The organism is Pseudomonas sp. URMO17WK12:I12, assembly GCF_000514395.1.
Taxonomy (GTDB): Bacteria; Pseudomonadota; Gammaproteobacteria; order Pseudomonadales; family Pseudomonadaceae; genus Aquipseudomonas; species Aquipseudomonas mucoides.
Window position 1 is genome coordinate 1 of sequence record NZ_AZVV01000007.1, and the last position, 56,768, is coordinate 56,768.

Sequence of the window (56,768 nt, forward strand, 5' to 3'; positions counted from 1 at the left end):
TCGACCCAAAGCTGACGGAGGGAAAAAACCGTAGAGTCCTCCAGATCGTGAATGTTCGTTTGGTGATGGATTGCGAAAAATCGCCCTGCCTATGGCCAACAAGTCTTAGAGAAAAACTGCGTTACAGATTGGCTGATGATTAGAATGGGATCAAATTCACCGTGATGTCAGCAAAGGATGCTTTATGCCCCTTTTAACGTGGGATCCTTTTGATTTAATCGCCGTACTCGGCGTCTTCCCCTCCCTGGATGAGTTCGAAACATCACACTGTTACGTTATCGAGCAAGGTACTGTCAGACTGAAATTGACAATTTGGCAATATGATTCTGATGTGGAAATTCAGGTGAGTGAGGCTTCACTACCAAACCCCATTATCAAATACACAATGCTTGGATGCCCCGGTATCCGCGTTGTTGATGACAAGCGCGGTAAATTCTTGGAGTTTGCAGCTTCGAATACTTTCACTGGGCGATACGACGGGTATTCGGTAATTCCCTACGGTTTAAGGTTGTGGGTCGAACCTCAAATTTTGCTGGAGCCGTTCACTTACGCGTCTGCTTAGAGAGAATGGCGGACGGTCATGATTATGCGCTTTTGGCTGTTCTCCGTCGGTTGTGACCGGCTGCTATTGGCCGTTTTCTGCCCGCCGCGAGGGTCAGAAAGCGGCCAGGAGCCGCAGTCAGGATTGATCTCGGCTGGGTTGGTGACGGTGTTACCGTCACGAGCAAAAATAGGGGCCAGTCAGGCGCCGCCCTCCGTGACCGGATGCGACAGCTTGTTGATTTTTCTCAAAGTTAGAGGTTCCCGATATCGTTTAATATCTGAAACGAGCCAGAGAGCGGTGGCTGTGATGCTAGAAGTAGACACCTGTACGGTGACGTGTCCAAATTGCGGCGCTGATCTTCAGCCTGCCCTGCATCGGTTCGCCTCGTTTAAAGACTTACTCAGATTGAAGTGTTTCGAGTGCGGACTGGATGTCACAGGCGACGAAATTCTTCAACTTTATGACTCCCTCGAGTATCAGCTCAGGCAATTCAGACCAAGGGAATAGGCGCATCATGTAATGCTGCTACCTGCTTCAATCCCCGTCTTAGTGAACTCATCTAGCTGTCGCGACCATTTTTCAGTGATGACAATTTCAGGTCGTGATACATAGCTGCCACTGGCGAAAGGCAGCTTCTGGCCGATTGCTGCCCTTGCGTACTCACTCTGGCGTAACGACCTCAACCCCCCAGCGTTCACAAAATAGTACATTAGTCAGTACATTTGATTCTAAGGTTGTCGGTTGACTCCAATGAATGCGGTGATTTTAAGAATAAATAAGGTTCCGGCTTCGGGCACCATCTAAAATCAAGGGTTTGCGGGCGAAAGCTGATGCAAGCCCTTGTTTGTTTCCGGCTCTTGATTTCAGAATTGCTCCGCAATTACGTTTGAAAACTGCTGCGCTTCTAGCGCCCGATCAGCAACCTTGGCGTTATGGACAAGTCGGCTCAGCGCTGCGGCGATGATGATCGCCAGCAGCGGCCAGTAGATGAAAATCACTTTCAAAAACATGGCGTCACCTCGAACGTTACTGAGCCAAGCCGAATCGGCGTCCCATCATAGTGTCCACAACATGACAGGATGAGTATTGATCTCATTCGGGATGTTTGCCGTATTTATTTGTTCAGCGTTCACTCGCCCAAACTCCCGTATCCGCAGTGCGCCGCACATAATCGCTAAAGTCCCGCGCGGGACGGCCCAGTGCACGCTGGACGCCATCGGCAAGGGGCGTGTTGCGCCCGTCGAGCACCGTTGTGAAGAGGTACAGCACCAGGTTGGTCAACTCGGCTGGAAGGTGCGCCTGTTCCAGCGCCTCTCTATAGGCATCCGGCGGTACGGCGACGAAGCCGATATCGCGGCCGGTCCCTCGAGCAATCTCATCGACCGCCTCGGCAAACGTCAGCGCCCGTGGCCCTGTGAGTTCATAAAGCTGATCTGAGTGGCCGGGTTGCGTCAGCGCCAGGACGGCAATCTCGGCGATGTCTTCCACGTCGACAAAGGGCTCGGCGATGTTGCCAACGGGAAGGGCTACTTCTCCTTGAACAATCGGCTCCAGAAAATGTGCCTCACTGAAGTTCTGGAAGAACCAGCTGCAGCGAAGGATCGTCCAGTCGACGCCGCTGTTTTGTATGACGCGTTCGGCTTGTTCCGCTTCGGCCTCTCCGCGTCCGGACAGCAGCACCAGTTTGCGGACGCCGCTTTTGACCGCCAGGTCGGTAAACGCCTGAATCGTTTCGACGGCACCCGGAACGGCGAGGTCTGGTTGATAGGAAATGTATACGGCGTCGATGCCATCAAGCGTGGCCTCCCAAGTGCCGCGATCTTCCCAGTCGAAAGGTGGATTGGCGCCACGAGAGCCCAGCCGCACGGGCAATCCCGCATGTTGTAGCCGTTGAGTAATCCTGCTCCCTGTTTTACCGGTCGCACCGAGAATGAGGATGCGGTCTTGAGAGGTCTTCATCGCGTTCATCTCCATCGGGTTAATGTGAGTAACACTCACGTTAAAAAGATGATAAACGCTCACGTTCTGCCGTCAATAAACGAAAGAGCGGAACCGACGTACGGCCATCCCCCCCTTGGGTGGGTTGATAGGCGGTGCTAAGGTGAGTGCATGTCACGTTATCGACCGGGATTCCCACCAGTGCCGAAGAAAACTATCACCGAGCGCGAACAGGCGGTTTCAGAGCCGAGCCGACGCAACCCCACGCAACAACGCAGTCGCGAGCGGCAGGAGCGCATTCTGGCGGTGGCAACAAAACTGATCGCAACCAAGGGCAGCGACTCATTAAAGATGAGTGAAATTGCCGAACGCTCGGAGATTTCGATTGGTTCGCTTTATCAGTATTTTCCGGACAAGAGCTCGGTGATCCGCACGCTGGCCGAACGCTTTAACGCAGAGAGTCGCCGTTGCATAGAAACGGCATTGGTAGCGGTCCAGGATGCGCAAGGGCTGCGTGAGGCCTATTCGGACTTGCTTGAGCAGTATTACAACATCGCTCAGGCGGAGCCTGTAATGCGTGATATCTGGTCGGGGATGCAAGCCGACAAGCAACTGCTGGCGCTGGAACTGGAAGAGAGTCGAGTGGCGGGCAGGTTGCTGGCGGATGCGATGCTTCGTGTGTTTCCAGGCAGTGATACCCAGCAAGTTTGCGATACGGCTTTTTTGATCTGGCAACTGGGCGAGGCGACCATGCGTTTGGCCATCACCTGCGCGCCTGAAGAGGGGCGGCGACTGTTCGAAGCATTCAAGCGTATGTCGCTCGCGGAAGTGATGGCGCCCGCTAGCGCGTTGATCAGCAGTGGGTCGAACGAAGTCGACCCTGCTGTCGAATGAGCCTGTTATACAAAAGGCTGGCCGCTGAAACCACGAGGCAGTCTTTGCAACCCGGCCATGGCGGTTAGCCGTTCAGTCCAGGCTGCGCGCCAGTCATTGGCGGTGTGAGTGGCTTTGGCCTTGCGTGCGGCACGGCGTGTTGCATTGCGTTGGGCCTTGCGCGCTTCCTTGTACGCGTCGGTGTTTCGGCAGCTTCTGCATTTCACGCGGTTCAGTTCCTGGGTGGACGTGAGGTTGCTGCCGTTGTGACCGCAGGCCAGATGCCCGCTGACTTTGTAGTGGGTGACCATGGAACGTCTCCTTCGTGACGTGTGATTGTTTGACCCCGCGCAAACGCCAGCGTTCGATGGCTGCCTGACAGGCAAAAAAAAGGTCTGCATGCGGGCAGACCAAGGTGATTCTTCAAAGGAGTGACTCACTGTAGGGCGCGTGTTGTAAATGCGGCGTGAAAGAAATGTCGCAAAAAAAAGCCCAGCGCCAGGCCGGGTTTGCGGGTGTAGCGGCAAACACTCAGACAGGCACAATCGCGGTGACGATAAGGTCGCCGTTCATGCGTCCTGAAACAGGCTCTGTTCTCGCGTCGCGTGCCCGACTCATCTGAACCGTGGCAGGGGCGGATCGACAGGCTTTAGCGACGACAGCGTGTTTCGAATCAGGGGAGTGTCTTTTTCGATGTCGTTTAGCCGATCACGAATTCTGAGGGCTGTTGGGTGCCCCCCTTGATGATCGACCCAATCGGCAATTTCCTTGCACGCGGCGGCAAGCCGAGCCTGCCGGGAGTCAAGCAGGGTGAGGAGGGTGGTGATGGACTCTTTTTCGGACATGGAAAACACCTCCGTTGAAGAAACCTGGCAAATGGCAGCAAAAAGCCCGCCAGGTGCGAGCTTTCAGCCGTTGGGGTCGCCGATCCTTCAGCTGTTTTTCAGTATAGACCCGGAATAGACAGGTACCTGTTCATCATCCTTGCCGGGCCATCACTTGCGATGTGGCATTCAGCCGTTGGCATTCCCGCCTGGCATCGGCTTCAGCGTCAAAGCCGTCACCGATGAAACCATGAGTGCGAGTGTCGGCGATGCGGTACCAGACGGCGGCGTCGGGTGGCGGGTGACCGGATTCACCGGCTCGGCGACCATGAATGATGATCTTGTTGCAACGCTTCACAACGAAAATGTCTTCCATGGCGTCACCGCAGCTGATTCTGGTTCAGATCAACTATAGAAGTTCTTTCTGGTCGTGCAAAAAATAGACAGGTCAGTTCGTCGCTTCAGCGCTGGCGATCATGCGCTCAAGGAACATGGCCAGCCCGACTTCCTCTGGCCTGAGCCCTTTACGCATCCTTGGCCGAGGCAACTCTGCCAGAGCGCCGAGCATAAAAGCGTCGAGCACCGCTGGGTGGATGTAGCATTTGCGGCACACCGCGGGCGTGTTGCCTAACTGCCTGGCGACGCCCTTGACCATCTCTACCACCTGGCGTTTGGCGTCGGACTCCGGCTCCCACTGCAATTCGCGCAACACCGACAATGCCAGGACACTGCCTGCCCACGTGCGGTAATCCTTGGCCGTGAAATCGGCGCCGGTGAGGGTTTGCAGGTACGCGTTGACGTCGGCGGAACTGACGGTGTGTCGCTCACCGTTCTCATCCAGATACTGAAACAGGTTTTGTCCGGGGATTTCCTGGCAACGCTTGATGATCCGGGCCAGGCGTCGGTCTCTCACGGTGATCTGGTGCTCGACGCCACTCTTGCCGCGGAACTGAAAGCGGATAGCGCTGCCGTTGACTTCAACGTGACGGCTGCGCAACGTCGTCAGGCCGTAGGAACGATTGTCCCGGGCGTACTGCGTATTGCCGACCCGGATCAGCGTTGCATCGAGCAAGGTGATGACGGTGGCCATGACCTTGTCTCGGCTGAAGCCTGGCGCGGCCAGTAGCGTTTCAAGCTGTTTGCGCAGTTTCGGCAGTGCCAGGCCGAAGTCGCGCAGGCGCGAGTATTTGTCGGCATCGCGCACTTCGCGCCAGCGTGCGTGGTAGCGGTATTGCTTGCGACCACGAGCGTCGCGGCCGGTGGCTTGCAGATGGCCGCGCGGGTCGGCGCAAATCCACACATCCATATAGGCCGGCGGTACGGCGAGCGCGTTGAGGCGTTTGATTTCGTCCGTATCGGTAATGCGCTGGCCCGCCGGATCGAAGTAAACAAACTTTCCACGCAGCAGCTTTCGGCTGATTCCGGGCTGCGTGTCATCGACATAGTGCAGGTCGGGTGGCAGAACATCTGGCAGCGCGGTATCGGACATGGCGAGTCAACCTCGACAACAAATCAGGGGTCAGTACAGCCATTGACCGCGCTCATTTGTCGTTGGTGCCAAAAGACTTAGGCCAGCACTGCCACCGCTTTGATTTGTGCCCAGAGGTGCTGGCCAGGATGCACGCCCAACTGATCCCGGGAGTAGCGGGTGATACGAGACAGTAATGGCGTGCCGGCGGCATTCAGGCGTATCAGCACATGGGCAGCGTTGTCGGCGCTGATTTCACCGATCACGGTTACCGGCAGGCGATTGAGGATGCTGCTTTGCTCGACGCTTCGCAGGCTCAGGCTGACATCGCGCGCCTGAACCTTGCAACGCAGTGTCTGACCCAAGGGCATGGGCGCATGGGCGACGCGAATGCCCAGTTCGGTCTCGGGCAACTGCAAGGTCAGCAACTGATAGTGGGCGTCATACGCGCTGACATGCCCCTCGATCACCACGCCCGCATCGTCGCCCAGCGCCAGTGGCAGGTCGAGACGGGCGAGGGTTTCGCCGATGGGGCCGCTGGCCAGCGCCTTGCCTTCGCTCAGCAAGACAATGTGATCGGCCAAACGCGCGACCTCATCCTGCGAGTGACTGACATACAGCACCGGGATGTCCAGCTCATCGTGCAGGCGTTGCAGGTAAGGCAGGATTTCGTTTTTGCGTTGACTGTCCAGCGCCGCCAGCGGCTCGTCCATCAGCAGCAGTTTCGGGCTGGTGAGCAGCGCGCGCGCAATGCCGACCCGCTGCCGCTCGCCGCCGGAAAGGTGCTGCGGGTGACGTTCCAGCAGATGCCCGATCCCCAGCAATTCCGTGGCATGGCCCATGTCGACCCGGCGCTGCTGTTTCGGGATGCGCTTGAGGCCGAATTGCAGGTTCGCCAGCACTGACAGGTGCGGGAACAGACTGGCTTCCTGGAAGACATACCCCAGCGCACGTTTATGCGGCGGTACGAAAATCTTCTTTTCGCTGTCCTGCCAGACTTCATCGTTGACCTGGATAAAACCCTGTGGGGCTTGTTCCAGTCCGGCGATGCAGCGCAGGCAGGTGGTCTTTCCCGAGCCTGAGTGTCCATAAAGCGCGGTCACGCCACGACCGGGCAATTGAAGGTCCACGTCCAGGGCGAACCCCGAATAGCTCAATTGCAGACGCATATCGATCATCGATCAGCTCCAGATCGCTTTGGTTTTGCGGCTGGAGTAGAGCGCCAGCAACACCGCAAAGGAGAACACCAGCATCGCCCCGGCCAGCCAATGGGCCTGGGCGTATTCCATGGCTTCGACGTGATCGTAGATCTGCACCGACACCACGCGCGTCTTGTCCGGGATGTTGCCGCCGATCATCAAGACCACACCGAACTCACCGACGGTGTGGGCGAAGCCGAGAATCGCCGCTGTGATAAAACCCGGCCGTGCGAGCGGCAGGATCACGCTGAAGAAGGTGTCCCACGGATTGGCGCGTAAGGTCGCGGCCACTTCCAAGGGGCGAGTGCCAATGGCGGAAAAGGCGTTTTGCAGCGGTTGAACCACGAATGGCATCGAGTACAGCACCGAGCCGACGACCAACCCCGCAAAGCTGAAGGTCAGGGTGCCAAACCCCAGCGATTGGGTGAACTGACCGACAAAACCGTGAGGCCCCAGCGCCAGCAACAGATAAAAGCCAATCACCGTGGGCGGGAGGACCAAGGGCAGGGCGACGATCGCCCCGACCGGGCCGCGCAACCAGGAATGGGTGCGTGACAGCCATAACGCAATTGGAGTGCCGATGACCAACAGGATCGCGGTCGTCAGGGACGCCAGTTTGAGGGTTAGCCAGATGGCAGCGAAGTCGGCACTCGTCAGCGTCATTTAGAGTTGGTAACCATAGGATTTGATGACAGCAGCGGCTTTCGGACCCTTCAGGTATTCAACCAGTGCCTTGGCGGCCGGGTTGTCCTGGCCTTTGTTGAGGATCACCGCGTCTTGTTTGATCGGGTCATGCATGTCAGCTGGAACGATCCACGCCGAACCGCCGGTGACTTTGCCGTCTTTGTAGATCTGCGACAAGGCTACGAAGCCCAGTTCTGCGTTGCCGGTGGAGACGAATTGGTAAGCCTGGGTGATGTTCTGGCCTTCTACGATCTTATCCTTGACCTTGTCGGTCAGGCCCAGCTTGGCCAGTACCTGAGTCGCGGCCAGACCGTACGGTGCAGCTTTCGGGTTGGCAATGGACAAGTGCCGGTACTCGTTCTTCTTCAGTACTTCGCCCTTGGCGTCGACGTAACCTTCTTTGGCCGACCACAGCGCCAGGGTGCCGATGGCGTAGGTGAAGCGCGAACCCTTGACCGTGTCGCCTTCGGATTCAAGTTTTTGCGGGGTGGTGTCGTCGGCCGAGAGGAACACTTCGAACGGCGCGCCATTCTTGATCTGGGTGTAGAACTGGCCGGTGGCACCATACGCCGCGATCAGTTTGTGCCCGGTGTCTTTCTCAAAATCGGCAGCGATGACCTGGAGAGGGGCTGTGAAGTTGGCGGCGACAGCGACCTGGACTTCGTCCGCGTGCGCGGAGCCGAAAGCGAAGAGGGCGATCAGGCTGGCGAGGCAAGAAGGGGCAAAACGTGAGGCACCCATGGTCATGAAACGGCTCCGTTATAGGCAAATGCAGCAAGGAGGTGAAACGCTATATAGCCGAATATATAGCGAAATGCCTTCAAACGGAATGTGTTGGTTTATGAGTGGGGAATCGGTATTAGCCGCGCTCAACCCTGTAGCCGCTGGCGAAGCCTGCGTCCGGTTGCGCCGCCGGACGCAGCCTCGCGGGCTCGGCAGCGGCTACCGGGGATCGCTTTATCGACGGAGCAGTTTGGCCAATGCTTCATCCGCCAGGCGACGGGTCAATTCGGCTGTGGTCATTTCAGCGCTCAACCGGAACGCTTGCCCGGCCCAGAGGTTGCTGAAATCCGCTTCATCCTTGGCTCGCAACGGCATCAGCGCACCGCCGGCGAGTGGGAATTTCGGCGCTTTATCGCTGATCGGCCCGATTTCACGCATCACCCGATTGAGAATGCCGCGTGCCGGGCGGCCGGTAAAAATGTTGGTGACAGCGGTCTCGCTTTCTTTGGCCGTGCGCAATGCCTTGTAGTGAGACGCGCTGACCTTGGCTTCTGGCGTGAACAAATAAGCCGTGCCCACCTGCACCGCTGAAGCGCCCAACATAAAGGCGGCCGCAACGCCGCGCGCATCACTGATCCCGCCGGCGGCAATCACCGGCACTTTTACCGCATCGACAATCTGTGGCACCAAGGCAAACGTCCCGACCTGGCTACTCAGATCATCACTGAGAAACATCCCGCGATGACCACCGGCCTCGTAACCCATGGCGATGATGGCGTCACAGCCGTGCCTTTCGAGCCAGACAGCTTCTTCAACCGTGGTCGCCGAGGAGAGAATTTTTGCACCGGTGGCTTTCACCCGGTCCAGCAGGGACTTTTCCGGCAGGCCGAAATGAAAACTGACCACTTCAGGGCGAAACGCTTCGACGACCTCGCAGGCGGCCACATCGAACGGCGCGCGGTTTGAAACCGGTGTCGGCGCATCGAAATCGACGCCCAGTTCCCGGTAGTAAGGTTCCAGCACGTTCTTCCAGTCCCGGGCGCGTTGCTCGTCAGGGGCCGGAGGTTGATGGCAGAAATAGTTGATGTTGAACGGGCGCTGGCTGTGTTGGCGAATCGTCTTCAGCTCTTCGCGCAATTGCTCGATGGTCAGCAATGCAGCCGGCATCGAGCCCAGGCCACCGGCGTTACTCGCGGCGATGACCATGGCCGATCCGTTGGCGCCGGCCATGGGGGCCTGGATGATCGGCAGCTCAATCCCGAGCAGGTCAAGAATGCGGGTGTCTGGCCATTGGCTCATTTCAATCTCCGACGTCAAAACAGGGCAGGACGGTTGAACCGGTTTTTTACCAGCTATCGAGGGTGAAGGGCCAGTCTACTTTTGGCTGGCCAGCGGTTTGGCTTAAAGTCTTGTACGGCGAAATGTTTCTTTATGGTATTTCAAGGGCTCCACATCCTGATTGATTCCATTGAGAGGTAACGATGTTCAAGGGCATTTTGATCGACAAAGACGACAGCGGTTACCGGGCCACACTGCAAGAGATCAATGACGATCAACTGCCCGAAGGGAACGTAACGGTCCGCGTGGCGTACAGCACGCTGAACTTCAAGGATGGCTTGGCAATCACCGGCAGCAGCCCGGTGGTGCGAAAATTCCCGATGGTGCCGGGGATCGATCTGGCAGGCACTGTCGAAACCAGCGATCACCCGGACTACAAGGCCGGAGATCAAGTGGTCCTCAATGGCTGGGGCGTGGGCGAAGGGCATTGGGGTGGATTGGCGCAGAAGGCACGCCTGAACGGTGACTGGCTGATCCCGCTGCCAAAGGAATTTACAGCGGCCCAAGCCATGGCCATCGGTACTGCCGGTTACACGGCCATGCTGAGCATCCTGGCGCTGGAACATAACGGTGTGACGCCCGATCAAGGTGAAGTGCTGGTCACCGGTGCCAACGGCGGTGTCGGCAGTTTCGCGATCGCGCTGCTGAGCAAGCTGGGTTATCGCGTCGTCGCTTCCACCGGTCGAACTTCCGAACACGATTACCTGAAGCAGCTGGGCGCCAGTGAAATCATCGACCGTGCCACATTGTCCGCCCCCGGCAAACCGTTGGCCAAGGAGCGTTGGGCGGGGGTGATTGACTCGGTCGGCAGCCACACGTTGGCCAACGCCTGCGCCAGCACCAAGGCCAACGGCACGGTAGCAGCGTGTGGTCTGGCGCAAGGCATGGACTTCCCGGCCTCGGTCGCCCCGTTCATTCTGCGTGGCGTGACCTTGGCCGGGATCAACAGCGTGACCCAGCCCAAGGCCAGGCGCGTACTGGCCTGGAATCGACTGGCCAAGGATCTGGACTTCGCGCTGCTGCCGCTGATCAGCCATGAAATCGCTTTGAGCGAAGCCATCGATGCCGCGCCGCGCCTGCTCGCCGGGCAATTGCGCGGGCGGGTGGTGGTCGATGTGAATCGCTGATCAGCGCGTCTCGCGTTCCAGCAACAGACGCTTGCGCTCAACGCCCCAGCGATAGCCTGACAGGTTGCCGTCGCTGCGCACCACGCGGTGGCAAGGGATCGCCACCGCCAGACTGTTCGCGCCGCACGCCTGGGCCACGGCGCGCACAGCCTTGGGCGACCCGATGCGTTGGGCAATCTCGGCATAGCTCGCGGTGCGGCCAGCGGGAATTTCGCGCAAGGCTTGCCAGACACGCTCCTGGAACGCCGTGCCGCGCACGTCCAGCGGCAAATCCAGGCCAAGGGCCGGCGCTTCGATAAACCCTACGACCTGGGCGATCAGTTGCTCGAACTCATGATCGGCGCCGATCAGGTTGGCACGCCGAAATTTGTCCTGCAGATCGCAGACCAGTTGATGCGGATCATCCCCCAGCAGAATCGCGCAAACCCCGCGTTCACTTTGCGCCACCAGAATGGCCCCCAGGGAACACTGGCCAACGGCAAAGTGGATGTCGTTGTTTTGCCCGGCAGCGCGGTAGTCGCCCGGCTTCATGCCGAGCAAGTTATCCGCCGCTTCATAGAAACGACTGTTGGAATTGAAACCAGCGTCATATAAGGCATCGGTGACCGAGCCACCACCCGCCAGACGATCACGCACCTTGCGCGAGCGATGAGCCGTGGCGTAACCCTTGGGTGTCAGCCCGGTGACGGCTTTGAACACTCGGTGGAAATGGAAGCTGCTGAGGCCCGCTGCGTCCGCCAGTTCATTGAGCGGCGGCAGATTTTCGGCGGATTCGATGTGCCGACAGGCCGCTGCCACGGTGGCCGCGTGTTGGGCGGCAACATCGCTTTGGTCTTTTGCTGCGCGTTTGCTGGGACGGTATCCCGCCGCCTGGGCTTGCTCCGGCGTGTCGAAAAACTCGACGTTCTGCGGATTCGGCAAGCGCGCCAGGCTGCTCGGGCGGCAATAAATGCCGGTGGTTTTGACCGCGTAGACAAACTGCCCGTCTGCGGCTGGATCGCGCGCTACAACGGCGGCCCAGCGAGGATCGATTTCGGTAGCTGTTTTAGTCGAATGAGTTGTCATGTCTGTAGTTCCATTGACCCGTTTCATTCAGATTAATCAGGCGAGAGGGGCGTGGCACTCCGGGTCTTGCGGTCAAATTCGAGTCTTTCAACCGGCCTTACGAAACGTGAAGTTGATCCGTTGTTCGCCCAGCTTCGGATGATGCCCGTCCTTGATCGGCAATACGCCGTGATAGCGCAAACGGTCGACGCCACCCCAGACCACAATATCGCCATGCAACAGGGGCACACGCTGGCTTTTATCGCTGCGCTCAAAACCGCCGAACAGGAACGTTGCGGGCAGCCCTAGCGATACCGAAACGATCGGCGCTGCGTAGGAACCTTCGTCTTTATCCTGGTGCAAAGACATCTTCGCGCCGGGGACATAGCGGTTGATCAGGCAGGAATCGGGAACAAAATCCGTAAATCCGGCTTCACGTGCCGCCGCTTGTGCCAGTTCAAAAAACACCTCAGGCATTTTCGGCCAGGGTTGCCCGGTCTGCGGGTCATTGCGCGTGTAGGTGTAGCCGCTTCGGTCGGTGGTCCAGCCCAGGGCACCGCAACTGCTCAAGGCTACGGACATGGTGAAGCCGCCGGGGGTGACCATCTGCCGAAACGGCGCGACGGTCAAAACCCCCTCTAGCGCTGTCAGCAACGATTCCAGCCAGGGCAGGGCAAAGCCGCGCAAGACGCAGGCTTGTTCACCGATCTGCTCGCGCCGTAGCGGTTGTTCGGGTTCGGTGTCGGCAAACAAATCCAGGGTGAAAGGGTTCATGGTTCATAACGCATCGTGAAAGATGATTCCAAGGGTATGCCGTTTTCCGCTGTGCAGGCGACTCACGCCGTGGCGCATGTTCACTCGGTAGTAGCCGCGAACACCTTTGACCGGGCGCTGGCTGACGGCAAAGATCAAGGCATCGCCTTTCTTCAGGTCCATGACCAGAGGACGTGACTGCATGCGCGGGCGCTGTTCGGTCAGCACGAATTCGCCGCCGGTGAAATCTTCGTCGGGTTCTGACAGAAGAATCGCCACTTGCAGCGGAAAGACGTGTTCGCCGTACAGGTCCTGGTGCAGGCAGTTGTAGTCCTGCGGGCCATATTGCAGCAACAAGGGGGTCGGGCGTTCCTGACCGGCGGCATGGCAGCGCTGCAAAAAGTCTGCATGCGTCGCGGGAAAACGCGTCGGCAGGCCCATGCATTCGTGCCAGCGATTGGCAATCGGCACCAGGCTCGGGTAGAGCGCGTTGCGCAGGCGCGCGACGGGATCCGGCAGAGGGTATTTGAAGTATTTGTACTCGCCACGGCCAAAGCCGTGACGAGCCATGATCACCTGTGAACGAAAAAGCCCGGGCTGCGCGTAAAATGCGCTGATCTCGTCGCAGGATTCGGCACTCAGGAGTGATCTGATAATGGCGCAGCCATCCTGATCGAGTTGTTGCTCCAGCATGTTCTGACTCCTTAACCCAAGGTTGAGGTGGCCAGTCTAGGCAGCAGGGGCGGGGCGAACACTCCGGCGCTTGCGGTCAAACTTCAGGCGCGGAAGCAGACATCCCTGTGGCCGCTCCGGGGGCTGTTACAGTGCTTTGCTGACGCTGATCTCGCTGATGACATCGTCGCTCTGGCCATGAATGGCGTCGAGCGCGGCCTTGGCTTCTTCAGCGGTGCCGTTTTCAAGCTGGGCAAACTCGAAGCGGCGCTCACCGTTGAGTTTGTATTTGATGACGTACTTGGTCGTTTGAGCCACGGTCATACCTGCCTTGTTTCGTGTGCGGACGTTGCTCAGCTCAGTTTTGTGCTGGAGCGACGGATGATCTTGATCGAATGAGACAGGGTCGGCTTGCGGGTCACGCTGATCGGCCGGCGGTTGACCGTGTCGATGGTGATGTTCCAGAAGCCGGTGCTCGGCGCGGTAATCCGGGCCGGGAAAGTATCGAATGCGCCGCCGTGGTAGGTGTGACGACCACCATTCTTGAAGCTGCGAAAGTTGGCGTCGTTCATCAAGCGGATGTTGCACATTTGGGAGCACTGGATGACGACGATGTCGTCTTCATTGAGGTGCTCGCGCTGGTGGATAAATTTCATGAGGCGCCTCCAGAAGGGCTTTTTCTACAAAATCAAAACGATAGCATGGGCGATTGGCGCAGTTTATCAGCCCGCACAGGTTATTATCGGGTCGTCATGGTTCGCTTTGGCAATTAAAAACAGTTATTCGGCATTCTGTGGGCGATAAAAGCGGTGCGCCTCGGAGAAAATCAGCAATTGTGCTGTCCGAGGGTCTTTATCGGAGGTTTTTGTATGAAGTGGGGTGTGTTAGTCCTGCCGTTGGCGTTGGTCGTAAGTGGCTGCGCCAGCGTGACTGAGATCAACGAGACGCTGCCGACCATGAACGTGATCTCAGGAAAAAAGCCCCATGAGTATGCACAGTGCCTGGTTGAGCAACTGGCCGATAGCCGTGGTGCTTTGCAGGTTGAGCCACACAAAGACGGGGTGCGCGTGATCGTTCCGGCGAAGTTCTCGTCGGACCCGGCCGCCGTCTTTGATATTGAAGAGCGTTCCGGTGGCAGCAGCATCAAGCTGCATGAGCGCATGTCCAATGTGCCGGTACGCCCCAAGGATGTGCAGAAAGCCGCCAACGCCTGCATTTCCGGCTGATACACTAGCGACAATCTACATCGATGCCGTCAAGGCTGTGCTTTGACGGCATTGTCATTTCTGGAGTCAGGCATGAAGCGAGAGCAGGTTCGGGAGCGGCATGCAGAGGGTCACATCTCTGCCACCCATGTGATTCAGAACCCGGCGAATCCAGGGGAGTGGATCGTGTTTTTCAAGAAAAGCGCCGGGCGCAGTTATTTTCTGGTGGACGATAACGACGAAGTCGAATCGTTCAGCCGTCTCGACGACCTGATCGAGACCGTGCGCGGTCTCGGGATTAAGTTTGCTGAAATTCACATGTAGCGTCGGACTTACTTGCAGACCACCAAGACACTGCGGTTCTTGAAATTGCCTACATCGACGCCAAGGGTCTTGTCGCTTTCCTTGGTTGACGGCGTGCCGTCGGTCCCGACGATTCGATAGCCGGTGCCAGCGCAGGATGCATCGGCTTTTTCGTAGCAGGTGGCCCACGAGTTGGCTTCGCCGGAGCAGTCGATGGCCAGCCCCTGTTCGCCGTTTTTCAGGTAAGCCGTTTCCGAGGTGGCGCAGCCGCTCAGGGCCAATACTGCAATCAGAGGCAAAAATTTAGTCATGTCGTTGTCGTCGTCAGGATGATGGGGCTAAGCCTGTGACAGCGCTGGCATCAAAAGGTTATAGCGAAGGGCCACTTCCCTTGCGTGTAATCACAAAAAAGCCCTGCGCGAAGCAGGGCCTGGTCAGAAACCGGTTCAGATCAAGTCTTGTCTTTGCCGCGACGTTTGGCGGGTGCTGGGTGTTCAAGCTGCAATACGGATGCCACTTCAATCGCCCGTGCTTCGGTAGGGAACGGCCCGGTGATCGTCTCGGTATCGCCGAAGTTCTTTATCCACCATTCGCCGTCTTTCTGTTTGATCAGGAACCCGTTGACGCTTTTTGCTTCCGACATCTATCTGCCTCGTTGGCTTGTTCAATTGCGCCATGATAACGCCAAATGCACCCAGAGAGTGCTGATGGGCGTATGGTGGTGCGATTGCATGTCTGGTGTGATCGCCAGTGCAGGTTCCGGGTTATCTGCTATCTATTAGAAGCTGTCGAAGGATCTGTGCAGCGATATGCGGAACTATCCGCGAGAATATTTCTCTATGTTGGCATCGGTTAGCCAGTGCGGGGCATTGTAAGGTGCACGCCGCCTGATTAGACTGCGCCGAAACTCGTACACACAGCCCTTTCAAGGACTTATATGATCAAGAAATGCTTGTTCCCAGCAGCCGGTTACGGTACTCGCTTCCTGCCAGCGACTAAAGCCATGCCCAAAGAAATGCTGCCGGTGGTAAACAAGCCACTGATCCAGTACGGCGTCGAAGAAGCTCTGGATGCCGGTTTGACCGAAATCTCCATCGTTACCGGTCGCGGCAAGCGCGCCCTGGAAGACCACTTCGACATCAGCTACGAGCTGGAAAACCAGATCAAGGGCACCGACAAAGAGAAATACCTGGTCGGTATCCGCAAGCTGCTCGACAATTGCTCGTTCTCCTATACCCGTCAGACCGAAATGAAAGGCCTGGGTCACGCGATCCTGACCGGTCGCCCGCTGATCGGTGACGAACCGTTCGCCGTGGTGCTGGCGGATGACTTGTGTGTAAACCTTGAAGGTGACGGCGTTCTGACCCAGATGGTCAAGCTGTACAAGCAGTTCCGCTGCTCGATCGTCGCCATTCAGGAAGTCGACCCACAAGAAACTCACAAGTACGGCGTGATCGCCGGTGAGATGATTCGCGATGATATCTACCGCGTTCACAGCATGGTCGAGAAACCAAAGCCGGAAGATGCACCGTCCAACCTGGCGATCATCGGTCGCTACATCCTGACCCCGGATATCTTCGACCTGATCGAACAAACCGAGCCAGGCAAGGGTGGTGAAATCCAGATCACCGACGCCCTGATGAAGCAAGCCCAGAACGGCTGCGTGATGGCCTACAAGTTCAAAGGCAAGCGTTTCGACTGTGGTGGCGCTGAAGGCTACATCGATGCGACCAACTTCTGCTTCGAGAACTTCTACAAGACTGGCAAGGCTTACTGATAGCTGTTGACTCGCTTGTATTGAAAAGCCACCTTCGGGTGGCTTTTTTATTTTCTGGCCCTATATCGTTTGCAGCACTTGCCCGGCGAACGTCTGCGGGTATGCTTGTGGACTGCCGAGGAGATTGAAAATGGCCTTTGATTTTGATTTGTACGTGATTGGCGCCGGTTCCGGTGGTGTTCGAGCTGCACGGTTTTCCGCCGGATTTGGCGCAAAAGTGGCCGTGGCCGAGAGCCGCTATCTGGGCGGTACCTGCGTGAACGTCGGCTGTGTGCCGAAGAAATTGCTCGTCTACGGTGCGCACTTCGCCGAAGACTTCGAGCAGTCTTCCGGTTTTGGCTGGACGCTGGGCGAGGCGCAGTTTGATTGGGCCACGCTGATCGCGAACAAGGACCGCGAGATCAATCGCCTGAATGGCATTTACCGCAACTTGCTGGTCAACAGCGGCGTCACCTTGCATGAAGGCCACGCCAAAATCGTCGATCCGCACACGGTCGAGATCAATGGTGAACGCCATACCGCTAAAAACATCCTGATTGCGACCGGTGGCTGGCCGCAGATCCCGGAAATCCCGGGACACGAGCATGCAATCAGCTCCAACCAGGCGTTTTTCCTCAAGGAACTGCCGAAGCGCGTTCTGGTGGTGGGCGGTGGTTACATTGCCGTTGAGTTCGCCGGTATCTTCCACGGGTTGGGTGCCAAGACCACGTTGCTGTACCGCGGTGAGTTGTTCTTGCGCGGTTTCGATGGCGCGGTGCGCAAGCATTTGCAGGAAGAATTGACCAAGCGTGGCATGGACCTGCAGTTCAACTCCGACATTGAGCGTATCGACAAGCAGCCTGATGGCAGTCTGAAGGTTGCACTCAAGGATGGTCGCGAGCTGGAAGCGGATTGTGTGTTCTACGCGACTGGCCGGCGTCCGATGCTCGACAACCTCGGGCTTGAAAACACCGGCGTCAAACTCGACAAGAAAGGCTTTGTCGAGGTCGATGAGCAGTATCAGACGGCAGAGCCGTCGATCCTGGCGCTCGGCGATGTAATCGGTCGTGTTCAGCTGACGCCGGTCGCTCTGGCCGAAGGCATGGCTGTGGCTCGACGCTTGTTCAAGCCTGAGCAATACCGCCCGGTGGATTACAAGATGATTCCGACCGCTGTGTTCAGCCTGCCGAACATTGGCACCGTTGGCTTGAGCGAGGAAGACGCTCGCGAAGCGGGCCACGAGGTGGTGATCTACGAAAGCCGTTTCCGCCCAATGAAGCTGACCCTGACTGAGTGCCAGGAGCGCACGCTGATGAAGCTGGTGGTAGAGGCTAAGACCGACAAGGTGTTGGGCTGCCACATGGTCGGGCCGGATGCTGGCGAGATCGTCCAGGGCTTGGCGATTGCCTTGAAGGCAGGGGCGACCAAGCGCGATTTCGACGAAACCATCGGCGTGCACCCGACGGCCGCCGAAGAGTTCGTCACCATGCGTACGCCTGTCGCCGGTTAATCGTCCTTGGCTGCGTCTGGCGCTGTTGCAACAGCAGCCGCCAGGCGCATGCTTTCATCGAGGCTCGCCTGAGTCTTGAGTAATTCAATTTCCAGCGCTTTATTAGCCTGCGACTGCTCGTCGACGCTCTGTTTCAGCGACTGACTTTCCAGCAGGGCGACGCGCAAGCGTTCCTGGAGGAGGGTGCGTTCGCTGTCGATGCGGTTGACCTGTTCCAGCAGTTGATCCTGCCGGCTATTGGTGTGCTTGAGTTGATCCTGCAACAGGCTCAGCTCCCTCTGGGAGCCGCGGTTTTCAGTGAACAAACGCTCATTGTCGCGGTGCAGCTGAGTGATCTCGTCCTGACGCACCATCGCGCTTTGCTGTGCCTGACGCAGCTCCATTTGAATCTGCTGCACCTGGCTTTCGTGGCGGCCTTGTTCCTGCTCACGCTGTTCCTTGACGGCGTTGCGGTAGTGCTCCAAGGCCTCGCGGGCGTGCAGGTGCTTTTCTTCCAGTGAGCGAATCTGCTCGTCCTTGTCCTGCAAGCGCAATTCGAAACCGGCCAGTGCCTGATTCAACCCGGCATTGCGGGTTTGCTCGGTTTGCAGCATGGAGCGGGTTTCTTGTAGCGATTCGGATTCCTGGGTCAGTGCCAGGCTTTGCATCTCGTACTGCTGATGCAATTCGGTATTGGCTTCCTGGGCTTCTGAAAGCTGGCTTTCCAGTGTTTTGCGCTGCTGGTCGAACTGCTCGCGAGCCTGGTCGATCGGTTCCTGGGCCTTCTCTTTCAGGCGTTGGGCCAGGCGCGACACCAGATCCGCCAGTTCGTCATCGATGGGTTCTGCCACGGGCTCGGCCCGTTCACGGCCGTCATCCAGTTCCTTCAGGTAGCGATGGATCGTGGTTTTCGAGCCGGTGTTGCCCATTTCGATCCGTACTGCATCGATGCTTGGGTTTTCGCCACGGGCGAGGATCGCCAACCGTGCCGCTTGCACCACTGCTTTATTTACGCCGCCACGAGCCATGAGTTCTCCTACGATTTCGTACTGTGGTACATGCCACTAAAGTACACAGTGTACCATCTGAAAAATAAAGATAAATGATGTCAATTTGTCATGCGGGATATACTGGTATTACCCCGTGTGATGAGCCGCACGGCACGATTGCACCCGCCAACGCGGTACGTTTTAGAGAGTTGAACCGATGACCGAGCTGGATCGATACCTACAGGCCGCCACGCGCGACAACACCCGGCGCAGCTACCGGGCAGCCATTGAGCATTTCGAAGTCACGTGGGGCGGGTTTCTGCCGGCCACCGCCGACAGCGTCGCGCGCTATCTGGTGGCGTATGCGGGGGAGTTGTCGATCAATACGCTGAAGTTGCGTCTGTCGGCGCTGGCGCAGTGGCACCACAGTCAGGGATTTCCTGATCCGACCAAGGCGCCAGTGGTGCGCAAGGTCTTCAAGGGGATTCGCGCGCTGCACCCGGCTCAGGAAAAACAGGCCGAACCGTTGCAACTGCAACATCTGGAGCAGGTGGTTGCCTGGTTGGAAAAAGAAGCGGCAGAAGCCAGGGCGCAGCAGGATCGACCGGCGCTCCTGCGGGCGCGGCGCGACATGGCGCTGATCCTCCTGGGATTCTGGCGCGGGTTTCGCAGTGATGAGCTGTGCCGTGTACAAATCGAGCACGTTCAAGCGATCGCCAGCTCTGGCATCACACTCTACTTACCGCGCACCAAGAGCGACCGCGAGAACCTCGGCAAGACCTACCAGACCCCAGCCTTGCAACGCCTTTGCCCGGTGAACGCTTACATCCAGTGGATCACCGAAGCCGCATTGGTTCGTGGGCCGGTGTTTCGAGGCATCGATCGCTGGGGGCACCTGAGCGAGGAGGGGTTGCACGCCAACAGCGTCATCCCGCTACTGCGCCAGGCCCTTGAGCGCGCCGGCATTCCCGCCGAGCACTACACCAGTCACTCCTTGCGACGCGGCTTTGCCAGTTGGGCCCATCAGAGTGGTTGGGACTTGAAGTCGTTGATGAGTTACGTGGGCTGGAAGGATATGAAGTCCGCCATGCGCTATGTTGAAGCCAGCCCGTTTCTGGGCATGGCCCGACTCGCGGAAAAGCCGTTGGCGCTGTAGATCACGTTTTCTTCTATTAATACCGTCGGCTAATAGCGAAAACAAATCACCAGCATGAGGTTTGCCAATGAGCCATCCGGGGATCGAGTGGGTAGGATTCACCCCATCAACTTGTTAACCCAACTTTTCAACCCTGACGGAGAGTCATCGATGCCTATCATCAACAGCCACGTTAAACCGTTCAAAGCTGACGCCTTCAAAAATGGCGACTTCGTAAAAGTGTCGGACGCTGACCTGAAAGGCAAATGGTCTGTCGTTTTCTTCTACCCGGCTGACTTCACCTTCGTTTGCCCGACCGAACTGGAAGACCTCGCTGACAACTACGACGCGTTCCAGAAACTGGGCGTCGAGATCTACAGCGTTTCCACCGATACCCACTTTGCCCACGCTGCCTGGCACAACACTTCGCCAGCCATCGGCAAAATCCAGTACACCATGATCGGTGACCCGACTCACGCCATCTCCCGCAACTTCGACGTGCTGATCGAAGACGCAGGCCTGGCTGACCGTGGCACCTTCGTGATCAACCCTGAAGGCCAGATCAAAATCGTTGAACTGAACGATGGCGGCGTTGGCCGCGACGCTTCCGAGCTGCTGCGCAAGATCAAGGCTGCCCAGTACGTCGCTGCTCACCCAGGCCAGGTTTGCCCGGCCAAGTGGAAAGAAGGCGAGGCCACTCTGGCGCCGTCCCTGGACCTGGTCGGCAAGATCTAAGTCTGTGAGCGCTACAACAGGGCGGTACGCCGCACCTACTCAGTAAGCTGCAACCGCCCTCAAAAACGCCCGGGCGAGATTCGCTCGGGCGTTTTTTTATGCCTGCTTTTCACGAAATACCAGAAAGGAAATCGCCCGTATGTTGGACGCCAATCTTAAAGCCCAGTTGAAATCGTACCTGGAACGGGTCACCCAGCCGATCGAGATCGTTGCCTCCCTCGACGACGGTGCGAAATCCCAGGAAATGCTCGAACTGTTGAAAGACGTTGCCAGTCTTTCCACGCAAATTACTTTGCTCGATAACGGTGATGACGCACGCAAGCCATCGTTCTCGATCAATCGCCCGGGCGCCGACATCAGCCTGCGCTTTGCCGGCCTCCCGATGGGCCACGAATTCACCTCGTTGGTGTTGGCGCTGTTGCAAGTCGGCGGCCACCCTTCGAAGGCCAGCGTTGAAGTGATCGAACAGATTCGCTCACTCAAAGGCGAGTTCAGCTTCGAGACTTACTTCTCGCTGTCCTGCCAGAACTGCCCGGACGTGGTCCAGGCGCTGAACCTGATGGCCGTGTTGAACCCCAACATCCGCCACGTCGCCATTGATGGCGCGCTGTTCCAGGCCGAAGTCGATGAGCGCCAAGTCATGGCAGTGCCAAGCATCTACCTGAACGGCGTGAACTTCGGCCAGGGCCGCATGGGCCTGGAAGAAATCCTCGCCAAGCTCGACACCAGCGGCATCGAGCGTCAAGCCGAGAAGCTCAGCGCCAAGGACGCCTTTGATGTATTGGTCGTCGGCGGTGGTCCAGCGGGTGCAGCAGCGGCGATCTATGCCGCGCGTAAAGGCATTCGCACCGGTGTCGCGGCAGAACGTTTTGGTGGGCAGGTGCTCGACACCATGGCCATCGAAAACTTCATCTCCGTGCAGGAAACCGAAGGGCCAAAACTGGCCAGCGCGCTCGAAGAACACGTCAAGCAATACGACGTCGATATCATGAACCTGCAACGCGCCACCGCGCTGATCCCGGCGAAGAATCCCGGTGAGTTGCATGAGGTCCGTTTCGAAAGCGGTGCCACACTGAAAACCAAGGCGCTGATTCTCGCCACCGGTGCGCGCTGGCGTGAAATGGGCGTGCCGGGCGAGCAGGAATACAAAGCCAAAGGCGTCTGTTTCTGCCCGCATTGCGACGGTCCGCTGTTCAAGGGTAAGCGTGTGGCGGTGATCGGCGGCGGTAATTCCGGCGTTGAAGCGGCCATCGACCTGGCCGGTATCGTCAGCCACGTCACGCTGCTGGAGTTCGACAGCAAACTGCGCGCCGATGCGGTGTTGCAACGCAAGCTGTTCAGCCTGCCGAACGTCACCGTCATTACCAGTGCCTTGACCAGTGAAGTAAAAGGTGATGGCCAGAAGGTGACCGGTCTGGTCTACAAAGATCGCGATTCGGGCGAGTTCAACACGGTCAACCTCGAAGGCATCTTCGTGCAGATCGGTTTGCTGCCTAACACCGATTGGCTCAAGGGCACCATCGAGTTGTCGCCTCGTGGCGAGATCATCGTCGATGCTCGCGGTGAAACCTCGATGCCGGGCGTGTTTGCTGCCGGTGACGTGACCACCGTGCCGTACAAGCAGATTGTGATTGCGGTGGGCGAGGGCGCCAAGGCTTCCCTGAGCGCATTCGATCACCTGATCCGGACCTCGGCCCCCGCATAAACGCCGCCGCTGAAAACACAAAACCCCATGAGTGATCATGGGGTTTTTTGTGCTTCACACACTCCTGCAGGGGTATGTTTGGTGAAGGTTAAAGCGGAGCAGGCTGAATGATTTCAACCCAGTAAGCATCCGGGTCTTTAATGAAGGCCAGGCTCTTCATGCGTCCGTCATTCAAACGCTTCTGAAAGTCACAGCCCAGCGCTTCAAAACGTTCGCACGCCGCGCGGATGTCCGGCACGGAGATGCAAATATGACCAAAACCACGCGGGTCGGTGTTGCCGTTGTGGTAGGCGAAGTCAGGGTCGTTCTCGGTGCCGTGGTTGTGGGTCAGTTCGAGAATGCCGGGAATCGACTTCATCCACTCGGTGCGGGCGGCAGCGTCGGCCGGGATCTGGTTCTTGTCGACCAGGGCGAGGAAATACAGGCTGAATTCCGCTTCTGGAAAATCGCGTTTTTCCACCAGCGAGAAACCGAGGATACGCGTGTAGAAGTCCAGGGACTTGGTGATGTCCTTGACCCGCAGCATGGTGTGGTTGAAGACGAATTTCTGGGTGGCGGTGTCAGGCTGGGCGGTGACGCCTGGGAAGGTGTTCAATTCGTGCAGGCTCATGGGCCCTCCGGAAAATAAGTGGGGCTAACGAATGGTCACAATGATACGCAAGGGCTCTGACATCACCAAACCCAAACGGTCTGCTATTGCCTGACAGGCGGGCGAGGCTCAGACTTTACGGTTCAATTCGTGAGTGTTTATTGCAATGGTTCGATTCTGTAAGCCGATGTTCGTCCTGCTGGGCCTGTTTTCAATGGTTGCCATTGCTCATGCCGAGGCGCCACAGGTGACGTGGCCCAGTGGCTGGGAAGTCGAAGCCCTTGCGCCAGACGCGGCCAATTCAGCTGTTTCCCGTCAGCGTGCGGTCAAAAACGATCAAAGCGGCACGCCAGTCATGGTCATGGAGTTGACGATGACTCAAGTCGAAAGCGGTCATCAAGTGAATGTGCAGGGCGTTTTGCTTGAGATGCGCAAAGCGGTGCAGAAAGATTTCTTTCAAAGCGGCTATCAAAGTGTCTGCAACAAAATACATCCCGCGACATTGAGCCGCCTGTCGGCGCTGGAAACAACCTGCACCATTACCCAGAACGGGCGACACGTGCTGTCGCAAACATTGGTCGGGGCGGTGGATGCCGATAAAGCCTATGTTCTTTCTTACGCAGGGCAGGCCGAGGCTTATAAGGCAAGTCAGGAAGAAATCGAGGCGGTGCGTAACAGCTTGAAACTTTAGTGTCGGGGGTTTACGTGTCAGTGGATTTTGGCGGTTTCCGACATTTTTAGATACCCAAAGGCATTAAGCATAAAGTTGATCGGTAAGTTGCGAGTTGATCCCGTCAGATCGTTGCATTTAGTGAGTATTCATGAAAAAGCCCTGCATGAGCAGGGCTTTTTGATAACCGCAAGCTGTTAGCCACGCAGCCAGGAATCAACAGTGGCTGCGCCATATTGTTCCTTCCAGGCCTTCAGGCCGCGGTGGTTGCCGCCCTTGGTTTCAATCAGTTCGCCGGTGTGCGGGTTCTGATAGACCTTGACCACGCGAGCGCGGCGGGTTTTAGGTGTTTTTGCTTGTTGCAGGCCGGATTTTGCCGGGTTCGGATCGAGGATGGCGATGATGTCACGCAGGCTTTTGCCGTAGGTTTTCATCAGCCCCTGGAGCTTTTCTTCGAATTCGATTTCTTTCTTGAGGCCGGCATCATTCTTCAGCGATTCCAGCTGCTTGAGCTGTTCCTGAAGGGCCTTTTCAGCTGCACGAAATTCAGCGAGTCTGGACAATATCTTTACTCCAATAGTGTGTTTGGCTGATACCAACCGCAAACAAAGCTATAAGCCAAGAGCCTTGAAGCGACTCGGTGATAGTGGCTCACCTGCTCATCTTGCACAGGTACGAAAAATTGTAGTAGTTAATTGGCCAAGAGTAAATCCTGACATTTTCTTCATGTAACAACAGTAGTCTTTTGATTCAATTTGGTGCGCGATGCCGATGATTCGTCGCATAAAACCATTAGTTAATGGTGGGTTAATGCGCTAATGAATTCTGCGGCGGGCATCGGTCGACCGAACAGATAACCTTGCAGGAAGTTCACACCGTGGGCGGTCAGATAGTCGCTTTGTTCTTCGGTTTCGACACCTTCGGCAACGATCCCCAGATCGAGCTTGGCCGAGAGTTCGATGATGGTGTCCAGAATATGCCGTGAAAGGGCGTCGATGCCGATCATGGCCACGAAACTCTGGTCGATTTTCAGGAAGTCCACATTGAACTGTCGCAGATAACCCAGGCTGGAATGCCCGGTGCCAAAGTCGTCAATCGCGATCATCACGCCCAGTGCATGAAGTTGTTCAAAGAGCTCCAACGTAATGTCGCTGGGCTTGATCAATTCGCGCTCGGTCAGTTCCAGCACCAGGTAAATGGAGCCGGGTGCAAAGGCACTGAGAAACTCACGACAGTCCTTGACCAGTTCCAGGTCCTTGCAGTGGCTGGCAGTGATATTGATGCCGATGTGAAAGGGCTCGGCGAACGAGGAAGAAACAGGCCCCAGCAATTGCGCAGTCTGGCGCATGAGGGAACGGGTCATGGGCACGATCAACCCGGAGTCTTCGGCGAACGGGATAAACAGATCAGGCCGGACCAGGCCTTCCTTTGGGTGCTTCCAGCGCATCAACACTTCGGTGCCGGACCACTTCCGGGTATCGCCATGCACCACGGGCTGAAACCAGGGAACAAACTCGTCGGCCGCGAGGGCGCGCTGCATTTCATGAATGGGCGACCATGAACGCCTTTGCAAGACGTGCCCGATGGCGCCCGATGCCACGCCAAAAAAAATCAGCAGGCTGAACAACGGCGGATATTCGCTGGCCATGTAACGCCAGTTTTCCCCTTCTGGGAAACCGGAGACGACTGAAAAGGCATAGCGCGAGGACGTCTGTTCGCTTTCGGCCAAGGGCAAAGCGGGCAGGGCGCCTTCGTGGACTTTGCCGTCGACCGACAACCAGTACGGCCCCACTTGCAGCAGCAGTATCGTCTTGCGACCAATCAGGCGCAGCACATTAGTCAAGTGGTAACCGTCCAGCGTCGTCATCGCCCCCTGTTTTCCCTCATTCAGGCGATACACCAGCAACGCCGTATCGGGGGTGACCGGGTTGCCGTTCATAAGCCGCAACTTGCCTTGCACGTAGTTTGCGGCGTCGACCTTTTGCTGAGTGTTACCAAACAACGAAGTGCAATAAAGGTTGTCATCCCACACCAGGCTGGCCGAGCGCACAAACGGGCGGCGGGTGACTTGTTCACGCAAGGCCAGTATGACGTCGTCGCAATTTTTTCCGGCCAGCGGCAACAACTCGCTCGCGGACTGCGCCGTGTTGTCCAGCATCAGTTCGAACTGGCGCACGGCTTCGTCTGCGGTCACCCGGGTGCTTTGCTCAAGAGCTCGTCCAGCCTGCATATAGAGAATGGCAAAACCCAATATCACCGGAAGCAATCCACACAGCAGGGTCACCAGAATGCGGATGCGCAACGGGCGACGGCGTTTGGCACTCAATGGCATTCGCGAAATCTCTCACACAGAAACAGGGCTCTCAACTGCGGGCAGGACAACAACACGCCTCCCATAAAGAGTTCAGGTAGTGGCCATGATAGTTGGCCCTTGGCGCTTATGCCGCTCAATGAGCGTTCAGGCCAGTGGCCAGTTTGATAAAGGCCAGCGTCGCGGGTGACGCCTGACGCTGGTCCAGCACCGCCAGTCCGACCTGGCGAATAACGGGGGGCGACAGTGGTTTTTTCACATAGCGACTGTTGACGTTGTCGGGCAGAGAACTTTCAGCCACGACCGTCAACGCATCGCCGCGGCTGACCGTGTCCAGCGTGCTGAGCAATTGTGAGCAGCGATATCGGATGTTCGGTATGAGGCGAGCGGCGCTGAACAGTCGCGACACCAGCTCCGATGAGCCTGCCTCCGTCAGCACGAACGGGTCGTTGCACAAATCGCTCAAACTCAGATTGTCGCGATCGGCCAGTGCGTGCTCGGCAGGCACCAGTGCGACCATCTGATCTTCCAGCAGTGCGAAGGTGTCGAAGCGTTCTTCAGGCAGCACCACAAAACCGATGTCGATTCGCCGCTCTTCAAGCCATTGAATCACCTGGCGATCCGGGCCTTCGTCGATGTGGACTTCAATGCCCGGATGCGCCGTGCGGTAGTGCTGCAGGATCTGCGGCAGCAGGCGGATCGATGAGGTCGGGCCAAACGAGCCGATGCGCAACGTGCCGCGCTTCATCCCGCGCGCATCGGCCGCTTCCTGGCGCAAGGTGTTGGCCAGCCCGAGCATTGTTCGGGCGCGCATTAACAGTTGTTGGCCGATATCGCTCAGTTCGACCTGGGACTGATGCCGCCGCAGCAGTTCGACGCCGAGTTCCTGTTCCAGCGACTTGAGCGCGTGAGACACCGCCGACTGGGAAATCCCCAGGCGATTGGCTGCCGCCGTGAAACCACGCAGTTCAGCAACCAGCGAGAAAATCTCGAGTTGAGTCAGGGTCATGAGTTTTTACTCATTTTACGATGATCGTTGATTAGTCGAATGATACGTCATCTTCCTCGCCCTGGTTTTGCTTCTCCATGACAATCTCTGCGAAAACAATGACTTCGCACACACCGGTGTATCTGAAACTCGCCGCCGTCACCATGATCTGGGGCGGGACATTTGTGGCCGGGCGTTTTCTCGCCGACAGTCTCAGCCCGTTGTTCGCCGCCAGCCTGCGGTTCCTGCTGGCCAGCGCGGCGTTGTTGCTGTTTCTGCTGTTGGCGCGTATCCCGTTGATCCGGCCGAACCCGCAACAATGGCTGCGACTGGCGCTGCTGGGGTTCTTCGGGATCTTCTTCTATAACCTGTGCTTCTTTTATGGGCTGCATTACATCAACGCCTCGCGAGCCTCGTTGATTGTTGCGCTGAACCCGGCAGTGATCGGCCTCGCCTCATGGTTGCTGTTCAAGGAGCGCCTGAGCCGGGCCAAAGTCTTCGGCATCGTGATTTGTATGGCCGGGGCGAGTGTGGTGATTGCCAGTCGTAACCCGCAGCTATTGGCCGGCAACGCTGATGCCTGGATAGGTGACTTGCTGATTTTCGGCTGCGTGCTCGGCTGGGGTATTTATTCGCTGTTCTCCAAAGCGCTGAATCATTCGCTGGGGCCGGTGCAGACGGTGACGTATTCGATTCTGTTGGGCACGGCGATGCTCTGGGTGACCAGTGCCGTGCGCGGTGAACTGAGTGTCAGCGCGCTGCTCAGCCTCGGTCCGCAACAATGGCTGAGCCTGATGTACCTCGGGGTTTTGGGTTCGGCGCTGGCCTACATTGGTTATTACGACGGCATCCGCCAGATCGGCGCGACGCGTTCAGGAGTGTTCATAGCCTTGAACCCGTTGACCGCCGTCATCCTCGGCGCACTGTTGCTGGGCGAGCCGTTGACACTGGCGATGTACCTTGGCGGCGTGTTGATTCTGGCGGGGATTTTCCTCTGTAATAAACCCCTTGCGCGAGTAGGGGAAAAGGGGATTTGATACAGAAGGCGGACAAACCGATTTACGCTGTGTAGAATCGGGTTACGCATACAATAATAAACGTCTTCTGGCAGCAGAAGCCTCGCCCGCAAGAGCCTTGGGTCGACAATGAAGAGTTTTGGGTTTCAATTGATCTACGGTGACTTCCTCGCCCGCAGCGTGCGGGGCATCTCCTGTGCGCCACCCGCCGGTCTCAGCATTGCTAGCAACTAACACTTTTTAACTGTTAATTCTAAAAGCATGATGAGGCGCCAAAATGGCAGATTTATACGAAAACCCAATGGGCCTGATGGGCTTTGAGTTCATCGAATTCGCATCGCCAACCCCGAACACCCTGGAGCCGATCTTCGAGATCATGGGCTTCACCAAGGTGGCGACCCACCGCTCCAAAGACGTGCACCTGTATCGCCAGGGCGCGATCAACCTGATCCTCAACAACGAACCGCACAGCGTTGCTTCGTACTTCGCGGCCGAGCACGGCCCGTCGGTATGCGGCATGGCGTTTCGCGTCAAGGATTCGCAGCTCGCCTACAAGCGCGCACTGGAACTCGGCGCCCAGCCGATCCACATCGAAACCGGTCCGATGGAACTGAACCTGCCGGCGATCAAAGGCATTGGCGGTGCGCCGCTGTACCTGATCGACCGTTTCGGCGAAGGCAGCTCGATCTATGACATCGACTTCGTGTTCATCGAAGGTGTGGACCGCAACCCGGTCGGTGCCGGCCTGAAAATCATCGACCACCTGACGCACAACGTGTATCGCGGTCGCATGGCCTACTGGGCCAACTTCTACGAGAAGCTGTTCAACTTCCGCGAAATTCGCTACTTCGACATCAAGGGCGAATACACCGGCCTGACCTCCAAGGCCATGACCGCGCCGGACGGCATGATCCGCATCCCGCTGAACGAAGAGTCGTCCAAGGGCGCCGGGCAGATCGAAGAGTTCCTGATGCAGTTCAACGGCGAAGGCATCCAGCACGTTGCGTTCCTGTCCGATGACCTGATCAAGACCTGGGATCACCTGAAAAGCATCGGCATGCGCTTCATGACCGCGCCACCGGAAACGTATTACGAAATGCTCGAAGGCCGTTTGCCAAACCACGGCGAGCCGGTGGATCAACTGCAAGCGCGGGGCATTCTGCTGGACGGTTCGTCCGAGTCGGGTGACAAGCGCCTGCTGTTGCAGATCTTCTCGGAAACCCTGATGGGGCCGGTGTTTTTCGAATTCATCCAGCGTAAAGGCGACGATGGTTTCGGCGAAGGCAACTTCAAGGCGCTGTTTGAATCGATCGAACGCGACCAGGTTCGTCGTGGCGTGCTCGCCACCGAGTAACCCGCCACACCACTAAACCTGCAGGAGTGAGCCTGCTCGCGATAGCTGTCTTTCAGTCAACATTGATGTTGAATTAGAAGACGCTGTCGCGAGCAGGCTCACTCCTGCATTTGTTTTGTGTAAGGCTTAAGGGCGGCGCTGTCGCATCAGGTGTTTGAAGCCTTCGAACACCAGCACCACCACCGCCATCCAGATCGGAATATAGGTCAACCATTCCCCAGGCTTGATGCTTTCCCCCAGCAGCAACGCCACGCCCAGCAACAACACCGGCTCGACGTAACTCAACAACCCGAAAAGACTAAACGGCAACAAGCGGCTGGCGATGATGTAGACCACCAATGCCGACGCGCTGATCACCCCCAGGATCGGGATCAACAGCGACAGCCACGGGTGTTGATCGAACACGCCGAAGCCTTGCTCGCCACTTTGCACAAACCAGAATGCCACCGGCAGCGTCAACGCCATGTCCAGCCACAAACCACCGAGGTTGTCCGAGGCCAGGCGCTTGCGCACGATGAAATAGGTGGGATAACCAATGCACACCAGCAACGTCGCCCAGGAAAAACCACCGACCTGATACACCTCATTGATCACGCCGAGGCAGGCCAGTACCACGGCGACTTTTTGCAGGTAGGACAAGCGTTCGCCGTAGGCGATTCGCCCGGTCAGCACCATCGTCAGTGGCAGCAGGAAATACCCCAGTGATACGTCCAGGCTGTAGCCGTTGAGCGGCGCCCACATGAACAGCCAGAGTTGCACGCCAAGCAGGGCCGAGGAGGCGATCAGGGCGGCGATCAATGTCGGATTCGCCATGGCGCGCCGGACAATCTCCACCACGCGCGTCCACTCGCCGGACACCACCATGAACACGGTCATGCAGGGCACGGTCAGCAACATGCGCCAGCCGAAAATTTCCACGCCGCTCAGGGGCGTGAGCAACGACGTGTAGTAGTACATGACGGCAAACAGCACCGAGGCCGACACCGATAAAGCGATACCTTTAGACAAACTGCCCTCGCGAGGTTGAAGGTGAAACAGGGCGCAGAGGATACGTGGTTTTACAGTCGAATATCGGCTGATCAATCACCACAAACCTAGTGTGGGAGCGTAGCTTGCCCGCGATGCAGACACCGCGGTACATCCCTCAGACCGCGTCGATGCCATCGCGGGCAAGCCACGCTCCCACACGGGTTGTGTGTTTCTTCAGTGGGTGCGGGGTTTACGGCCCGACACAAAATGGCTCACGTCATTAAACCCCGGCGTCGACGAGTGCCCCGGCACCACCAGCGAATCAATAAACGCCTCATCCTGCGCCGTAATCTTCACCGCTTGCGCCTTGGTGTACGCGTCCCACTGTTCTTCGGTGCGCGGCCCGACAATCGCTGAAGTGACCGCGCCGTTGTTCAGCACCCAGGCAATCGCAAACTCGACAATCCCCACGCCACGTTCCTGGGTGTACTGCTGAATCTGCTGGGCAATGCGCAACGACTCAACCCGCCATTCGGTTTCCAGAATGCGTTTGTCGGCACGCCCGGCGCGGCTATCGGCGTCCGGCTTCACATCCGGCGCATATTTGCCGCTGAGCACACCTCGCGCCAACGGGCTGTAAGGCACAACACCCAGACCATAATTGTGGGCGGCGGTGATTTGTTCGGTCTCGGCCTGACGGTTGACGATGTTGTACAGCGGTTGGCTGATCACTGGCCGGTCGACGCCCAGTTGATCGGCCACACGGATCACCTCGGCAATGCGCCAGCCACGGTAGTTCGACAAACCCCAATAGCGAACCTTGCCCTGACGAATCAGGTCGCCCATCGCCGACACGGTCACTTCCAGCGGCGTGTTGTGGTCTTCGCGGTGCAGGTAATAGATGTCGAGGTAGTCAGTGCCCAAACGGGTCAGGCTGGCGTCGATGCCGTTGAACAGGTGTTTGCGGCTCAAGCCGCTGCGGTTCGGTACACCGTCCACCGGGCCGAAGCCAACCTTGGTCGCCAGCACCCATTCGTGGCGGTTGCCGGCAATCGCTTCGCCGACGATTTCTTCGGAACGCCCGCCGGTGTAAACGTCGGCGGTGTCGATGAAATTGATGCCCTGGTCCCAGGCCTTGTCGATGATCCGCAGGGAATCTTCGGTGCTGGTCTGTTCGCCGAACATCATGGTGCCCAGGGTCAGGGTAGAGACCTGTAAACCTGAATGACCCAGCGTGCGATAGCTCATGAGGAAATCCTTTTACCGGTGGGGGGGGGAAAGGCCTCAATCAAATACCAGAACCGTCGTCGGGAGCAATCGGAATATCAGCTCAATGGTGGAGCCAGTGTAGGAATGAGCCTGTGGCAATAAACAGCAATGTTTAAACGGGCGGGAGGGAAGGGGCTGGAGGCTACATAACCTTGCGCCGTTGCCTACGACTGCGCCAGAATCCGCCGGCTTGTGCGCCTTGGGGCTGGGCTCTATCGTTTGCTCGTCGCTGAAAAACAGCGATCGGGTTTGGTAGCCCGGTTGACTTAGTGCATAGCACACCTGATACAGCCCCTGCGGTCTGATTCTTTATGGTGGCCATGCGCAGGGCGCTTTCGAGCGCGCCGGTTTCCAAGTCACCGGTCTACCAACCTTCGTATGGCCACCACCACTTCGTTTGGTAGCGAGAGTGATGGCTCCTATTTTCTGATTTGGAGTTTCATCTATGTTCAAGATCACACCCAACCCACCAGAAACCGACATCGACACCGACGACGTTTCGCCGTACGAATCCACCAATCCCAAAAAACTCAACACCGCCGCCGACCGCGCCCTCGATTACTACCTCAAACCGGTCATCCCCAAAGACACCCCACGCAAACCCAGCACCCTCTATTCCATCGGCCCCGACACCGATCACGAAACCCTGCTGGTCAACGCCTGCGAGACGTTGGCGTCAGCGAGTGTGATGTTGAGTGATTTCGCCGGGCAACTGAACGGCACACAGCGCCATACACTGCTGGGCATTCAAAACTCCGTCATGCTGGGTGAACTGGCGGTGAACCGGATGCTGGATAACGTCGACCCGTATAGCTAAAGCGGTCTCGAGATGATCGTTCCCACGCGCGTGGGAACGATCAGGGGCAGAGGCTTCGTTACACCCGCAACGTCCGCGTCATCCGCAGTGCCAGCAAGCTGCCACCCACAATCACACCCGCCAGCAGATAAAGCGCAGCATCCGTCGAACCGGTGCTGTCCTTGACCCAGCCCACCAGGTAAGGACTGAGGAAACCTGCCATCTGCCCCATGGAGTTGATCAACGCCAGACCACCCGCCGCCGCGCCCGCGCTCAGCAGTGCCGTCGGCACCGGCCAGAACATCGGCAGGCCGGTGAGGGCGCCCATGGTGGCGATGCTCAGGCCGAGAATCGCAATCGCCGGCGTCGTCGCGAAATTCACCGCGATCAACAGACCCACCGCGCCCATCAACATTGGCACCACCAAATGCCAGCGACGTTCCTTGCGCAGGTCCGCCGAGCGACCGACCAGCAACATGAACACCGCCGCCAACAGGTACGGAATCGCACTCAACCAGCCAATCACCAGGTTATCGCTGAAGCCCAGGTTCTTGATGATCGACGGCAGCCAGAAGTTGATCGCGTACACGCCGCTCTGGATGCAGAAGTAGATCAAACCAAACGCCCAGATCGCCGGGTTTTTGAACACCGCCAGCAACGAATCCGTGGTGGTTTTCGGCTTGTTGGCCAGGTCTTCAGCGTGATCCGCTTCCAGTACCGAGCGCTCGAACGGGGTCAGCCATTTGGCGTTGGCGTAGCTGTCGCTCAGCAGGAAATAGGCGAGGGCACCGAGGATCACAGTCGGAATGCCTTGCAGCAGGAACATCCACTGCCAGCCGGCCAAGCCGCCCTGGCCTGCACCAAAGTGATTGAGGATCCAGCCAGAAAAGGGGCTGCCGAGCAGGCCGGACACCGGGATCGCCGACATGAACAGCGCCATGATGCGGCCCCGGCGGAAGGTCGGGAACCATTGCGATAGATACAGGACCACGCCCGGGAAGAACCCGGCTTCGGCGGCGCCGGTGAACAGGCGCAGGGTGTAGAACTCGGTCGGGGTGGTGACGAACAGCAGGCACGTCGAGAGCGTGCCCCAGACGATCATCATCAGCGCGATCCAGCGTCGCGGGCCGAATTTGGTCAGGGCCAGGTTGCTCGGCACGCCGCACAGCACGTAGCCAATAAAGAAGATCCCGGCACCGAGGCCGTACACGGTTTCGCTGAATTTCAGGGCGTCGAGCATCTGCAGTTTGGCAAATCCAACGTTCACCCGGTCGAGGTAGTTGAACAGGTAGCAGATGAAGATGAAGGGGATCAAACGCAGGGTAATGCGTTTGTAGACGGCGTTTTTCTCGTCAACGATGGCCTGGGTAGCGGCGGCGCTCTGTGACATGGCGGCTCTCTCTTTATTATGATTTTTTGCGATGCAAGGGTAACGTTGATCGCCCAGTGAGTCTCGGCCACGCCTTGGGTGGTTGTCTTTGTGCCTGAGCACAGGGTTTGCGACCAAGGCCTGTGCGGGTGAACAACCCGTCCCACCCCGTTTTCAAGGATCACCGTTATGTTCGAACTCGATCACGACCTGGCCCAGGACATCGTCGACCGGGCGATGGCCATCCTGCCGTACAACGTCAATGTGATGGACAGCCAGGGATTGATTCTCGGCAGCGGCGAACCGGAGCGCATCAACACCCGCCACGAGGGTGCGCAATTGGTGCTGGCCAACGGGCGGGTGGTGGAAATCGACGCGCAAACGGCAATGCATCTCAAGGGCGTGCAACCGGGGATCAACTTGCCGCTGCTGCTGGATGGGCGCTTGATTGGCGTGCTTGGCATCACTGGCGAGCCCGAGCCGTTGCGCACCTATGCCGAGTTGGTGCGGATGACCGCCGAGATGCTGGTCGGCCAGCGCAATCAGCAGGCCGACCAGCAATGGCGGCGTCAGCGTTGTGACGATCTGCTCGCGTTGCTGCTGAGCGAGGCCGGGGACTCGCCGCGCTTGCTCGATGAGGCGCAGCAATTGGGGCTCAAGCCGCAGATGACGCGGGTGCCGTATCTTTTTGAACTGGGCTTGGAACACGGCCCGGCGCAAACCGTTGAAGCGCTGAGCGCCTGGCTGATGTCGCGTTACCCGGACAGTTGGTGCGTGAGTTCGGCGAAGTCGTCGTTGCTGTGGTGCCGACCGGCTTCGCAATCGATCGAGAATGATCGGCTGCTGGAAAAACTCGACGGCTTGGGCTGGAACATTTTGCGCATCGCCGTGGGCGGGCAGGCCGATGGCTTATTGGGGCTGCGGCGCTGCTACCGGCGCGTGGGTGATTTGTTGGCGTATGGACGCGATGTGTTGCCGCGTTCGCGCTTGCTGACGCTGACCCGTTATCGATTGCCGGTGATGCTGTGGCGGCATCGTAATGACGATGCGCTGGACGAATTGCTCAAGCCGCTGCGCAAAGTCATTGCCAAGGATGGTAACGGCCAACTGTTGGCGACGCTGCGCTGCTGGTGTGATCACGATGGTCAGAGCCAGGCGTGTGCTGATGCGCTGGGGATTCATCGCAATAGCTTGCGGTATCGGATGGAGCGGATTGCCGAGTTGAGTGGGGTTGATCCTCTCAGGCTGGACGGGATGCTTGCGCTCTACCTCGGCGTCCAGCTCCTGCCCCAAACCGACTGACCGAACACAACCCCTGTAGCAGCTGCCGAGCCTGCGAGGCTGCGTTCGGCTGCGCAGCAGTCGTAAAATCATGCACTGCGGTGTGTCAGGGAAATTGCGCTTGCCGGGTTTACGACGACTTCGCGGCCGAACGCAGCCTCGCAGGCTCGGCAGCGGCTACAACACAGTGTGTAGTCGTGCGGTTTTGTGAAAATGAACAATAAACGCCACACCCACTTGTGCAGCGGACTGGCGTTATTGTCCGGGGCTACTGGCAGCATGGAGCGCATTGGAACTGGAGAATTCGCATGAAAATCGTCATCGCCCCCGATTCGTTCAAGGACAGCCTCAGCGCCCAAGGCGTGGCCGACGCCATTGCATTGGGGCTGGCAGACGTGTGGCCGGACGCGCACTTGGTCAAATGCCCGATGGCCGACGGCGGCGAAGGCACGGTCGAGTCTATTCTGGCCGCGTGCAAGGGCGAATGGCGCCGCACGAAGGTGCGGGGGCCACTCGGTGCAACCGTTGACGCCGCCTGGGGCTGGCTCCCGCACAACCACACCGCGATCATCGAAATGGCCGAGGCCAGTGGCCTGCAACTGGTTCCGCCGGGCAAACGCGACGCGTGCACCAGCAGCACCTTCGGCACCGGCGAGCTCATTCGCGCGGCACTCGATGCCCGTGCGCAACGGGTGATTCTGGCAATTGGTGGTAGCGCCACCAACGATGGCGGTGCCGGGGCGATGCAGGCGCTGGGCGTGAAGTTGCTGGATGCGCAGGGGCAAACCCTGGCACCGGGCGGTTTGGCGTTGGCGCAACTGGATCGCATTGATCTGAGCGGCATGGATTCGCGCCTGAGTGGCGTGCGTTTTGACATTGCTGCCGACGTTAACAATCCACTGTGCGGCCCTCACGGCGCTTCGGCGATTTTCGGCCCGCAGAAAGGCGCATCGCCCGAGCAAGTCCAGAAACTGGATAACGCGCTGGGGCACTTTGCCCAACTGTGTGCGCGTGCGTTGGGTCACGACGTCAAGGACGAACCGGGCAGTGGGGCGGCCGGCGGTCTGGGATTTGCCGCCAAGGCGTTTCTCGGCGCGCAGTTCCAGGCCGGTGTGGACGTGGTTGCCGAGTTGGTTGGGCTGGCTGAAGCCGTGCAAGGTGCCGACCTGGTGATTACCGGCGAAGGGCGTTTCGATGCGCAGACCTTGCGCGGCAAGACGCCGTTCGGCGTGGCGCGCATTGCCCGGCAGCAAGGCGTGCCGGTGATCGTGATCGCGGGCACGTTGGGCGAGGGTTATCAGGCGTTGTACGAGCACGGCATCGATGCGGCGTTTGCCTTGGCCAGTGGTCCGATGACGCTGGAACAGGCGTGCGCCGAAGCGCCACGGTTGCTGAAAGATCGCGCGAGCGACATCGCACGGGTCTGGCGAATCGCTAAGTAGCAGCTGTCGAGCCTGCGAGGCTGCGTTCGAGTGTGCAGCAGTCGCAGGATCTAAAAAACGCGACCGCTTCGCAGTCGAACGCACCCTTCGGCAGCTGCTACAGGGATTTGTGTTTCATGAGTGAAACACTCATCCCCCCCGAAATATATTTGCTCATCCCCCGCAGAAATCCTCATCCCCGGCCGATACAACTTATAGACGCTCACACACCCGATTCGACAGTGGCGCCGAGCTGAAGGAACGCCCCTTCAGTGATCACCGGCAAGGATGCTCGCAGCCTCAATCACCCGAGAATCCACTTATGTCACTGCGTAATCTGAACATCGCGCCTCGCGCCTTCCTCGGTTTTGCTTTCATTGCCTTGCTCGTCATCGTGCTGGGTGTGTTTGCCGTGAACCGCATGTCGATCATCCGTCAATCCTCAATCGATATGAGCAGTACTCAACTGCCCAGCGTCAGCTTCCTGGGCAATGTCACCGAAAATATCCTGCGCATGCGCATTTTGTCGTTCCGGATTCTGGTCAACCGCGAACCGGCCAGCCTGCAAGAAGCCGAAACCCGCATTGCCGTGCTCACCGACAAGGCGCGCAAGGCGCAGGCCAGCTATGCCGCATTGCCGATGGGCCCGGACGAAGCGGCGCTGTATAAAGTGTTCAGCGCGACGCTGGACAATTACATGCAAGCGCAGCGCGAAATGTTGGACCTTTCGCGCCAGAACAAGGTCGAGGAGCTGCGCACCTTGATCAACACGCGGATCAAGGACGGCACCGACCTGATGGGCGAACAGCTGAATAAGCTGGTGGCCTATAACAATGAGGCCGCGAAAACGGCCGGTGTCACCGCCGAAGAAAACTACAACACCGCCGTGTACGGCATCATTCTGGTGTCGGTGCTGGCGTCGCTCATGACTGTGCTGCTGGCCTGGCTGCTGACCCGCAGCATCGTCACCCCGCTGAACCGCGCGGTGCAGGCGGCCGAAACCATCGCCGGCGGCAACCTGACCAAAGTTATCGAGATTGACGGCAAGGACGAACCGGCTCGTTTGCTCGGCGCCTTGGCCGCCATGCAAACCAACCTGCGCCAAACCATCGAACAGATCGCCGGTTCCGCCACGCAACTGGGCGCTGCCGCTGAAGAGCTCAGCACCGTGACCGAGGAAGCCTCGCGTGGCCTGCAACAGCAAAACAACGAAATCGAACAAGCTGCCACCGCCGTCAACGAAATGACCGCCGCCGTGGAAGAGGTCGCGCGCAACGCGGTGTCGACCTCGGAAGCCTCCAGCCAGTCGACCCAAGCCGCCCGCGAAGGCCGTGACCGGGTGGTGGAAACCGTCAACGCAATCCAGACCATGACCCACGACGTGCAAAACACCTCGGTGATGATCGAAGGGCTGGCCGCGCAGGGCCGTGACATCGGCAAAGTGCTGGACGTTATTCGCGCCATCGCCGAACAAACCAACCTGCTGGCACTCAACGCCGCCATCGAAGCTGCCCGTGCCGGTGAAGCCGGACGAGGCTTCGCCGTGGTGGCAGACGAGGTGCGGGCATTGGCCCATCGCACTGCGCAATCGACCCAGGAAATCGAAAAAATGGTCGCCGGCATCCAGAACGGCACCGGCCAAGCGGTTTCGTCGATGCAGCAAAGCAATCAGCGCACCCAAAGCACCCTGGAAATGGCCCGCGCCGCCGGTGTCGCGCTGGAGCAGATCACCCAGTCGATCCACTTGATCAACGAACGCAACCTGGTGATCGCCAGTGCGTCGGAAGAACAGGCGCAAGTGTCCCGCGAAGTCGACCGCAACCTGGTGAACATCCGCGACCTGGCCACTCAGTCCGCGACCGGTGCCAACCAGACCAGCGTCGCCACCCATGAACTGTCGCGCCTGGCGGTGGATTTGAATGCGATGGTGGCGCGTTTCGTGATTTGAGATAGGGTGAAGGCTGGGAGTCCGCGCGCGACAGGAGAATCACATGCGCTATTCAGCCTTGACCCAACGAATCGCCGGCGACGGAGCGGCAGCCTGGCGGATTCATGACCGAGCGCTGGACATGCGCGAGCAGGGCATTGATGTCCTGCTTCTGTCGATCGGCGATCCGGATTTCGACACGCCACCACCGATTGTCCAGGCCGCTATCGACAGCTTGCAGGCCGGCGACACCCACTACCCGGACGTGCGCGGCAGCCGCGGATTGCGCAGCAGCATCGCGCGACGCCATAGGCAACGCAGTGGTCAGGCGGTGGACGCCGATCATGTGATCGTGTTTCCGGGGGCGCAATGCGCGGTGTATTCCGTTGCGCAATGCCTGCTCGATCCTGGTGATGAAGTGATCGTCGCCGAACCGATGTACGTGACCTATGAAGGGGTGTTCGGCGCCTGTGCCGCTAAAGTGGTGCCGGTGGCGGTGCGGCCGGAGAACGGCTTTCGCGTTGACCCGGCGGATGTGGCGGCGCTGATCACGCCCAAGACCCGTGTCCTGTTGCTCAACAGTCCGAACAATCCGTCGGGTGCCAGCCTGTCCTTGAAGACCTGGCAAGCGCTGGCAGCATTGTGCGTGCGCCATGACCTGTGGCTGATCAGCGATGAGGTCTACAGCGACTTGTTGTTCGAGGGCGAACACATCAGCCCGGCGAGTTTGCCGGGCATGGCCGAGCGCACCGCGACCATCAACAGCCTGTCCAAATCCCACGCCATGAGCGGCTGGCGCGTGGGGTGGTCGATCGGGCCGAAACCCATGGCCGAGCACCTGGTGAATCTGTCGTTGTGCATGTTGTTCGGGATTCCGGACTTCATCCAGAACGCCGCGCAATTGGCGCTGGATCAAAACTTGCCGGAAGTGGCGCTGATGCGCGAGGAATATCGTCAGCGTCGGGATCTGGTGTGCGCACGGTTGAGCGGATGCCCCGGCATCCAGCCGATCCGTCCGGATGGCGGCATGTTTGTGATGGTTGACGTACGCCAGACCGGGCTCGGCGCCCAGGGCTTTGCCGAACGGTTGCTTGAGGGTTATGGGGTGTCGGTGCTGGCCGGGGAGGCGTTCGGGCCGAGTGCGGCGGGGCATATCCGGATTGGGTTGGTGGTGGATCAGGTGAAGCTGGCGGATGCGTGTCGGCGGATTGCGTTGTGTGCGGCGGACCTGCTGGAGGCGCGTAGAGCCTGAAGTTATTGGCCTCATCGCGAGCAAGCTCGCTCCCACAGGGGTTTGTGAACGCCACAGATCCAATGTGGGAGCGAGCTTGCTCGCGATGGCCGCCTGAAGAACAGCAAATGTCTTAAGCCTGCCACGCCCCGGCATTCACCAGGTTTTTCGGCCGTTCTCCAGCCAACGCCATCAGCAGATTATCCACCGCACACCGCGCCATCGCCTCCCGCGTTTCATGCGTCGCCGAGCCCATGTGAGGCGTCGCCACTACGTTATTCAACGTCATCAACGGTGAATCCAACTGCAGCGGTTCACGCTCAAAAACATCCAGCCCTGCCGCCCGAATCTGTCCTGTACGCAGCGCCTCGATCAGCGCTGCTTCGTCCACCACCTTGCCCCGGGAAATATTGATGAAAATACTTTCCGGGCGCATCAAGGCGAACTCCTCGGCGCCGATCAGCCCTTCGGTTTCAGCCGTCAGCGGCAAGGTCAGGCAAATGAAATCAGCTTGCTGCAAAAGCTCCGTCAGGCTGCGGTACTGTGCATTGAAACGCGCTTCCACCGCCGGTTTCGGCGAATGACTGTGATAAATCACCGGCATGCCAAATCCGAAATGCCCGCGCTGAGCCAAGGCTTCACCAATACGCCCCATGCCGATGATGCCCAGCGTCTTGCCATGCACATCCGTGCCGAAATGCACCGGGCCAATGTTGCGTTGCCATTGGCCGTTGCGAACCATGTTGGCCAATTCCACCACGCGCCGGGCGGTCGCCAGAATCAGCGCGAAACCGGTGTCTGCCGTGGTTTCAGTCAGTACATCCGGCGTGTTGCTCAGCAAGATGCGGCGTTCGGTCAGGTAGTCGATATCGTAATTGTCGACACCGACCGAGACGCTGGCGATGGCTTTCAGATTCGGCGCCAGGTCCAATAACTGCGCGTCCAGTTTCAGGCTCGCGCCGAGCAAACCCTGGGCGCGGGGCAGGGCGTCGCGCAGTTGTGCAATGCCTTCTGGGTTGAGGTTATCGATCAGCGTCACGTCGGTGTGCTCATGCAGGCGAGCCATCAACAGCGGCGAGAGTTTCTTGTACAGCACGACCTGCTTTTTCATCGTCATCATCTCAACTTCATGTTCAAGGGTGAGCCGTCACTGGCCGTTGCGTATCGGCCTTGGCCACGACCCGGTCACTGGCGCCGGGCTTGAGGAACATCGTCAGCACCACCGAGAGCATCAACGCGCCGCTCATCAGCAAGTAAGAAGCGCCGGGCGAGCCGGTGGAGCTGTTCAGGTAACCGACCAGATAGGAGCCGCCAAACGAACCGAGCGCGCCCATGCTGTTGATCAATGCCATGGCACCGCCCGCCACGTTGGCCGGAAGGATTTCGGGGACGATGGCGAAAAATGGCCCGTACGGCGCGTACATGCAGGCGCCGGCAATCACCAGCAGGGTGTAGGACCACCAGAAATGTTCGGCGCCCAAGGCGTAGGAACCGTAGAACGCAATGGAGGCAATCAGCAGCGGCGGCCAGACGAAGCGTTTACGCTTCTGCAGTTTGTCCGAGCCCCACGACACCAGCAGCATGCCGATCACTGCGGCCAGATACGGGAGCGCCGAGAGCCAGCCGGCTTCGATCATGTCCATCTGCGCACCGGCCTTGAGGATCGATGGCAGCCACAGCACGAAGCCGTAAACGCCAATGCTCCAGCAGAAAAACTGCAACGCCAGGATGATCACCTTCGGCGAGCGAAAGGCTTCGGCGTAGTTCTTCACCGCTTTGATGCCGACCTGTTCGGCGGCGAGGGCGCTTTCCAGGTCCTGCTTCTCTTGATCGCTGAGCCACTTGGCCTGCGCCGGACGATCGTCCGCCAGGCGCCACCAGATAAATGCCCACAGCACTGCCGGCAAACCTTCGATGATGAACATCCAGCGCCAGCTGAAATGCTGTACCAGATAGCCCGACACCACCGACATCCAGAGCATGGTGACCGGGTTGCCGAGGATCAGGAACGTGTTGGCCCGTGAGCGTTCGGCACGGGTGAACCAGTGGCACAGATAGACCAGCATCGCCGGCATGACCGCGGCTTCAACCACGCCTAGCATGAAGCGAATGACGACCAGCCAGTAGGCGTTGGAGACGATCCCGGTCAGCGTCGCGAGCCCGCCCCAGAGGATCAGGCTGACGAAAATCAGCTTTTTGACGCTGTGTTTCTGGGCATAGATCGCGCCGGGCACCTGGAAGAAAAAGTATCCAAGGAAGAACAGCGCGCCGAGCATCGACGACAGGCCCGGCGTGATCATCAGGTCGGCGGCCATGCCCGAGGCAGCGGCGAAGCCATAGTTGGCGCGGTCCAGATACGCCAGGCTATAGGTGATGAACACGATGGGCATGATGTACCACCAGCGGCGGGTGGCGAGTGAGGCGGTTTTCATGGGCAGTGCTCCTGAGCTTGTTGTTTTTGTCGCAGCAGGTAGTTACATCTTCAGCGTTTGTGCGGGTGTCATCGCGAGCAAGCTCGGTTCCTACAACGCCTGTAGGCGCACAGCTTGCTGGCGATTGACGCCCTCAAATTCAGTAGATAATTCCAGCCGGGTCGGCAACCCTTCCATATCCCCCCGACTCTGCACCGCACGACTGCCAATCCAGTTGGCACGCCGCACCGCATCGGCAACGCTTTGGTTTTCCAGCAACGCGCTGATCATCCCGACCGCAAAGCCATCGCCAGCGCCGACCGTATCCACCACGGTTTGCACCGGTATGCCCGCGATAAACCCCTGATCCAGTGAGGTGCGGTAATACGCCCCATGCGGGCCGAGTTTGATCGCCACCGCTTCAACACCCAGATCCAGATAAAACGCCGCAATGTCCGCCGGGTCTTCAAACCCGGTCAGCAAACGGCCTTCGCTCAACCCCGGCAGCACCCAATGGGCGAGGCCCGCGAGGCGGTTGATTTCGGTAATCATCTGTTGCTCGCTGGCCCACAGGCTCGGGCGCAGGTTCGGGTCGAACGACACGCTGCGTCCGGCATTGCGCATGCGGGTCATCAGTTCGAAGGACATTTCCCGGGCAGATGCAGACAGCGCCGGTGGAATACCGGTGGCGTGCAAGTGCCGGGCGTCGAGCAGTGACGAGGAGATCGATTGCACCGACAAGTGACTGGCGGCCGAACCACGCCGGAAATACTCGACGGCCGGATCGCTGCCATCGTCGGTACGGGACTTGAGTTGGAAACCGGTCGGATGCGCTGGGTCGATGGCGACGTTGCTGCAATCCAGACCTTCTTTGCGCAGCGTATCGACGACAAATCGGCCCAATGAATCGGCGCCCACTCGACTCAGCCACGCCACGTTGAAGCCGAGCCGTGACAGGCCAATCGCGACGTTGCTGTCCGCTCCGGCAATACGTTTGTGGAACTGGCCGACGTCGGCCAGATCACCGCTTTGCTCGGCGACAAACATCGCCATGGTTTCGCCGAACGACAGGATATCGAACTCAGACATGAGCGTTCTCCAACCGGGATTGGCCAAGGCGGGCGAGGGCAGCGACGTGTTCGGTGGTCAGTTGCACCAGGTCATCGCCTTGCAGCGGGTATTCCGCCGCCCGCATAACACCTTGGGCCATGTGTCGCAGCAGGTGTTCCCACTCGTGCACATCATTGGCGGTTGGCGGGATCGCAACCAGTTTTCCGTCGGCCCGGCGGGTCACGGCTTTGCAGTGCACGTAACCGACATGCCGACCGAGCAACCGTGCGGCGCTGGCGGCGGATTGGTCCTGCCAGTGCCAGTTGCCGATGTCGAAGGTCATTTTGATCGGCAGGTTGTGGTGTTCGACTTGAGTAAAAAAGCGTTGAAAGGGTTCGATGCGACCGCCGTGCAAGGTCTGGTCGTTTTCCACCAGCACCTGTACCGGGCTCTGGGCGAGGACGCGGCTGAGTGCCTGAAGATCATTGTTGTCGGTGAAGTAACCCAGGGAAACTTTCAGCCATTTGGCGCCGAACGCTTGGGCACGCTGCAGGGTCGCGGTCAGCTCAGGATTGGGTTTTGACTGACCGGCCAGCCACAGCTCCATGGGCGATGAGTAGATGCTTTCCAGACCCTGGGCGTGGCTGTTGTCGGCCAGTTGCAGCGGGTTTTCATCGGTCAGCAGCTCTTCGCGCCATTCAATGCGCGTAGCGCCGGCGGCGGCCAGCACATCGATAAAACTGCCTTGGCCACGTTGGCGCACAAGGTCTGCGCCGTAGCTGGACAGGCTGATGGAAACGGGGGGTGTGTTCATTGTTTTTATACCTCTGAAACCGGTTTCATTTTTGTTCAAAAAAAATGCATGGCTGAATAGGGCGGTGTTTTTCGGGGCCTCTTCGCGAGCAGGCTCGCTCCCACATTGGAATGCGTTCAACTGTGGGAGCGAGCCTGCTCGCGAAGGGGCCATAACGTTCACCAAAGATTCCCAAGGGTTGATCCCCGAACAACCAGCTGCGCAGAAAAATCCAGTGTCCGCGCCGCTCCGGCATCCCCACGCAACCGTTTGAGCAGACACTCAAACGCGCTCGCGCCAATCTCGGCCGTCGGCTGGGCGAGGGCGGTAATCCCGCTGCCCACCAACGGATACCAATCCAGGTCATCCAGCGCGATCAACCCTACATCCGCAAACAAATTGCACTGCAACTCACGCAACGAATGCGTACTGGCCAACGCGGCAATGCCATTGGCGCAAAACAGCGCTTTCGGGCCGGAGCCGGGAGTGTTCAAGAAGGTCTTAACGTGGGCGGTCAACTCGCTACCGGTTTCGACCACTGCACCATTCAGCGCCGGACGTTGCTCAATCTGCATCTTGAAACTGCTGACCCGCTCGATCCGGGAACTGGTGCCGTCAAACGGCTCGGTCACCATCAACACATCGCGATAACCGCGTTCCTGCAAGTGGGCGAGGGCCATCTCCACGGCCGCCGGGTTATCCAGCCCGACCAGGTCACTCTCAAGCTGCTCAACCTTGCGATCCACCAGCACCATCGGCATCTCCCGATGCAACTCGCGCAGTTCGTCGCGGTGATGGCCCAGGGTGTTCACGATCAAGCCTTCGATGTTGTAGGAGCGCAGCAACGCCAGGTGCTGACGTTCCTGCTCGTCATCGCGATCGGTGTTGCACACCACCAGGCTGTAGCCGTGCTGACGGCAGGCGGTTTCCACCCCGTGCATCACGGCAATTGAATAAGGGTTGCGGATATCGGCCACCAGCATGCCAATCAGGCGAGTGCGTCCGCGTTTCAGACCACGGGCCATCTGGTTGGGGCGGTAGCCGAGTTGGGCAATTGCCTGCTCGATGCGCAAGGCCGTGGCATCGGAGAGCAGGGCGCGGTCGTCGCCAATGAAACGCGAGACGCTGGCCTTGGACACGCCAGCGTGTTCGGCAACGTCGAGCATGGTGACGCGGTTACGCTGGGCGGCGGAGAAATCGTTCATGGCGGTAGCTTTTTGTTGTTGGATTGGCTTTTTTATCGCAGTGAAACCGGTTTCAGGGAACACTAATCCCTGCCTCTTCGTCAAGTCGAGTTCATCGCCGACGGACCTGTACCACGGCTAGTTTCCAGACGAATGGTCGATTTACCTGTCAGTTATGACAGTAGGCAAGTGCGATGGCTTAGCGCTTAATTCTTCCATGAGCGACTGAGAAGTTACGCGCAGTGCTTCTACCATCAAACAGGTAAATGCGATGACGGCAAAGAAGTCTTCGGAGTCAGACGCAGGAATATTGGCGGCGCCACTTTCAGTCGAGGGTATCGACGATAGCGATATCGAGGGATATGTCCCCCTCGATATTCTGCGTAATGGTACTCGTATTGCTATTCCTTATTGGGTCAACCCTCTGAATAACGATGAACTTTGGGTCATGACACGTCGAGGCGGAGTTGAGCAAAGGCTTTACACTGAATTTTTCAGCCCGCCACAACCTGCCTTTTTATATTTCGCACTGACACCGCAGCATTTGGCAATCGATGGCATCGAATTTTTATCTTATAAAGTCTGGAAAGGTTCAGGCGGTATCCCCGACCCTTCGCCAGAAAGAAAGTTGACGATTGATCACACTGTACCTCTCGTTCTGGCGGAACTGACATTTCCCCATGCCACGGTTTGGGGATATCTGAATAACAATACGGCTCCACCACTGACATCCGGCGCAACCGTTGCGATACCTGCCTCAACGGGCATTGCAGTACCTGACGATATTGCCAAAGTGCACTGGCAAGGTTACTTAAGTTTGAATGGAAGTGGTCCGCCTGTATCCAATACATATGGCGCTTTTGATAAAAAATTGCAACAGCAGGACATTGATAAAGGATATGAGCAAGGCATTCCATTTGATCCTCATATAAAACCTCTTATTGATAACGACTCGGCCCTCGTCTATTGGCAGTTGCTTAGAGCTGGGCGGCTGATCGGTGAGTCACGAAAAGGTTTGGTGAGAATAGACAGAGTAACACCCGGCGAAAGTGGCCCTACTGGCCTTAATGCACAAGGAGAAGCAAAGATGACACTGCAATCTGTACCTAAAAAGCAAAGAGCTGAATCCGTTGGTGTTAGTGATGCTGGACCTTTCTCGGCTATTACAATAGACACGCTGGCTGAGGGCTTTATCGCGAAAAGTGTTCTGGATAGCGGGGAAATTACCTTAAATTTTATTCGCACCCTTAGTGAGCTCGACGGAGATGATTTTGATCTTTACTTAGGAGTAGAAGGTGGGACTTTAGTCGCCCACGATCAAACATTTTCCCTAGGGCCAATTGCTGACAGGCCTGAACGTATCATTCCATTTAAAATACCCGCTAGCTTGTTTCCGGAGCAACCTACGCCGGCAACACCTACTACCTATGAGGTGATGATTAAACTTTATAAGGGAGGTGGTGGTAACGAGGAACCTTCCAATACCCTGAAATTTGTAATCGACCAGACTGCGCCATTCAATACGAAAAACCCAAGACGAGAAGTAAGGCCAACGCCAGCTCCTGTCTTTGTCAATAAACCTACGGATTCGCAAGTCACTATCAATGAGGCCTGGAGGGCACTGCCCGCGAACGCCAACTTGAACATTACAATGAACGTTGGTTATCCCCTTCGGCGACTGGACGATCATCTGCGCATCTGGCTCGTGTCCGGCACTCAGAGGGTTTTGGTCTGGGACGATCAAGTCCCTGCAAGTGGTGCTATCTCATTTCCAAATACGATGTTGAGTCAACTCCCGAACGGGCGTGTCAATATCGTGTATGACTGGAAAGACCTTCCCGGCAACCAAAGTCTGGAGTCAGTGTCGACCGCCTTTCTGACATTGGCTCTTGCGCAAAGACCGTTGCTGACAAAAGCACCTTTGGTGCCAAAAACCGATCCAAACTACAACACTCCGCTTTTTCTGGACGATATTGCCAGTGGGATTTTTGCGATTGTCGAAAACGCGTTTATCCAACATGCGGAAACGGGCGACGAAATCTTTTTGATTTTAGAGGATGCGGCTGACGCGACCAACTTTGTAGAAACGGCTCCACAACCATGGGCTGGTGCGAATCTGAGTTTCGCGCTTACTTATGCAGACCTTGCAAAACTATTTGCTGATGCCGACGAGCCAAAAGCTGTCACGATCATGTCTGTAATCACCCGGACCGGGATGACCCCCAACGTTGAGTCGCCAGAAGCAACCTTTATGTTGGCGTTTGACTACGCGGGTCCAACGAATCCAGATCTTCCGGATTTGACAAACCGGGCTATGCAACTACCCGTTGTCACTGGTGCCTCTGGTACGCCGAATAGTTTGCTGCCTGGCGATCGCGACAAGGCTGGTAAATTCACAGTCGTATTTGCGCTCAGTGATCCAGATATCACCCCGGAACAGACGGCCACGTGCTATATCAATGATCTGAAGATTGCCGAATATGTTTCATTTACAGACGAAAATGGGTTTGTAGTTGACGTTCCGGCAAACATCATTTCCGGACTTCCTACTCCAGAAGTATCGGCTTACTGGACGATTCAGAAGTCAGGTTCTGACAAGAACGTCATGAAATCCCTGCCGCAACCGGTGACAGTCAGTGGCGTTCCAATTCCTTTGCCTTCGCCTACGATCGCTATCCGCAACCCTGCAAATCGTGATTTCATCGAGTGCTTCGGGATGACCAGCCCTACAAGCGCATACAAACTGGGTTTGCTTATTGCAAAGAGTCCGCTCCTGCCACCAGGTAAAACCATTACAGCCCATTTCGCGGCCTATCGCGATCTGGCGGGTACTCAGTTGATTCCAGGTACGGAGGCTTCGCAAGATTATGTCATTAAGGCCGCCGATGTGCCTGATGTGGCACCGGTGGGCAGCCCCGCAGTTTTCAAAGCAGCACAACCGGTACGCGGAGCGATTGCCTTCGGGAAATATTGGTATACAACCGAGATTAATGGGCAGCAAACATCTGTACCCGTTTTCAAACCGCTGGATACCATCAGCAATAGTTTCAATTATTGCGACCAAACGGCGGCGCCGGCCGCTCCAGCCCCTTAATTAATCAAATGGTTTTTTAACATCGCAAGGGAGGTTTGAATTTCTTCCTTGCGATGCTTTTCCATTGAGCGGAGGCAGGATCTGATGAAGGGCACGCCATTGGAGGATCATTTTCCAATGAACAAGGATTTTTCCTACATCAGAATTTAATTTTTATCTTTAGGCTGCCTGGCGCTTCTGGTGGGACTTTTATTCTGCCAGAAAAATCTTGTGTGATTGTGCAGGTTTGAGGAGTCCTTCATGTATTTTTTTTCGTGTTTTAAATATCCGGTTTTTTTTAAAAGAACATTGATTACGACCGCAGTTGCGACTGTTCTCGTTTCCACTCCCGACGCCTACAGCAGAACACTGTTGCCAGGCGAAAGCGCAGTAGTGACTAATCCACCCGCGCCGGAAAGTTGGGGGGTATCTCAAGGGGGAACATTGACGATCAATAACGCAACTACCTTGTCTATTGATTCACAAAAAGCCACCGTCGTTTTTAACGGTGGCCAAAGCCAGCGCATCAGTGCGGATACTTCGGTGCTGAACATCTCTGGAGCCAACGTCAATAGTACGACCGGCAGGGGAGCGGTTCAGCTGATCGACAGTACTGCCACAATTGACAACACGAACATCACCAGCGGGAATAGTTTTGGTGTGCTGTTGGGGCGCAATATCAACACGCCGGTATCTTCTAGTGCCACGGTCAAGGGGGGCAGTACGATCACCGGCGCTTTGGGAGGTGCAAACGCGGTGGGTTTCGCGGTATTGACTGTTGAAAACTCGACCCTTCGCGGCACCGGAGCAACCAGTTACGGCGTGCAGTTGGGCGGCGCAACGCTATCGGCGACTGGGAGCGTTATTTCCGGTGAGCAAGATGGCCTGCAAATCATTACCGACACGACCGGCGTCAACGCGAGCGATGTGACGCTCAATGGTAGCCGCGTGACAGGAGGAACAGGTTCAGCAATCGTGCTGGGCTCGTCCGGTGCTGCGGGATCGGTCGCAACCATCAATGTTCTCAACGGCACGGAACTGATCGGCGGCAATGGCACGGCGCTCCTGGCGACCAATCGCTCCACGGCCAACCTCACCGTCGACGCCAGTGCATTAAGCGGTAATGTCATTGCCGATACCGGCAGCACCGTCGCACTGTTGATGCAAAACGCAGCCTCTATTGATGGCAATCTGCAGAACGTTACGCGGGTCAGCCTCGATTCCCGCAGCACGTTGAACGGTAATGTGCAGGCGGTTGCCGGAACGGCTGCCACGGTCGGCCTGAACAATGGCTCCGTCATCAACGGCAACGTCGACAATGTCGTCAGCCTTGCGCTGAACAACGGCAGCAGCATGACCGGTGACGTGCTCACCGATACCAATGGCAACGTACTGCTGGATAACCTTTCTACGCTCAAGGGCAATGTCGACAATGTTTCCAGCCTGACGCTGAACAATGGCAGCAACATGACGGGTAATGTCGTAACCGGCACCAATGGCAACGTGCTTCTGGACAACGGTTCGGTGTTGACCGGTCAGATCAACAATTCCCGTAATGTGAATATCAATAACGCCGCGCAGTGGGTGATGACTGGCGACAGCGCCTTGGAAAATCTTGCCTTGAATGATGGTGTCGTTCGCATGGGGACCAACGAGCAGTTCCAGCAACTGAACGTGGTTAATCTTTCGGGTAAGGGCATGATCGTGATGGGCACCGACCTCGGCAACGGCGCCACCGATTTCCTTGACGCCCAAAACGCAAACGGGGATTTTAAACTGCAAATCGCTGCGACCGGCACTACGCCGGTCACGGCCGAGCCGGTGAAGGTGGGTAACATCGCGGCCGGCAACGCGCACTTTTCGCTGGCCAATCGCTCCACCGTCGATGCAGGCACTTTTGTGTATCGGTTGGAGAAGGAAGGTGAGGGTTTGTACCTCAATCCCGACAAGGAAACGGTCAGTACTTCAAGCAATACCGCGTTGGCTCTGGCCGGCAGTGCGCGCAGCGTGTTGAACGCCGAAGCGGCCATGCTCAACGACCAGGTGGGCGATCGTAGTCTCAGCATCCGCCCCGACGCCTCAATGCGTGCGATGGATGACGGCGCGGTGAACCTGAGCAACAGCGTTTGGGTCCGCACTTATGGCAACCAGTACAATGTCGACAACGCCTATGGCGATGGATACACCCAGAACCAGACCGGTATCACCGGTGGTGCCGATACGGTCGTCGAATTGGGCGGACGCTCTTGGGTGCTGGGCGGGTTCGTCGGAGCGAGCCGTACCAACATCGACCTGAAGTACGGTTCCAGTGCCATTGTCGACAGCCTGAATGCCGGGGTTTACGGCAGTACCTTCGATGTTGAAAGTGGTGTGTTCGTCAATGTCATGGCCAAAATCAACCAGTTCGATAACAAAGCCAAAGTGACCATGAGTGATGGCTCCCGGGCCAAGGGCGACTACAAGGCCTTGGGCGCAAGCGGTTCGGTGGCCGTGGGCAAACATATCCACCTAAAAAATGGCTACTTCATCGAGCCTCAATTCCAGGTCTCGACAGGCGTCACTCAAAGCGATAACTACAAGCTCGACAATGGCCTCGAAGTCAGCGCCGATACCATGCGTTCGTTGCAGGGCAAAGTGGGTATTCGTGGCGGCCGCGTCATTGCGCTCGATAACGGCAGCACGTTGGAGCCGAGTCTGTCCACGGCGCTCAACCATGAGTTTGTGAAAACCAACGAAATCAAGATCAACGACGACAGCTTTGATGATGACCGGGCCAGTAGCTCTTTCGAGTATGGTGCCGGGCTCAAGTGGACGCCGGCGCAACGCAACTGGCAGGTGTCCGGTCAGGTGGGCGGCAGTCAAGGGACGACGGTCAATCAGGACTGGAGCAGTAGCTTGAGAGTGAGCTATTTCTTCTGATGATCAATCAGCGAAAAAATGCCTCGACCTCGGTCGGGGCATTTTTTTCTGTCCGGTTCACGTTACGCCAGCACACTCAGCCAGGCCGATCCCAACAGCAAAAACGCCATGAATTGATTGAAGCGTCTCATGGCGCTGGACGAACGTATCCATTTGGCTGACCCCGCGCCCAGCAGGGCCCAGGATCCCATGCACGGCAACGCAACCAGAAAAAAGATCATCGACAGACAAAGCGTTCGTACCTGGCGATCTTCCCCGGAGCCTGCAAACACGCTGACGACGGCCAACGCCATCATCCAGGTCTTAGGATTGACCAGTTGCAGGCTGGCACCGGCCCAAAGTCCGACTTTGTGCGGTGCGGCGTGCTCTGTGTGGGGGAGCGTGGCCGGCGAGCGGTAAATCTGCCAGGCCAGATAGCTGAGCCAGAGCACTCCCGTCCACTTCATAAAAAATTCAATGAGCGGCAGCTTATCCAACGTTTCACCAATGCCGTTGCCAACCGCCAACACGATCAAGCCGGCGCTCGTGCAAGCGCCGAAGACAATGGGCAATGCGGCTTTGAAACCATAACGAGCGCTGTTGCTCATGACCAGAATGTTGGTCGGCCCCGGCGTAATGGAGGCGACAAAAGCGAACAGCACAAAGGGCAACATCGTAAGGAAAGTGGACGGCATGAGAATGGGCTCCGTGAATGATTTCAGAAGCTGATCCTCACAAAGTACGTTTCAAGCGTCTGGAAGATTTGAGCAACGCTTGCGGTACATGGCCGGCGTCAAACCATACGCCCGAACGAACCAGCGCCCCAGATGGCTCTGGTCGGCAAAACCCAGTTCCATCGCCACCGTCGCCGGCTGTGCGCCACGGGCCAACAGGCGTCGGGCAGTGGCCAGGCGCAATTGCACCAGATAGGCATGGGGCGCCAGGCCGTAGGCTGCCTTGAAGGCGCGGGTCAGGCGGTATCGGTCTACACCGGTTGCTGCGGCCACCTGGTCGAGGCCGATGTCGTATTGAGCATTGGCGTGCAAGTACTCCCGGGCTTTTTGCGCGACCAGCGGCAGGCGCGGGTCTTCGGCATAACGCGCGCGCCAGCGCAGGTGGCTGGTCAGGCGTCCGAGTAAACCGTCGAGGGCGGCCTGGCGCACGATCTTCAGTTCGCCTCCATGCAGTGTCTGAAAGGCCAGACTGGTGGCCTGAGCCAGTCGGGTGTCGCTGGCCAGGGTGGTGGCAAAACTCAATTGGCTATGGTCGGGGGCATGTTCGAAAACGGCGCCCAGTTCCTGCTGCAACCACAGTGGGTCGAGGTACAACATGCGGTAGGTGAAACCATCCTCCGTCGGCGCCTCACCGTCATGAATGTCCCCCGGTTCCAGCAGGAATACCTTGCCCGGCGTGCTTTGGTGGCGGGTGCGCCGACAATTGAACTGCTGGACACCTTGCTCGGTCATGCCCACCAGATAGCTGTCATGCCAGTGCGGATCGTAAGCGTGGCCCTCGAAATGGGCGCGCAGGGTTTCGATGCCGGTGTCGGCGTCTTGAGCCAGGTCGATCCAGTTGTGATGGGTCATGCTGCACCTGCGAAACGGATTGCCGACTTATTTGACACCCACGCAGGGAACAATGACTAGAACGTTTGTGCAGCCATCAGCCAAACAACCCCGCCGCAATATTGATCGAAAACCCCAGAATCGCCGTGTTGAACAGAAAACTGATCAACGATTGCGCCAGCACGATTTTGCGAATACCCCGTGTCGCCACACCGACATCCGAGGTTTGCACCGCCACGCCAATGGTGAAAGAGAAGTACAGGAAGTCCCAGTAATTGGGGGTTTCCAGTCCTTCGGCGAAACGCAGCGCCAGGTCCTTGCCGTCCCAGGTGTAGAACAGGCGAGCGTAATGCACGCTGAAAATCACCCCGATCAACAGCCATGAACCGATGATCGTCAGTGCGGTGAAGCCGTAATGCAGGAGCTTGCGGGTGGTTTCCAGCTCCTTGCTGCCAGCCAGTTCGAAGGTGATGGTCGCGAGGCTGGCAAGCGCGGCGATGCTCACCACGAACAACACCAGGCCGGCATTTTCGTCTTCAATCTCGGCAATACGCTTTACATCCGGCGCTTTGGCGCGGGCGGCGAGCCAGAGCATCAGGATCAGGTAAGTCCACACCCCGACATTCCAGCCTATAAGGATTTTGCTGATGATCGAATCGACCGGAGCCAGAATGCCTGCCGCGACACCCAGGGTAGCGGCGGCGGACAGGCGAGGGTGGGTGCGCGCGAGGAAGGGCATGAAGACTCACGGTCAGGGGCTTTGCAGCACCATAGCCCTGCCGTGAGTGATGCGGCAAGTGCGGAGCTTTTGCCTTTTATCAAAATGCTCAGGCCGGATGCTTTGTGCCGTCGAAATGGAACAGCCCTTTTTTCACGCTGATGGTTTTTGACCCGTCCGAGCGTTCGGCTTCGAATTCGATAGAACCCTTCAAGACACACAAGGATGAATCCTCGAGTGGGATGGAGTCGAGCTTGAGCGTCCCGCCTATGGAGAGGTAACTCCGTATCCCGGAGGCATCAAAATCGATGTACATCGCCCGAACTTCATTGCTGTTGCGACTGAGGGTGTATTCCTTGTTGGCATCAAGCGTAGTGGCGACGAACAGGGAAATGACGGCATTCGGCGTGCCGGGTTGTTTGGACCAGCCCAACCAATGCGCCAGTGGAAAGTTGATTTCGTTACCCTCTTGCCGGGTGAGGGAAAATTCAACAGCACTGTAATTTTTCGGGAACTCGCCGTCTTGAATGTCAGCGGTGAAACTCTCGAAGGCTTTGTGCTCCGTCGACACCATCAGGCTTGGATCAAAGCCTTCCAGGTCGAACTTCCCTTCGGTCACAGTGACTTGTTTGTCTGTCTGAAACTCGAAGGTAGCGGTGGCATTCCCAGTGCTTTCGTTGATGGTGAAGGTCAAACGCCCCGACTTGGCTATAAACGCTTCGGCGCCTGGTCCATTGCGCTCCCAAAAGGTGGCTTTGACGGTCTTCAGGTTGTGGAAGTCGTCATCAATTTCGTAAACCTTGTCCGCCACATTACCCTCATCAGGAATGACGAAGGCGAGATCGTAATAGTGCGGTTTATCTTTCTCGACGTTATGAGTGGCCATTGCATACCAGCGACCTTCACCGGGATCTTTGTATAACTTCATTTTTTTTTCGTCGCCCACAAACTTTCCGCGCTCGCCAAGATCTGCGGTGCACGTTCCGATAGTGGCGTTTGGTGTAGGGCGGGCTGATTTTTTCATCTGGGCATTCCTTCGCTGGGGTTCATTGCGTGCTCGACGACGTTGTCGAGTGTTGAACCCAGCGTAAAGAGGAATGCGAACCCCGTGAACTGTCAGATTTGACAGTTCACGGGGGATAGTTGGCTTAAAAAACAGGGTTTATAGAATGAAGTGGTTCAGTGGTTTTTGTTAAATCGTCTGACCCACTTCATCACCACCACGAAAAACACCGGGACAAACACCACCGCCAGCGTTGCCGTGATCATCCCGCCAATCACGCCGGTGCCTATCGCCTGCTGGCTCGCCGAGCTCGCGCCCGTGGCAATTGCCAAAGGCACCACGCCCAGAATGAATGCCAGCGACGTCATGACAATCGGTCGCAACCGCAACCGTGCGGCTTGCAGCGTGGCATCGATCAGGTCATGCCCTTCGTCATAGAGGCTCTTGGCGAACTCGATGATCAGGATCGCGTTTTTAGCCGACAGCCCGATGATGGTGATCAGTCCGACCTTGAAGAACACGTCGTTGGGCATTCCGCGAGAGGTCACGGCCAATACCGCGCCAAGCACGCCGAGCGGCACCACCAGCAGCACCGAGGTCGGAATGGACCAGCTCTCGTACAGTGCGGCCAGGCACAGGAACACGATCAGCAGCGACAGGCCGAGCAGAATCGGTGCCTGACTGCCGGATAATCGCTCTTGCAACGACAATCCGGTCCATTCCTGACCCAGTCCCGCGGGCCCTTGTGCGACCAACCGCTCGATTTCCGCCATGGCTTCACCGGTGCTGTGACCCGGCGACGGTTCACCGGAAATGGCTATCGCCGGGTAGCCGTTATAACGGGTCAGTTGCGCCGGGCCCTGGGTCCATTTGGCCTGGACGAAGGCCGACAACGGCACCATTTTTCCGTGGGTATTGCGTACGTGCATCTTCAGCAGATCAGCCACCTGACTGCGCTGATCGCCTTCAGCCTGCACGACGACTCGTTGCATCCGGCCCTGATTGGGGAAGTCGTTGATGTAGGCCGAGCCGACAGCGGTGGACAGCACATTGCCGATGTCGGCAAAAGAAACGCCCAGCGCGTTGGCTTGCTTGCGGTCGACCTCCAGTTGCACTTGCGGTGCTTCGGCCAAGGCACTTTCACGCACGTTCATCAGGATCGGGCTCTTCTCGGCCGCTGCGAGCAGTTCGCTGCGCGCCTGCATCAGCGTGGCATGGCCGAGGCCAGCACGGTCCTGCAAACGGAACTCGAAACCGCTGGAGGTGCCGAGGCCGTCAACCGGTGGCGGCAGAACCGAGAACACCACGGCGTCCTTGATCTGACTCAACGTGACGTTGGCCCGGTCGGCAATCGAACTCGCCGAATCGTCACTGCCGCGTTCAGACCAATCCTTGAGCGTGGAAAACGCCAGCGCGGCGTTCTGCCCGCTGCCGGAAAAACTGAAACCGAGAATGATCGTGCTGTCGCCAATTCCCGGTTCGGTGGCGTTGTGCGCTTCAATCTGCTCAACCACCTGCACCGTGCGGTTCTTGCTCGCGCCCGGTGGCAACTGAATGTCGGTGATGGTGTACCCCTGATCCTCGACCGGCAGGAACGAGGAGGGCAGACGACTGAAACATACGCCCAGACCGATCAGCAGCACGCCATAGATCAGCAGGTATCGGCCGGTGCGTTTCAACGCATAGGCAACCCAGCCTTGATAGCGATCGGTCAAGCGTTCGAAGCCACGGTTGAACCAGCCGAAGAACCCGGTTTTTTCGTGATGTTCACCCTTGGCAATCGGTTTGAGCAACGTCGCGCACAGCGCCGGGGTCAAGGTCAGTGCGAGGAATGCCGAGAACAGGATCGACGTGGCCATCGACAATGAAAACTGCTGGTAAATGACCCCGACCGAACCCTGCATGAACGCCATCGGGATGAACACCGCCACCAGCACCAGGGTAATGCCGATGATTGCCCCGGTGATCTGCGTCATTGCCTTGCGCGTCGCTTCCTTGGGCGACAGGCCTTCGGTGGCCATGATCCGCTCCACGTTCTCCACCACCACGATGGCGTCGTCCACCAGAATGCCGATGGCCAACACCATGCCGAACATGGTCAGCACGTTGATCGAAAAGCCCAGCGCCAACATGGTCGCAAACGTACCCATCAACGCGACCGGCACTACCAGCGTCGGGATCAGCGTGTAACGGATGTTTTGCAAGAACAGGAACATCACCGCAAACACCAGCAGCATTGCCTCGCCCAGGGTGTAAACCACTTTGGTGATCGAGACTTTGACAAACGGCGAGGTGTCGTAGGGGATTTTGTATTCCACGCCGGCCGGGAAGTAGCGCGACAGTTCATCCATCTTCGCGCGGACTAACGTGGCGGTGCT

55 protein-coding genes (1 of these 55 running past the window's edge) are annotated in these 56,768 nt (G+C 57.8%); 20 read left to right on the plus strand and 35 right to left on the minus strand.

What is annotated here, in order from left to right; genetic code table 11:
* The first annotated feature begins 184 nt into the window (after positions 1–184).
* On the plus strand, positions 185–562 hold the full coding sequence (locus D882_RS1000000132975) for a hypothetical protein (RefSeq protein WP_027922974.1): 378 nt from the start codon (positions 185–187) through the stop codon (positions 560–562).
* Positions 563–1,407: 845 nt separating this feature from the next.
* Here D882_RS1000000132975 and D882_RS1000000132875 read toward each other — a convergent pair.
* Together D882_RS1000000132875 and D882_RS0109295 are read right to left on the minus strand one after the other, a co-directional pair.
* Positions 1,408–1,554: a hypothetical protein gene (locus D882_RS1000000132875; RefSeq protein ID WP_172825944.1), complete on the minus strand. Its 147-nt coding sequence runs from the start codon at positions 1,552–1,554 to the stop codon at positions 1,408–1,410.
* A 112-nt stretch (positions 1,555–1,666) separates the two neighbouring features.
* On the minus strand, positions 1,667–2,503 hold the full coding sequence (locus D882_RS0109295) for an NAD(P)H-binding protein (protein ID WP_027922975.1): 837 nt from the start codon (positions 2,501–2,503) through the stop codon (positions 1,667–1,669).
* Positions 2,504–2,653: 150 nt separating this feature from the next.
* On the opposite strand from D882_RS0109295, the gene D882_RS0109300 reads away from it, so the two are divergent.
* Positions 2,654–3,376, plus strand: coding sequence for a TetR/AcrR family transcriptional regulator (locus D882_RS0109300; protein ID WP_050590163.1), 723 nt, complete (start codon positions 2,654–2,656; stop codon positions 3,374–3,376).
* Positions 3,377–3,381: 5 nt separating this feature from the next.
* On the opposite strand, the gene D882_RS0109305 is transcribed toward D882_RS0109300, so the two are convergent.
* The 8 genes from D882_RS0109305 to D882_RS0109345 form a co-directional block, all read right to left on the minus strand.
* Complete coding sequence (locus D882_RS0109305) at positions 3,382–3,666, minus strand: hypothetical protein (protein WP_027922977.1); 285 nt, start codon at positions 3,664–3,666, stop codon at positions 3,382–3,384.
* A 303-nt stretch (positions 3,667–3,969) separates the two neighbouring features.
* Entirely contained in the window at positions 3,970–4,200 is a 231-nt protein-coding gene (locus D882_RS0109310) for a hypothetical protein (protein ID WP_007946177.1), read from the minus strand.
* A gap of 133 nt (positions 4,201–4,333) precedes the next feature.
* On the minus strand, positions 4,334–4,555 hold the full coding sequence (locus tag D882_RS0109320) for a hypothetical protein (RefSeq protein WP_027922978.1): 222 nt from the start codon (positions 4,553–4,555) through the stop codon (positions 4,334–4,336).
* A 72-nt stretch (positions 4,556–4,627) separates the two neighbouring features.
* A complete protein-coding gene (locus D882_RS0109325; RefSeq protein ID WP_027922979.1) occupies positions 4,628–5,668 on the minus strand; it encodes a DNA topoisomerase IB in 1,041 nt (346 codons plus the stop codon).
* A gap of 77 nt (positions 5,669–5,745) precedes the next feature.
* Positions 5,746–6,825, minus strand: a complete 1,080-nt coding sequence (gene modC, locus D882_RS0109330) for a molybdenum ABC transporter ATP-binding protein (protein ID WP_027922980.1) — start codon at positions 6,823–6,825, stop codon at positions 5,746–5,748.
* 3 nt (positions 6,826–6,828) lie between these two features.
* Complete coding sequence (modB, locus tag D882_RS0109335) at positions 6,829–7,509, minus strand: molybdate ABC transporter permease subunit (protein ID WP_027922981.1); 681 nt, start codon at positions 7,507–7,509, stop codon at positions 6,829–6,831.
* Entirely contained in the window at positions 7,510–8,277 is a 768-nt protein-coding gene (gene modA / locus D882_RS0109340) for a molybdate ABC transporter substrate-binding protein (RefSeq protein WP_027922982.1), read from the minus strand.
* A 210-nt stretch (positions 8,278–8,487) separates the two neighbouring features.
* Complete coding sequence (locus D882_RS0109345; protein WP_027922983.1) at positions 8,488–9,552, minus strand: nitronate monooxygenase family protein; 1,065 nt, start codon at positions 9,550–9,552, stop codon at positions 8,488–8,490.
* A gap of 182 nt (positions 9,553–9,734) precedes the next feature.
* Between D882_RS0109345 and D882_RS0109350 the strand changes: the two genes are divergently transcribed.
* Entirely contained in the window at positions 9,735–10,718 is a 984-nt protein-coding gene (locus tag D882_RS0109350; RefSeq protein ID WP_027922984.1) for an MDR family oxidoreductase, read from the plus strand.
* On the opposite strand, the gene ada is transcribed toward D882_RS0109350, so the two are convergent.
* The 5 genes from ada to D882_RS0109375 form a co-directional block, all read right to left on the minus strand.
* A complete protein-coding gene (gene ada, locus D882_RS0109355; protein WP_027922985.1) occupies positions 10,719–11,783 on the minus strand; it encodes a bifunctional DNA-binding transcriptional regulator/O6-methylguanine-DNA methyltransferase Ada in 1,065 nt (354 codons plus the stop codon).
* Between the two features lie 87 nt (positions 11,784–11,870).
* Positions 11,871–12,536 (minus strand): DNA oxidative demethylase AlkB, encoded by a 666-nt coding sequence (gene alkB, locus D882_RS0109360; RefSeq protein ID WP_027922986.1) that lies wholly within the window; start codon positions 12,534–12,536, stop codon positions 11,871–11,873.
* A gap of 3 nt (positions 12,537–12,539) precedes the next feature.
* Positions 12,540–13,208, minus strand: coding sequence for a 2OG-Fe(II) oxygenase (locus D882_RS0109365; RefSeq protein WP_027922987.1), 669 nt, complete (start codon positions 13,206–13,208; stop codon positions 12,540–12,542).
* A 126-nt stretch (positions 13,209–13,334) separates the two neighbouring features.
* Entirely contained in the window at positions 13,335–13,511 is a 177-nt protein-coding gene (locus D882_RS1000000132655) for a hypothetical protein (protein ID WP_155953714.1), read from the minus strand.
* Between the two features lie 29 nt (positions 13,512–13,540).
* Positions 13,541–13,843, minus strand: a complete 303-nt coding sequence (locus tag D882_RS0109375; RefSeq protein WP_027922988.1) for a DUF1883 domain-containing protein — start codon at positions 13,841–13,843, stop codon at positions 13,541–13,543.
* Positions 13,844–14,056: 213 nt separating this feature from the next.
* Between D882_RS0109375 and D882_RS0109385 the strand changes: the two genes are divergently transcribed.
* Both D882_RS0109385 and D882_RS0109390 read left to right on the plus strand, forming a co-directional pair.
* A complete protein-coding gene (locus tag D882_RS0109385; RefSeq protein WP_027922989.1) occupies positions 14,057–14,413 on the plus strand; it encodes a hypothetical protein in 357 nt (118 codons plus the stop codon).
* 72 nt (positions 14,414–14,485) lie between these two features.
* Positions 14,486–14,716, plus strand: a complete 231-nt coding sequence (locus D882_RS0109390; RefSeq protein ID WP_027922990.1) for a hypothetical protein — start codon at positions 14,486–14,488, stop codon at positions 14,714–14,716.
* An 8-nt stretch (positions 14,717–14,724) separates the two neighbouring features.
* Here D882_RS0109390 and D882_RS0109395 read toward each other — a convergent pair whose 3' ends face one another.
* Together D882_RS0109395 and D882_RS0109400 are read right to left on the minus strand one after the other, a co-directional pair.
* Entirely contained in the window at positions 14,725–15,006 is a 282-nt protein-coding gene (locus tag D882_RS0109395; RefSeq protein ID WP_027922991.1) for a hypothetical protein, read from the minus strand.
* A gap of 140 nt (positions 15,007–15,146) precedes the next feature.
* Positions 15,147–15,338 carry a hypothetical protein gene (locus D882_RS0109400; protein WP_027922992.1) on the minus strand — a complete coding sequence of 64 codons (192 nt, stop codon included), beginning with the start codon at positions 15,336–15,338 and terminating at the stop codon, positions 15,147–15,149.
* A 294-nt stretch (positions 15,339–15,632) separates the two neighbouring features.
* On the opposite strand from D882_RS0109400, the gene galU reads away from it, so the two are divergent.
* Together galU and gorA are read left to right on the plus strand one after the other, a co-directional pair.
* Positions 15,633–16,472, plus strand: a complete 840-nt coding sequence (gene galU, locus D882_RS0109405; protein WP_010460715.1) for a UTP--glucose-1-phosphate uridylyltransferase GalU — start codon at positions 15,633–15,635, stop codon at positions 16,470–16,472.
* Positions 16,473–16,602: 130 nt separating this feature from the next.
* Complete coding sequence (gene gorA, locus D882_RS0109410) at positions 16,603–17,961, plus strand: glutathione-disulfide reductase (protein WP_027922993.1); 1,359 nt, start codon at positions 16,603–16,605, stop codon at positions 17,959–17,961.
* Here gorA and D882_RS0109415 read toward each other — a convergent pair.
* Positions 17,958–18,968: a DNA-binding protein gene (locus tag D882_RS0109415; RefSeq protein ID WP_027922994.1), complete on the minus strand. Its 1,011-nt coding sequence runs from the start codon at positions 18,966–18,968 to the stop codon at positions 17,958–17,960. The genes gorA and D882_RS0109415 overlap by 4 nt on opposite strands.
* A gap of 178 nt (positions 18,969–19,146) precedes the next feature.
* Here D882_RS0109415 and D882_RS0109420 point away from each other — a divergent pair, with 178 nt between their 5' ends.
* The 3 genes from D882_RS0109420 (at position 19,147) to ahpF (ending at position 22,504) form a co-directional block, all read left to right on the plus strand.
* The gene (locus tag D882_RS0109420; protein ID WP_027922995.1) at positions 19,147–20,085 is read left to right on the plus strand and encodes a site-specific integrase; all 939 of its coding nucleotides are present in this window, start codon (positions 19,147–19,149) and stop codon (positions 20,083–20,085) included.
* Between the two features lie 150 nt (positions 20,086–20,235).
* Positions 20,236–20,799 (plus strand): alkyl hydroperoxide reductase subunit C, encoded by a 564-nt coding sequence (gene ahpC / locus D882_RS0109425; protein WP_027922996.1) that lies wholly within the window; start codon positions 20,236–20,238, stop codon positions 20,797–20,799.
* 139 nt (positions 20,800–20,938) lie between these two features.
* Positions 20,939–22,504 carry an alkyl hydroperoxide reductase subunit F gene (gene ahpF, locus D882_RS0109430; RefSeq protein WP_027922997.1) on the plus strand — a complete coding sequence of 522 codons (1,566 nt, stop codon included), beginning with the start codon at positions 20,939–20,941 and terminating at the stop codon, positions 22,502–22,504.
* Positions 22,505–22,592: 88 nt separating this feature from the next.
* Here ahpF and gloA read toward each other — a convergent pair whose 3' ends face one another.
* Positions 22,593–23,114, minus strand: coding sequence for a lactoylglutathione lyase (gloA, locus tag D882_RS0109435; RefSeq protein ID WP_007946202.1), 522 nt, complete (start codon positions 23,112–23,114; stop codon positions 22,593–22,595).
* Between the two features lie 145 nt (positions 23,115–23,259).
* Between gloA and D882_RS0109440 the strand changes: the two genes are divergently transcribed.
* Positions 23,260–23,784 (plus strand): DUF4946 domain-containing protein, encoded by a 525-nt coding sequence (locus D882_RS0109440; RefSeq protein ID WP_027922998.1) that lies wholly within the window; start codon positions 23,260–23,262, stop codon positions 23,782–23,784.
* 176 nt (positions 23,785–23,960) lie between these two features.
* Here the strand turns inward: D882_RS0109440 and D882_RS0109445 are convergent, their stop codons facing one another.
* The 3 genes from D882_RS0109445 to D882_RS0109455 form a co-directional block, all read right to left on the minus strand.
* On the minus strand, positions 23,961–24,326 hold the full coding sequence (locus D882_RS0109445; protein ID WP_027922999.1) for a histone-like nucleoid-structuring protein, MvaT/MvaU family: 366 nt from the start codon (positions 24,324–24,326) through the stop codon (positions 23,961–23,963).
* A gap of 233 nt (positions 24,327–24,559) precedes the next feature.
* On the minus strand, positions 24,560–26,095 hold the full coding sequence (locus D882_RS0109450; protein WP_027923000.1) for an EAL domain-containing protein: 1,536 nt from the start codon (positions 26,093–26,095) through the stop codon (positions 24,560–24,562).
* A 115-nt stretch (positions 26,096–26,210) separates the two neighbouring features.
* Positions 26,211–27,083 carry a LysR family transcriptional regulator gene (locus D882_RS0109455; RefSeq protein WP_027923001.1) on the minus strand — a complete coding sequence of 291 codons (873 nt, stop codon included), beginning with the start codon at positions 27,081–27,083 and terminating at the stop codon, positions 26,211–26,213.
* Between the two features lie 98 nt (positions 27,084–27,181).
* Here D882_RS0109455 and D882_RS0109460 point away from each other — a divergent pair, with 98 nt between their 5' ends.
* Both D882_RS0109460 and hppD read left to right on the plus strand, forming a co-directional pair.
* Entirely contained in the window at positions 27,182–28,099 is a 918-nt protein-coding gene (locus D882_RS0109460; protein WP_371258944.1) for a DMT family transporter, read from the plus strand.
* Between the two features lie 256 nt (positions 28,100–28,355).
* On the plus strand, positions 28,356–29,432 hold the full coding sequence (gene hppD / locus D882_RS0109465) for a 4-hydroxyphenylpyruvate dioxygenase (protein ID WP_027923003.1): 1,077 nt from the start codon (positions 28,356–28,358) through the stop codon (positions 29,430–29,432).
* Positions 29,433–29,558: 126 nt separating this feature from the next.
* Here the strand turns inward: hppD and rarD are convergent, their stop codons facing one another.
* Complete coding sequence (gene rarD / locus D882_RS0109470; RefSeq protein WP_027923004.1) at positions 29,559–30,440, minus strand: EamA family transporter RarD; 882 nt, start codon at positions 30,438–30,440, stop codon at positions 29,559–29,561.
* A 195-nt stretch (positions 30,441–30,635) separates the two neighbouring features.
* The gene (locus D882_RS0109475) at positions 30,636–31,649 is read right to left on the minus strand and encodes an aldo/keto reductase (RefSeq protein ID WP_027923005.1); all 1,014 of its coding nucleotides are present in this window, start codon (positions 31,647–31,649) and stop codon (positions 30,636–30,638) included.
* A gap of 466 nt (positions 31,650–32,115) precedes the next feature.
* Between D882_RS0109475 and D882_RS0109480 the strand changes: the two genes are divergently transcribed.
* Positions 32,116–32,487 (plus strand): DUF6124 family protein, encoded by a 372-nt coding sequence (locus D882_RS0109480; protein ID WP_027923006.1) that lies wholly within the window; start codon positions 32,116–32,118, stop codon positions 32,485–32,487.
* A 58-nt stretch (positions 32,488–32,545) separates the two neighbouring features.
* On the opposite strand, the gene D882_RS0109485 is transcribed toward D882_RS0109480, so the two are convergent.
* Positions 32,546–33,856 (minus strand): MFS transporter, encoded by a 1,311-nt coding sequence (locus tag D882_RS0109485; protein WP_027923007.1) that lies wholly within the window; start codon positions 33,854–33,856, stop codon positions 32,546–32,548.
* A 168-nt stretch (positions 33,857–34,024) separates the two neighbouring features.
* Between D882_RS0109485 and D882_RS0109490 the strand changes: the two genes are divergently transcribed.
* The 4 genes from D882_RS0109490 to D882_RS0109505 all read left to right on the plus strand — a co-directional run bounded on the left by D882_RS0109490 (position 34,025) and on the right by D882_RS0109505 (position 39,716).
* Complete coding sequence (locus D882_RS0109490) at positions 34,025–35,137, plus strand: sugar diacid recognition domain-containing protein (RefSeq protein ID WP_027923008.1); 1,113 nt, start codon at positions 34,025–34,027, stop codon at positions 35,135–35,137.
* 287 nt (positions 35,138–35,424) lie between these two features.
* On the plus strand, positions 35,425–36,558 hold the full coding sequence (locus tag D882_RS0109495; protein ID WP_027923009.1) for a glycerate kinase: 1,134 nt from the start codon (positions 35,425–35,427) through the stop codon (positions 36,556–36,558).
* A gap of 301 nt (positions 36,559–36,859) precedes the next feature.
* Positions 36,860–38,485, plus strand: a complete 1,626-nt coding sequence (locus D882_RS0109500) for a methyl-accepting chemotaxis protein (RefSeq protein WP_027923010.1) — start codon at positions 36,860–36,862, stop codon at positions 38,483–38,485.
* 43 nt (positions 38,486–38,528) lie between these two features.
* The gene (locus D882_RS0109505) at positions 38,529–39,716 is read left to right on the plus strand and encodes a pyridoxal phosphate-dependent aminotransferase (RefSeq protein ID WP_027923011.1); all 1,188 of its coding nucleotides are present in this window, start codon (positions 38,529–38,531) and stop codon (positions 39,714–39,716) included.
* A gap of 112 nt (positions 39,717–39,828) precedes the next feature.
* Here D882_RS0109505 and D882_RS0109510 read toward each other — a convergent pair whose 3' ends face one another.
* The 5 genes from D882_RS0109510 to D882_RS0109530 form a co-directional block, all read right to left on the minus strand.
* The gene (locus D882_RS0109510) at positions 39,829–40,806 is read right to left on the minus strand and encodes an NAD(P)-dependent oxidoreductase (protein ID WP_027923012.1); all 978 of its coding nucleotides are present in this window, start codon (positions 40,804–40,806) and stop codon (positions 39,829–39,831) included.
* A gap of 22 nt (positions 40,807–40,828) precedes the next feature.
* A complete protein-coding gene (locus tag D882_RS0109515; protein ID WP_027923013.1) occupies positions 40,829–42,127 on the minus strand; it encodes an MFS transporter in 1,299 nt (432 codons plus the stop codon).
* 90 nt (positions 42,128–42,217) lie between these two features.
* Positions 42,218–43,195, minus strand: a complete 978-nt coding sequence (locus D882_RS01000000130935) for a sugar kinase (protein ID WP_032833478.1) — start codon at positions 43,193–43,195, stop codon at positions 42,218–42,220.
* Positions 43,188–43,970, minus strand: coding sequence for a sugar phosphate isomerase/epimerase (locus D882_RS0109525; protein WP_027923014.1), 783 nt, complete (start codon positions 43,968–43,970; stop codon positions 43,188–43,190). The genes D882_RS01000000130935 and D882_RS0109525 overlap by 8 nt, the downstream gene beginning before the upstream one ends.
* Before the next feature lie 158 nt (positions 43,971–44,128).
* Positions 44,129–45,154 (minus strand): LacI family DNA-binding transcriptional regulator, encoded by a 1,026-nt coding sequence (locus tag D882_RS0109530; protein ID WP_027923015.1) that lies wholly within the window; start codon positions 45,152–45,154, stop codon positions 44,129–44,131.
* Between the two features lie 250 nt (positions 45,155–45,404).
* On the opposite strand from D882_RS0109530, the gene D882_RS01000000130940 reads away from it, so the two are divergent.
* Positions 45,405–48,227: a hypothetical protein gene (locus tag D882_RS01000000130940; RefSeq protein WP_177327601.1), complete on the plus strand. Its 2,823-nt coding sequence runs from the start codon at positions 45,405–45,407 to the stop codon at positions 48,225–48,227.
* A 240-nt stretch (positions 48,228–48,467) separates the two neighbouring features.
* Entirely contained in the window at positions 48,468–51,125 is a 2,658-nt protein-coding gene (locus D882_RS0109540; protein WP_081743929.1) for an autotransporter outer membrane beta-barrel domain-containing protein, read from the plus strand.
* Between the two features lie 62 nt (positions 51,126–51,187).
* Here the strand turns inward: D882_RS0109540 and D882_RS0109545 are convergent, their stop codons facing one another.
* From D882_RS0109545 to D882_RS0109565, 5 genes are all read right to left on the minus strand, one after another.
* Positions 51,188–51,799: a LysE family translocator gene (locus D882_RS0109545; protein WP_027923018.1), complete on the minus strand. Its 612-nt coding sequence runs from the start codon at positions 51,797–51,799 to the stop codon at positions 51,188–51,190.
* 51 nt (positions 51,800–51,850) lie between these two features.
* Complete coding sequence (locus D882_RS0109550) at positions 51,851–52,690, minus strand: AraC family transcriptional regulator (RefSeq protein WP_027923019.1); 840 nt, start codon at positions 52,688–52,690, stop codon at positions 51,851–51,853.
* A gap of 76 nt (positions 52,691–52,766) precedes the next feature.
* Positions 52,767–53,408 carry a DUF1345 domain-containing protein gene (locus D882_RS0109555; protein WP_027923020.1) on the minus strand — a complete coding sequence of 214 codons (642 nt, stop codon included), beginning with the start codon at positions 53,406–53,408 and terminating at the stop codon, positions 52,767–52,769.
* An 88-nt stretch (positions 53,409–53,496) separates the two neighbouring features.
* Positions 53,497–54,411: a hypothetical protein gene (locus tag D882_RS0109560; protein WP_155953715.1), complete on the minus strand. Its 915-nt coding sequence runs from the start codon at positions 54,409–54,411 to the stop codon at positions 53,497–53,499.
* Positions 54,412–54,566: 155 nt separating this feature from the next.
* On the minus strand, positions 54,567–56,768 hold the 3' portion of the coding sequence (locus tag D882_RS0109565) for an efflux RND transporter permease subunit (RefSeq protein WP_027923022.1). 897 nt of this gene lie beyond the right edge of the window; the window shows 2,202 of its 3,099 coding nt (coding positions 898–3,099); the start codon falls outside the window, past its right edge; the stop codon is at positions 54,567–54,569.

Coding starts and splice junctions, on each gene's coding strand:
- D882_RS0109550 (WP_027923019.1), bottom strand. CDS start 52,690: ATGACCCATCACAACTGGATCGACCTGGCTCAAGACGCCGACACCGGC.
- gorA (WP_027922993.1), top strand. CDS start 16,603: ATGGCCTTTGATTTTGATTTGTACGTGATTGGCGCCGGTTCCGGTGGT.
- D882_RS0109365 (WP_027922987.1), bottom strand. CDS start 13,208: ATGCTGGAGCAACAACTCGATCAGGATGGCTGCGCCATTATCAGATCA.
- D882_RS0109420 (WP_027922995.1), top strand. CDS start 19,147: ATGACCGAGCTGGATCGATACCTACAGGCCGCCACGCGCGACAACACC.
- D882_RS0109545 (WP_027923018.1), bottom strand. CDS start 51,799: ATGCCGTCCACTTTCCTTACGATGTTGCCCTTTGTGCTGTTCGCTTTT.
- D882_RS0109310 (WP_007946177.1), bottom strand. CDS start 4,200: ATGTCCGAAAAAGAGTCCATCACCACCCTCCTCACCCTGCTTGACTCC.
- D882_RS0109515 (WP_027923013.1), bottom strand. CDS start 42,127: ATGAAAACCGCCTCACTCGCCACCCGCCGCTGGTGGTACATCATGCCC.
- D882_RS0109530 (WP_027923015.1), bottom strand. CDS start 45,154: ATGAACGATTTCTCCGCCGCCCAGCGTAACCGCGTCACCATGCTCGAC.
- D882_RS0109350 (WP_027922984.1), top strand. CDS start 9,735: ATGTTCAAGGGCATTTTGATCGACAAAGACGACAGCGGTTACCGGGCC.
- ahpF (WP_027922997.1), top strand. CDS start 20,939: ATGTTGGACGCCAATCTTAAAGCCCAGTTGAAATCGTACCTGGAACGG.
- D882_RS0109450 (WP_027923000.1), bottom strand. CDS start 26,095: ATGCCATTGAGTGCCAAACGCCGTCGCCCGTTGCGCATCCGCATTCTG.
- modC (WP_027922980.1), bottom strand. CDS start 6,825: ATGATCGATATGCGTCTGCAATTGAGCTATTCGGGGTTCGCCCTGGAC.
- D882_RS0109560 (WP_155953715.1), bottom strand. CDS start 54,411: ATGAAAAAATCAGCCCGCCCTACACCAAACGCCACTATCGGAACGTGC.
- D882_RS0109390 (WP_027922990.1), top strand. CDS start 14,486: ATGAAGCGAGAGCAGGTTCGGGAGCGGCATGCAGAGGGTCACATCTCT.
- D882_RS0109455 (WP_027923001.1), bottom strand. CDS start 27,083: ATGACCCTGACTCAACTCGAGATTTTCTCGCTGGTTGCTGAACTGCGT.
- D882_RS0109440 (WP_027922998.1), top strand. CDS start 23,260: ATGGTTCGATTCTGTAAGCCGATGTTCGTCCTGCTGGGCCTGTTTTCA.
- D882_RS1000000132975 (WP_027922974.1), top strand. CDS start 185: ATGCCCCTTTTAACGTGGGATCCTTTTGATTTAATCGCCGTACTCGGC.
- D882_RS0109555 (WP_027923020.1), bottom strand. CDS start 53,408: ATGCCCTTCCTCGCGCGCACCCACCCTCGCCTGTCCGCCGCCGCTACC.
- D882_RS0109495 (WP_027923009.1), top strand. CDS start 35,425: ATGAAAATCGTCATCGCCCCCGATTCGTTCAAGGACAGCCTCAGCGCC.
- D882_RS0109305 (WP_027922977.1), bottom strand. CDS start 3,666: ATGGTCACCCACTACAAAGTCAGCGGGCATCTGGCCTGCGGTCACAAC.
- ada (WP_027922985.1), bottom strand. CDS start 11,783: ATGACAACTCATTCGACTAAAACAGCTACCGAAATCGATCCTCGCTGG.
- D882_RS0109485 (WP_027923007.1), bottom strand. CDS start 33,856: ATGTCACAGAGCGCCGCCGCTACCCAGGCCATCGTTGACGAGAAAAAC.
- D882_RS0109500 (WP_027923010.1), top strand. CDS start 36,860: ATGTCACTGCGTAATCTGAACATCGCGCCTCGCGCCTTCCTCGGTTTT.
- alkB (WP_027922986.1), bottom strand. CDS start 12,536: ATGAACCCTTTCACCCTGGATTTGTTTGCCGACACCGAACCCGAACAA.
- D882_RS0109510 (WP_027923012.1), bottom strand. CDS start 40,806: ATGAAAAAGCAGGTCGTGCTGTACAAGAAACTCTCGCCGCTGTTGATG.
- hppD (WP_027923003.1), top strand. CDS start 28,356: ATGGCAGATTTATACGAAAACCCAATGGGCCTGATGGGCTTTGAGTTC.
- D882_RS0109490 (WP_027923008.1), top strand. CDS start 34,025: ATGTTCGAACTCGATCACGACCTGGCCCAGGACATCGTCGACCGGGCG.
- D882_RS0109345 (WP_027922983.1), bottom strand. CDS start 9,552: ATGAGCCAATGGCCAGACACCCGCATTCTTGACCTGCTCGGGATTGAG.
- D882_RS0109540 (WP_081743929.1), top strand. CDS start 48,468: ATGTATTTTTTTTCGTGTTTTAAATATCCGGTTTTTTTTAAAAGAACA.
- modA (WP_027922982.1), bottom strand. CDS start 8,277: ATGACCATGGGTGCCTCACGTTTTGCCCCTTCTTGCCTCGCCAGCCTG.
- ahpC (WP_027922996.1), top strand. CDS start 20,236: ATGCCTATCATCAACAGCCACGTTAAACCGTTCAAAGCTGACGCCTTC.
- D882_RS0109385 (WP_027922989.1), top strand. CDS start 14,057: ATGAAGTGGGGTGTGTTAGTCCTGCCGTTGGCGTTGGTCGTAAGTGGC.
- D882_RS0109460 (WP_371258944.1), top strand. CDS start 27,182: ATGACTTCGCACACACCGGTGTATCTGAAACTCGCCGCCGTCACCATG.
- D882_RS0109375 (WP_027922988.1), bottom strand. CDS start 13,843: ATGAAATTTATCCACCAGCGCGAGCACCTCAATGAAGACGACATCGTC.
- gloA (WP_007946202.1), bottom strand. CDS start 23,114: ATGAGCCTGCACGAATTGAACACCTTCCCAGGCGTCACCGCCCAGCCT.
- D882_RS0109295 (WP_027922975.1), bottom strand. CDS start 2,503: ATGAAGACCTCTCAAGACCGCATCCTCATTCTCGGTGCGACCGGTAAA.
- D882_RS0109525 (WP_027923014.1), bottom strand. CDS start 43,970: ATGAACACACCCCCCGTTTCCATCAGCCTGTCCAGCTACGGCGCAGAC.
- D882_RS0109415 (WP_027922994.1), bottom strand. CDS start 18,968: ATGGCTCGTGGCGGCGTAAATAAAGCAGTGGTGCAAGCGGCACGGTTG.
- D882_RS0109400 (WP_027922992.1), bottom strand. CDS start 15,338: ATGTCGGAAGCAAAAAGCGTCAACGGGTTCCTGATCAAACAGAAAGAC.
- D882_RS0109320 (WP_027922978.1), bottom strand. CDS start 4,555: ATGGAAGACATTTTCGTTGTGAAGCGTTGCAACAAGATCATCATTCAT.
- D882_RS1000000132875 (WP_172825944.1), bottom strand. CDS start 1,554: ATGTTTTTGAAAGTGATTTTCATCTACTGGCCGCTGCTGGCGATCATC.
- D882_RS0109480 (WP_027923006.1), top strand. CDS start 32,116: ATGTTCAAGATCACACCCAACCCACCAGAAACCGACATCGACACCGAC.
- D882_RS1000000132655 (WP_155953714.1), bottom strand. CDS start 13,511: ATGACCGTGGCTCAAACGACCAAGTACGTCATCAAATACAAACTCAAC.
- galU (WP_010460715.1), top strand. CDS start 15,633: ATGATCAAGAAATGCTTGTTCCCAGCAGCCGGTTACGGTACTCGCTTC.
- D882_RS0109325 (WP_027922979.1), bottom strand. CDS start 5,668: ATGTCCGATACCGCGCTGCCAGATGTTCTGCCACCCGACCTGCACTAT.
- D882_RS0109475 (WP_027923005.1), bottom strand. CDS start 31,649: ATGAGCTATCGCACGCTGGGTCATTCAGGTTTACAGGTCTCTACCCTG.
- D882_RS01000000130935 (WP_032833478.1), bottom strand. CDS start 43,195: ATGTCTGAGTTCGATATCCTGTCGTTCGGCGAAACCATGGCGATGTTT.
- D882_RS01000000130940 (WP_177327601.1), top strand. CDS start 45,405: ATGACGGCAAAGAAGTCTTCGGAGTCAGACGCAGGAATATTGGCGGCG.
- D882_RS0109395 (WP_027922991.1), bottom strand. CDS start 15,006: ATGACTAAATTTTTGCCTCTGATTGCAGTATTGGCCCTGAGCGGCTGC.
- D882_RS0109505 (WP_027923011.1), top strand. CDS start 38,529: ATGCGCTATTCAGCCTTGACCCAACGAATCGCCGGCGACGGAGCGGCA.
- modB (WP_027922981.1), bottom strand. CDS start 7,509: ATGACGCTGACGAGTGCCGACTTCGCTGCCATCTGGCTAACCCTCAAA.
- D882_RS0109300 (WP_050590163.1), top strand. CDS start 2,654: ATGTCACGTTATCGACCGGGATTCCCACCAGTGCCGAAGAAAACTATC.